The organism is Enterococcus sp. DIV2449a, assembly GCF_051711225.1.
GTDB lineage: Bacteria > Bacillota > Bacilli > Lactobacillales > Enterococcaceae > Enterococcus_D > Enterococcus_D casseliflavus.
In genome coordinates this window covers 2460001-2515732 of record NZ_JBIOME010000001.1, presented here as the reverse complement: position 1 = coordinate 2515732, position 55732 = coordinate 2460001, and the positions used below count along the sequence as shown (strand labels likewise).

General features: G+C 39.4%; 68 protein-coding genes, 2 tRNA genes and 2 rRNA genes (2 of these 72 running past the window's edge). 58 read left to right on the top strand and 14 right to left on the bottom strand.

What is annotated here, in order from left to right; genetic code table 11:
• From IGI76_RS11950 to IGI76_RS11940, 3 genes are all read right to left on the bottom strand, one after another.
• Positions 1 to 418: the 5' portion of a TVP38/TMEM64 family protein gene (locus IGI76_RS11950; RefSeq protein ID WP_333718649.1), read on the bottom strand. 182 nt of this gene lie to the left of the window's left edge; 418 of the gene's 600 nt are visible here — the first part of the coding sequence; its start codon is at positions 416 to 418; its stop codon lies beyond the left edge, outside the window.
• Between the two features lie 188 nt (positions 419 to 606).
• Positions 607 to 1077: a threonine/serine exporter family protein gene (locus IGI76_RS11945; RefSeq protein ID WP_016608602.1), complete on the bottom strand. Its 471-nt coding sequence runs from the start codon at positions 1075 to 1077 to the stop codon at positions 607 to 609.
• On the bottom strand, positions 1074 to 1832 hold the full coding sequence (locus tag IGI76_RS11940) for a threonine/serine exporter family protein (RefSeq protein WP_010749694.1): 759 nt from the start codon (positions 1830 to 1832) through the stop codon (positions 1074 to 1076). Before IGI76_RS11940 ends, IGI76_RS11945 begins: the two co-directional genes overlap by 4 nt.
• 278 nt (positions 1833 to 2110) lie before the next feature.
• Here IGI76_RS11940 and IGI76_RS11935 point away from each other — a divergent pair, with 278 nt between their 5' ends.
• Together IGI76_RS11935 and IGI76_RS11930 are read left to right on the top strand one after the other, a co-directional pair.
• Positions 2111 to 2677 (top strand): TetR/AcrR family transcriptional regulator, encoded by a 567-nt coding sequence (locus tag IGI76_RS11935; protein WP_010749693.1) that lies wholly within the window; start codon positions 2111 to 2113, stop codon positions 2675 to 2677.
• Positions 2678 to 2761: 84 nt separating this feature from the next.
• A tRNA-Ser gene (locus IGI76_RS11930) sits at positions 2762 to 2849 on the top strand.
• 142 nt (positions 2850 to 2991) lie between these two features.
• Here IGI76_RS11930 and IGI76_RS11925 read toward each other — a convergent pair.
• From IGI76_RS11925 to IGI76_RS11910, 4 genes are all read right to left on the bottom strand, one after another.
• Entirely contained in the window at positions 2992 to 4125 is a 1134-nt protein-coding gene (locus IGI76_RS11925) for a tyrosine-type recombinase/integrase (protein ID WP_438781581.1), read from the bottom strand.
• Between the two features lie 107 nt (positions 4126 to 4232).
• The gene (locus IGI76_RS11920; protein ID WP_144316750.1) at positions 4233 to 4943 is read right to left on the bottom strand and encodes an Ltp family lipoprotein; all 711 of its coding nucleotides are present in this window, start codon (positions 4941 to 4943) and stop codon (positions 4233 to 4235) included.
• Between the two features lie 93 nt (positions 4944 to 5036).
• On the bottom strand, positions 5037 to 5513 hold the full coding sequence (locus IGI76_RS11915; protein ID WP_438781580.1) for an ImmA/IrrE family metallo-endopeptidase: 477 nt from the start codon (positions 5511 to 5513) through the stop codon (positions 5037 to 5039).
• Between the two features lie 8 nt (positions 5514 to 5521).
• On the bottom strand, positions 5522 to 5989 hold the full coding sequence (locus IGI76_RS11910; RefSeq protein WP_438781579.1) for a helix-turn-helix domain-containing protein: 468 nt from the start codon (positions 5987 to 5989) through the stop codon (positions 5522 to 5524).
• 152 nt (positions 5990 to 6141) lie between these two features.
• Between IGI76_RS11910 and IGI76_RS11905 the strand changes: the two genes are divergently transcribed.
• The 41 genes from IGI76_RS11905 (at position 6142) to IGI76_RS11705 (ending at position 32608) form a co-directional block, all read left to right on the top strand.
• Entirely contained in the window at positions 6142 to 6405 is a 264-nt protein-coding gene (locus tag IGI76_RS11905; RefSeq protein WP_431402157.1) for a DUF739 family protein, read from the top strand.
• The gene (locus IGI76_RS11900) at positions 6405 to 6731 is read left to right on the top strand and encodes a DUF771 domain-containing protein (protein ID WP_041120560.1); all 327 of its coding nucleotides are present in this window, start codon (positions 6405 to 6407) and stop codon (positions 6729 to 6731) included. Before IGI76_RS11905 ends, IGI76_RS11900 begins: the two co-directional genes overlap by 1 nt.
• Before the next feature lie 13 nt (positions 6732 to 6744).
• On the top strand, positions 6745 to 6882 hold the full coding sequence (locus tag IGI76_RS11895; protein ID WP_179190645.1) for a hypothetical protein: 138 nt from the start codon (positions 6745 to 6747) through the stop codon (positions 6880 to 6882).
• A 4-nt stretch (positions 6883 to 6886) separates the two neighbouring features.
• A complete protein-coding gene (locus IGI76_RS11890; protein WP_087627986.1) occupies positions 6887 to 7141 on the top strand; it encodes a hypothetical protein in 255 nt (84 codons plus the stop codon).
• A complete protein-coding gene (locus tag IGI76_RS11885) occupies positions 7134 to 7427 on the top strand; it encodes a hypothetical protein (RefSeq protein WP_041120554.1) in 294 nt (97 codons plus the stop codon). The genes IGI76_RS11890 and IGI76_RS11885 overlap by 8 nt, the downstream gene beginning before the upstream one ends.
• A gap of 18 nt (positions 7428 to 7445) precedes the next feature.
• Positions 7446 to 7667: a hypothetical protein gene (locus IGI76_RS11880; RefSeq protein WP_087627984.1), complete on the top strand. Its 222-nt coding sequence runs from the start codon at positions 7446 to 7448 to the stop codon at positions 7665 to 7667.
• 168 nt (positions 7668 to 7835) lie between these two features.
• A complete protein-coding gene (locus IGI76_RS11875; protein ID WP_041120550.1) occupies positions 7836 to 8660 on the top strand; it encodes a rolling circle replication-associated protein in 825 nt (274 codons plus the stop codon).
• Between the two features lie 14 nt (positions 8661 to 8674).
• On the top strand, positions 8675 to 9082 hold the full coding sequence (locus tag IGI76_RS11870) for a hypothetical protein (protein ID WP_438781578.1): 408 nt from the start codon (positions 8675 to 8677) through the stop codon (positions 9080 to 9082).
• On the top strand, positions 9057 to 9557 hold the full coding sequence (locus tag IGI76_RS11865) for a Holliday junction resolvase RecU (protein WP_086269559.1): 501 nt from the start codon (positions 9057 to 9059) through the stop codon (positions 9555 to 9557). Before IGI76_RS11870 ends, IGI76_RS11865 begins: the two co-directional genes overlap by 26 nt.
• A gap of 4 nt (positions 9558 to 9561) precedes the next feature.
• Positions 9562 to 9864, top strand: coding sequence for a hypothetical protein (locus IGI76_RS11860; protein WP_179190931.1), 303 nt, complete (start codon positions 9562 to 9564; stop codon positions 9862 to 9864).
• Positions 9824 to 10204, top strand: a complete 381-nt coding sequence (locus IGI76_RS11855) for a hypothetical protein (RefSeq protein WP_228077428.1) — start codon at positions 9824 to 9826, stop codon at positions 10202 to 10204. Before IGI76_RS11860 ends, IGI76_RS11855 begins: the two co-directional genes overlap by 41 nt.
• 23 nt (positions 10205 to 10227) lie before the next feature.
• Complete coding sequence (locus IGI76_RS11850; RefSeq protein WP_438781577.1) at positions 10228 to 10530, top strand: MazG-like family protein; 303 nt, start codon at positions 10228 to 10230, stop codon at positions 10528 to 10530.
• 46 nt (positions 10531 to 10576) lie between these two features.
• Positions 10577 to 10855: a hypothetical protein gene (locus IGI76_RS11845; RefSeq protein ID WP_194185987.1), complete on the top strand. Its 279-nt coding sequence runs from the start codon at positions 10577 to 10579 to the stop codon at positions 10853 to 10855.
• 53 nt (positions 10856 to 10908) lie between these two features.
• Positions 10909 to 11115: a hypothetical protein gene (locus tag IGI76_RS11840; RefSeq protein ID WP_201690006.1), complete on the top strand. Its 207-nt coding sequence runs from the start codon at positions 10909 to 10911 to the stop codon at positions 11113 to 11115.
• Complete coding sequence (locus IGI76_RS11835) at positions 11093 to 11392, top strand: ImmA/IrrE family metallo-endopeptidase (protein ID WP_153841932.1); 300 nt, start codon at positions 11093 to 11095, stop codon at positions 11390 to 11392. Before IGI76_RS11840 ends, IGI76_RS11835 begins: the two co-directional genes overlap by 23 nt.
• A 16-nt stretch (positions 11393 to 11408) precedes the next feature.
• Entirely contained in the window at positions 11409 to 11600 is a 192-nt protein-coding gene (locus tag IGI76_RS11830) for a hypothetical protein (protein WP_101699602.1), read from the top strand.
• Positions 11601 to 11765: 165 nt separating this feature from the next.
• A complete protein-coding gene (locus IGI76_RS11825; RefSeq protein WP_118215272.1) occupies positions 11766 to 12254 on the top strand; it encodes a hypothetical protein in 489 nt (162 codons plus the stop codon).
• Between the two features lie 209 nt (positions 12255 to 12463).
• Positions 12464 to 12811, top strand: a complete 348-nt coding sequence (locus IGI76_RS11820; RefSeq protein WP_438781575.1) for a hypothetical protein — start codon at positions 12464 to 12466, stop codon at positions 12809 to 12811.
• A gap of 33 nt (positions 12812 to 12844) precedes the next feature.
• On the top strand, positions 12845 to 13177 hold the full coding sequence (locus IGI76_RS11815) for an HNH endonuclease (RefSeq protein ID WP_144316765.1): 333 nt from the start codon (positions 12845 to 12847) through the stop codon (positions 13175 to 13177).
• A gap of 151 nt (positions 13178 to 13328) precedes the next feature.
• The gene (locus tag IGI76_RS11810) at positions 13329 to 14570 is read left to right on the top strand and encodes a hypothetical protein (protein WP_270267271.1); all 1242 of its coding nucleotides are present in this window, start codon (positions 13329 to 13331) and stop codon (positions 14568 to 14570) included.
• Positions 14563 to 15324, top strand: coding sequence for a hypothetical protein (locus IGI76_RS11805; RefSeq protein ID WP_438781574.1), 762 nt, complete (start codon positions 14563 to 14565; stop codon positions 15322 to 15324). The genes IGI76_RS11810 and IGI76_RS11805 overlap by 8 nt, the downstream gene beginning before the upstream one ends.
• Before the next feature lie 59 nt (positions 15325 to 15383).
• Positions 15384 to 16793: a DEAD/DEAH box helicase family protein gene (locus IGI76_RS11800; protein ID WP_438781573.1), complete on the top strand. Its 1410-nt coding sequence runs from the start codon at positions 15384 to 15386 to the stop codon at positions 16791 to 16793.
• An 80-nt stretch (positions 16794 to 16873) separates the two neighbouring features.
• Entirely contained in the window at positions 16874 to 17335 is a 462-nt protein-coding gene (locus IGI76_RS11795; RefSeq protein ID WP_438781572.1) for a capsid assembly scaffolding protein Gp46 family protein, read from the top strand.
• A gap of 4 nt (positions 17336 to 17339) precedes the next feature.
• Positions 17340 to 18233: a phage major capsid protein gene (locus IGI76_RS11790; protein ID WP_194185628.1), complete on the top strand. Its 894-nt coding sequence runs from the start codon at positions 17340 to 17342 to the stop codon at positions 18231 to 18233.
• A complete protein-coding gene (locus IGI76_RS11785) occupies positions 18233 to 18559 on the top strand; it encodes a hypothetical protein (RefSeq protein WP_438781571.1) in 327 nt (108 codons plus the stop codon). The genes IGI76_RS11790 and IGI76_RS11785 overlap by 1 nt, the downstream gene beginning before the upstream one ends.
• A 4-nt stretch (positions 18560 to 18563) precedes the next feature.
• Positions 18564 to 19007 (top strand): phage Gp19/Gp15/Gp42 family protein, encoded by a 444-nt coding sequence (locus tag IGI76_RS11780; RefSeq protein ID WP_041120514.1) that lies wholly within the window; start codon positions 18564 to 18566, stop codon positions 19005 to 19007.
• Positions 18949 to 19287 (top strand): hypothetical protein, encoded by a 339-nt coding sequence (locus IGI76_RS11775; protein WP_086295615.1) that lies wholly within the window; start codon positions 18949 to 18951, stop codon positions 19285 to 19287. The genes IGI76_RS11780 and IGI76_RS11775 overlap by 59 nt, the downstream gene beginning before the upstream one ends.
• Positions 19280 to 19516: a hypothetical protein gene (locus IGI76_RS11770; protein ID WP_041120510.1), complete on the top strand. Its 237-nt coding sequence runs from the start codon at positions 19280 to 19282 to the stop codon at positions 19514 to 19516. The genes IGI76_RS11775 and IGI76_RS11770 overlap by 8 nt, the downstream gene beginning before the upstream one ends.
• On the top strand, positions 19517 to 19852 hold the full coding sequence (locus IGI76_RS11765; RefSeq protein ID WP_438781569.1) for a hypothetical protein: 336 nt from the start codon (positions 19517 to 19519) through the stop codon (positions 19850 to 19852).
• Between the two features lie 11 nt (positions 19853 to 19863).
• Positions 19864 to 20445, top strand: coding sequence for a phage tail protein (locus tag IGI76_RS11760; RefSeq protein WP_142964712.1), 582 nt, complete (start codon positions 19864 to 19866; stop codon positions 20443 to 20445).
• Positions 20442 to 20705, top strand: a complete 264-nt coding sequence (locus tag IGI76_RS11755; protein WP_086295611.1) for a hypothetical protein — start codon at positions 20442 to 20444, stop codon at positions 20703 to 20705. The genes IGI76_RS11760 and IGI76_RS11755 overlap by 4 nt, the downstream gene beginning before the upstream one ends.
• A gap of 11 nt (positions 20706 to 20716) precedes the next feature.
• Positions 20717 to 21100, top strand: coding sequence for a DUF5361 domain-containing protein (locus IGI76_RS11750; protein WP_194186153.1), 384 nt, complete (start codon positions 20717 to 20719; stop codon positions 21098 to 21100).
• Positions 21100 to 23469, top strand: a complete 2370-nt coding sequence (locus IGI76_RS11745) for a phage tail protein (protein WP_438781568.1) — start codon at positions 21100 to 21102, stop codon at positions 23467 to 23469. The genes IGI76_RS11750 and IGI76_RS11745 overlap by 1 nt, the downstream gene beginning before the upstream one ends.
• 3 nt (positions 23470 to 23472) lie before the next feature.
• A complete protein-coding gene (locus IGI76_RS11740) occupies positions 23473 to 24978 on the top strand; it encodes a distal tail protein Dit (protein ID WP_438781566.1) in 1506 nt (501 codons plus the stop codon).
• A 1-nt stretch (position 24979) separates the two neighbouring features.
• Positions 24980 to 29089, top strand: coding sequence for a phage tail protein (locus IGI76_RS11735; RefSeq protein ID WP_438781565.1), 4110 nt, complete (start codon positions 24980 to 24982; stop codon positions 29087 to 29089).
• Between the two features lie 15 nt (positions 29090 to 29104).
• Positions 29105 to 29308 (top strand): hypothetical protein, encoded by a 204-nt coding sequence (locus IGI76_RS11730; RefSeq protein WP_270267293.1) that lies wholly within the window; start codon positions 29105 to 29107, stop codon positions 29306 to 29308.
• 35 nt (positions 29309 to 29343) lie between these two features.
• A complete protein-coding gene (locus IGI76_RS11725) occupies positions 29344 to 29703 on the top strand; it encodes a hypothetical protein (RefSeq protein WP_270267294.1) in 360 nt (119 codons plus the stop codon).
• A 1-nt stretch (position 29704) separates the two neighbouring features.
• A complete protein-coding gene (locus IGI76_RS11720; RefSeq protein WP_074536833.1) occupies positions 29705 to 30037 on the top strand; it encodes a hypothetical protein in 333 nt (110 codons plus the stop codon).
• A gap of 1 nt (position 30038) precedes the next feature.
• Positions 30039 to 30359, top strand: coding sequence for a phage holin family protein (locus IGI76_RS11715; RefSeq protein ID WP_438781563.1), 321 nt, complete (start codon positions 30039 to 30041; stop codon positions 30357 to 30359).
• A 3-nt stretch (positions 30360 to 30362) separates the two neighbouring features.
• Positions 30363 to 31145, top strand: a complete 783-nt coding sequence (locus IGI76_RS11710; RefSeq protein ID WP_438781562.1) for a peptidoglycan amidohydrolase family protein — start codon at positions 30363 to 30365, stop codon at positions 31143 to 31145.
• A 125-nt stretch (positions 31146 to 31270) separates the two neighbouring features.
• Positions 31271 to 32608: a DUF2142 domain-containing protein gene (locus IGI76_RS11705; protein ID WP_438781561.1), complete on the top strand. Its 1338-nt coding sequence runs from the start codon at positions 31271 to 31273 to the stop codon at positions 32606 to 32608.
• Positions 32609 to 32638: 30 nt separating this feature from the next.
• Here the strand turns inward: IGI76_RS11705 and IGI76_RS11700 are convergent, their stop codons facing one another.
• The 4 genes from IGI76_RS11700 to IGI76_RS11685 all read right to left on the bottom strand — a co-directional run bounded on the left by IGI76_RS11700 (position 32639) and on the right by IGI76_RS11685 (position 34447).
• The gene (locus IGI76_RS11700; protein ID WP_438781560.1) at positions 32639 to 32914 is read right to left on the bottom strand and encodes a hypothetical protein; all 276 of its coding nucleotides are present in this window, start codon (positions 32912 to 32914) and stop codon (positions 32639 to 32641) included.
• On the bottom strand, positions 32835 to 33101 hold the full coding sequence (locus IGI76_RS11695; protein WP_438781559.1) for a hypothetical protein: 267 nt from the start codon (positions 33099 to 33101) through the stop codon (positions 32835 to 32837). The genes IGI76_RS11700 and IGI76_RS11695 overlap by 80 nt, the downstream gene beginning before the upstream one ends.
• A 1-nt stretch (position 33102) precedes the next feature.
• Complete coding sequence (locus IGI76_RS11690; RefSeq protein WP_438781558.1) at positions 33103 to 33393, bottom strand: DUF5960 family protein; 291 nt, start codon at positions 33391 to 33393, stop codon at positions 33103 to 33105.
• Between the two features lie 394 nt (positions 33394 to 33787).
• Complete coding sequence (locus IGI76_RS11685) at positions 33788 to 34447, bottom strand: Ltp family lipoprotein (RefSeq protein ID WP_231435413.1); 660 nt, start codon at positions 34445 to 34447, stop codon at positions 33788 to 33790.
• Positions 34448 to 34675: 228 nt separating this feature from the next.
• Here IGI76_RS11685 and IGI76_RS11680 point away from each other — a divergent pair, with 228 nt between their 5' ends.
• On the top strand, positions 34676 to 34864 hold the full coding sequence (locus IGI76_RS11680) for a hypothetical protein (RefSeq protein WP_016608598.1): 189 nt from the start codon (positions 34676 to 34678) through the stop codon (positions 34862 to 34864).
• Between the two features lie 59 nt (positions 34865 to 34923).
• Here the strand turns inward: IGI76_RS11680 and IGI76_RS11675 are convergent, their stop codons facing one another.
• On the bottom strand, positions 34924 to 35073 hold the full coding sequence (locus IGI76_RS11675) for a hypothetical protein (RefSeq protein WP_005229155.1): 150 nt from the start codon (positions 35071 to 35073) through the stop codon (positions 34924 to 34926).
• Between the two features lie 466 nt (positions 35074 to 35539).
• Between IGI76_RS11675 and asnB the strand changes: the two genes are divergently transcribed.
• Positions 35540 to 37435 (top strand): asparagine synthase (glutamine-hydrolyzing), encoded by a 1896-nt coding sequence (gene asnB / locus IGI76_RS11670; RefSeq protein WP_201689897.1) that lies wholly within the window; start codon positions 35540 to 35542, stop codon positions 37433 to 37435.
• A 54-nt stretch (positions 37436 to 37489) separates the two neighbouring features.
• Here the strand turns inward: asnB and IGI76_RS11665 are convergent, their stop codons facing one another.
• On the bottom strand, positions 37490 to 38293 hold the full coding sequence (locus IGI76_RS11665) for a Cof-type HAD-IIB family hydrolase (RefSeq protein ID WP_005229159.1): 804 nt from the start codon (positions 38291 to 38293) through the stop codon (positions 37490 to 37492).
• A gap of 250 nt (positions 38294 to 38543) precedes the next feature.
• Here IGI76_RS11665 and IGI76_RS11660 point away from each other — a divergent pair, with 250 nt between their 5' ends.
• Together IGI76_RS11660 and IGI76_RS11655 are read left to right on the top strand one after the other, a co-directional pair.
• Positions 38544 to 39983, top strand: coding sequence for an NCS2 family permease (locus IGI76_RS11660; protein WP_005237180.1), 1440 nt, complete (start codon positions 38544 to 38546; stop codon positions 39981 to 39983).
• Between the two features lie 101 nt (positions 39984 to 40084).
• Entirely contained in the window at positions 40085 to 41290 is a 1206-nt protein-coding gene (locus IGI76_RS11655; RefSeq protein ID WP_438781557.1) for a multidrug efflux MFS transporter, read from the top strand.
• Between the two features lie 48 nt (positions 41291 to 41338).
• Here IGI76_RS11655 and IGI76_RS11650 read toward each other — a convergent pair whose 3' ends face one another.
• Complete coding sequence (locus tag IGI76_RS11650) at positions 41339 to 41521, bottom strand: YjzD family protein (protein WP_008377814.1); 183 nt, start codon at positions 41519 to 41521, stop codon at positions 41339 to 41341.
• Positions 41522 to 41668: 147 nt separating this feature from the next.
• Between IGI76_RS11650 and dnaE the strand changes: the two genes are divergently transcribed.
• The 11 genes from dnaE to IGI76_RS11595 form a co-directional block, all read left to right on the top strand.
• Positions 41669 to 44980, top strand: coding sequence for a DNA polymerase III subunit alpha (dnaE, locus tag IGI76_RS11645; protein ID WP_231435415.1), 3312 nt, complete (start codon positions 41669 to 41671; stop codon positions 44978 to 44980).
• 161 nt (positions 44981 to 45141) lie between these two features.
• On the top strand, positions 45142 to 46104 hold the full coding sequence (pfkA, locus tag IGI76_RS11640; protein WP_005229169.1) for a 6-phosphofructokinase: 963 nt from the start codon (positions 45142 to 45144) through the stop codon (positions 46102 to 46104).
• An 83-nt stretch (positions 46105 to 46187) separates the two neighbouring features.
• A complete protein-coding gene (gene pyk / locus IGI76_RS11635) occupies positions 46188 to 47972 on the top strand; it encodes a pyruvate kinase (RefSeq protein WP_005229179.1) in 1785 nt (594 codons plus the stop codon).
• A 195-nt stretch (positions 47973 to 48167) separates the two neighbouring features.
• On the top strand, positions 48168 to 48728 hold the full coding sequence (locus IGI76_RS11630) for a YceD family protein (RefSeq protein WP_010749661.1): 561 nt from the start codon (positions 48168 to 48170) through the stop codon (positions 48726 to 48728).
• 56 nt (positions 48729 to 48784) lie between these two features.
• Complete coding sequence (gene rpmF / locus IGI76_RS11625) at positions 48785 to 48964, top strand: 50S ribosomal protein L32 (protein WP_005229191.1); 180 nt, start codon at positions 48785 to 48787, stop codon at positions 48962 to 48964.
• Positions 48965 to 49149: 185 nt separating this feature from the next.
• Positions 49150 to 50571: an NADP-dependent phosphogluconate dehydrogenase gene (gene gndA, locus IGI76_RS11620; protein WP_005229192.1), complete on the top strand. Its 1422-nt coding sequence runs from the start codon at positions 49150 to 49152 to the stop codon at positions 50569 to 50571.
• A 139-nt stretch (positions 50572 to 50710) separates the two neighbouring features.
• A complete protein-coding gene (locus IGI76_RS11615) occupies positions 50711 to 51397 on the top strand; it encodes a response regulator transcription factor (RefSeq protein WP_005229193.1) in 687 nt (228 codons plus the stop codon).
• Positions 51398 to 51411: 14 nt separating this feature from the next.
• Positions 51412 to 52917, top strand: a complete 1506-nt coding sequence (locus IGI76_RS11610) for a HAMP domain-containing sensor histidine kinase (protein WP_034696083.1) — start codon at positions 51412 to 51414, stop codon at positions 52915 to 52917.
• 615 nt (positions 52918 to 53532) lie between these two features.
• A 16S ribosomal RNA gene (locus IGI76_RS11605) occupies positions 53533 to 55092 on the top strand.
• A gap of 76 nt (positions 55093 to 55168) precedes the next feature.
• Positions 55169 to 55241: transfer RNA gene (locus tag IGI76_RS11600), tRNA-Ala, on the top strand.
• Positions 55242 to 55420: 179 nt separating this feature from the next.
• Positions 55421 to 55732, top strand: a 23S ribosomal RNA gene (locus IGI76_RS11595) (it continues 2603 nt past the right edge of the window).
• Together the 16S and 23S rRNA genes with 1 tRNA gene alongside form the textbook arrangement of a ribosomal RNA operon.

Sequence of the window (55732 nt, the reverse complement as noted above, 5' to 3'; positions counted from 1 at the left end):
CGAAAAGTTTTTCAAATCGGCTTTGGTTATCTAACCAGCCAATATATTTATCGTAAGTTTTGTCACTGATCATACTTAAAATGAATGGTTTACCGTATCGTCGGCCTAGCAGGAAAATAATGACAGAACCAATACTGATTCCTACATAGTTATAAACGAATCCTAGATAAGGACCGAAAATCAACACACCTGCAGCGCTGGAGACACCACCGGGAATGATCGGGATCACTACTTGCAAGATCTGCAAAAGGATAAAGACGATTGGTCCTAAGATAACGGAATTTCCAACTAGACCTCGCAGTACATTAATGTCTTTGAAAACACCTAGATTGATAAAATAGATCGTTAATGCGATAGATAAACCTAAGCCAATAATAGAAATCGTATTAATGATACGACGAGAAGTTGCTATGCTCACAGGACTTCATCTCCTTTATGTTTCATAATCCCACTATACGGGGTGAGACCAGAAAAATCCAGTAAAACAAATGACAAACGTCAAACAGTTTTGTAAGGTATGCCTTTATTATAAAAGAAGTCCGAAAAGAAAACATTGTACTAAAGTCTGAAATAAGAAAAATTTATAGTTTCTGCGCACCAATAGTTTCAGGAGATTTTTTTATCTGAGGGATGTTTTTTCGTTCGCTTCATTTGCCAACGATTAACGATCTTTTCAACCACACTCGTCATCATGAAGCCTCCAGCGATCGCCCCAGCGGTGATGACAACGATCATCAGATTTTCAAAGCCGACAAAGTTGTCGCCCAAAGCGAATTCTCGAACGGCTTTGTAGGCAGGACCACCCGGTACGAGAGGAACGAGGCTAGGAATGTTAAAAATGATCATGGGCATTTTTTTTCTGCGGGAAAAAAAGATGCTGACGCAACCGACGGCAAATGCGGCTAAGAAGTTGGCGCTGCCTAGACCGTAGCCAATCGTTTTCAATGACCAATAGATCATCCAGCCAACCGTTCCAGCGATGCCTGTTGCAACTAAGGCTCTTTTAGGAATATTGGTCAAGATACCAAAGGTCACGGTGCTTAAAAAGCTAAAGGAAAGGTGAATAAAAATCGTCATGAGATCCCTCCAAATAAGGTGAAGACCGTGGCGATGCCAACACCGATCGCGGCAGCTGTGAAAATAGCTTCAGTTCCCCGAGCAGTCCCACTGATGAGATGGCCTGCCAAAATATCCCGAAAGGAATTGGTGATCGCTACACCAGGAACTAAGGGCATGACGGCACCGATAATCAAATTATCGACGTTTTGTGCGACATGAAGAGAGACCGCTAGAAGAGACAAAGTACCGATCAGTAAAGAGGCGCAAAACATATCCAAAAAGCGGATATCGATGACTTTTTTGACCCAATAGGCGCATAAAAATCCCAGACAGCCAATGACAAACGTTGCTAGAAAATCAAACCAAGCACCGCCGAAAATAATCATTAAAGTACTGCTGACCACGCCCGCACTAAACACCTGCAGCCAATAAGGAAAACTTGGTGTCGTTGGATTGACCTTTTTTAATGCCTCGTGCAGTTCCACTAACGAGATTTTTTTTTCAGCATAGGCACGGGACAATCCGTTGACGGCAACAATTTTTTCGAGATTGATGACTCGATCATGAACATTTTCTACTTGTGCATAGTGGCTACTGCGTAAGCCCATAAAAAGTCCAGTTGCTGTTACATAACTAATGCTGCCTTGCTCCCCGGCATTTGCTGCAATTCGATTCATTGTATCTTCCACTCGATAGACTTCCGAGCCGTTTTCCATCATGATTTTTCCTGCCAACAAACAGGTCTCCAATAATAGCTCTTTTGATTCAGCCATTTCCAAACTCCTTTTTCAATCGAATTTGCGCACTACATTCTTAGTGTACAATTTCAGCGAGTTTTCAACAAGGAAGAAAAGTAGATTTGAAAAATAACTAGCAGCCAATGCGTAGGATTTTTTGTGATAAATGAAAGGAGAAGCACTTCTTTTAATTAGTAAACATTCGTTTTTAATGAACAAAGTGAATAGAAATAAGATAACGGATGGAGTGTTTTATTTTAAAAAAATGAATATCTCGGTTACAATTAAATAAATATAAAAAGGGGGATTTATTGATGCGAAGGAAGGTCTATACAAGAGAACACATTTTGAAGGCCGCTTATGAACTGATCAATAGAGAAGGTTTTGGCAATTTTACGGCCCGGAATATCGCTAAGCACATGGGAATTTCTACTCAACCGATTTATCTTGAGTTCGAAAATATGCAGGACTTAAAAAATACCTTGGTGGAGGCTGTTTTCAAAGATTTATCGGAAAATGTTTTTCCAGTTGTTCGAACAGGAGACAAACTTGTTGATTTAGGCCTGAATTATATACGCTTCGCTCAAGAGCAGCACAATCTCTACATCGCCCTTTTTATCGACGACTATGGCGGGGGGAAATTGATGCATGATTTTTCATCGACCTATTTCAAATCCTTGATCAAATCAGAAGAAAAATATGCGGATCTTTCAGAAGATGCGGTAAATGCACTACATAATGGCGCATGGATCGTTGTGACTGGTTTGGCTTCCTTAATGTCGGCGGGTATCATCACACCCACCGATGACCAGATCATCAAAATCATCAACGAGACCATTGAAGGCGTAATCGAAAAGAAAGATAGCTACATCTTCGATTAAAGAACAAAAAATCTGCATCCCATTACTTATTGGGTGCAGATTTTTCTTGACATTTTTAATAAAACTAGCGAAAATAACTGTTATGGAGAGTTGGCAGAGTGGTAATGCAGCGGACTCGAAATCCGCCGACCCGGTTCATCCCGGCGCGCAGGTTCAAATCCTGTACTCTCCTTATGAAGAAACCAGAAGAACCCTTGACTATATAAGGAATGCTTATATATCAAGGGTTCTTGCATTTTTTTAAATATAAGAAAGTGGGAGAAAACTAGAGAAAATAGAATGATTTTGCACCAATTTTGCACGAGATTATGAATTCATGCAAATAGCTCACCCATTGTCGTGCTAACGATTTGAGACTCTTTTTGTTCCATCTCATCAAGAATATGCTGATAAATACCTAACGTAGTTTCAATTTTTTTATGTCCTAAACGTCTGGATACGTATTTTAGATTAACACCTTGATAGATAAGAATTGATGCATGTGTATGTCGAAGTCCATGAAAGTTTATAGGTTGTTCTATTCCAATTTTCTTTTGATGTTTCTTCAACGTTTTGTTTACTGCAGAGTTTGATATTAACTCCATATCGTCATTTAAAAAAACTAGATTTTTCTCATTCTTTAGTATTCTGCCAAAGTAATATTCACGTTGATGTTTCTTTAATTGTTTCAAAAGGTCAAGAGTGAAGTCGTCAACAGTAATAAGACGCATTGATTGGTAATTCTTAGTATTTGAAAAGTCTTGTTTGTATACATAGTCCCATGTCTTCTCAACCCTAACAGTTTTATCTTCAAAATCTATACAGTTCCAAGTCAATCCAAGTATTTCCGCATAGCGCATTCCTGTAGCAATACCTAAAAGAATCATATATCTAGATACATAGGTTGGCTTGATGCCATCAAGCAAAGAATTTGTGAGCTTTTTTGTTTCATTGTAGCTTAGGAATTTGTCTCTATCTGATTTATCTGAAATACCGCCACGAGATGAAACCTTATAAGTAGGGTCTTTAAAAATAATTCCTTCTTGCAGTGCATCTTGGATAGCTGCTTTCATATAAATGTGAATTTTTGAAACAGTGGAGGAACGTCTCGTTTTAGCGAATTCATTCAGCTTCTGTTGATAAATTTTCCTATTTAAATCTTTAAGTTTTATTCCTTTGAAATTTGCTTCCGCAAATTTTATAGATTTTTCTATATCAGCATCATTTGCTTTTGAAAATTTTCCTTTTCTATAAACTTCATACCATTCTCGAAAATAAACAGGAAACTCTTGATCAGCATCAGAAATTTTAAACCCTTCAGTTAGTTTCTTTTCAATAGCAGCTGCAGCTAAATGAGCTTCTTTTTTTGTAGCGAATTTCCCTTTAGTTTTTGTTTTGTATTTACCATCAGTATCCTTATAAGAAACACGATACTGCCAACCATTATCTTTCTTTTGAATACTAGCCATATTGATTCAACTCCTTAGTTTTGCTACAATAGGCATGACTAAATAAGCCTTACGTTTATTTGGGTCCAGCACGTCCTCGACCGCCAAGAAGAGGGACGTGTTTTTTATTAATTTAAATTATTAACAGCGTAATCAGCCTCTTCTTGTGTGAACTGACCTCCGTATTCAGAAACTAATTGATCTCTAATTCCTTCAGGGGACATTGACATGCTTTCTTGATAACTCTTTGCTTGTTCCAATGCATTAGCATTCCAATCAGCTTTAATGTTATCAATAGCGTATTGCGCTTCTTCAGCTGTAAATTGACCGCCATTTTCAGAAATTAGTTGGTCATAAATTCCTTGTTTAGACAGATGCATCGAATCTGAATAAGATTCAGCTTGTGCCAGTGCGTTAGCATTCCAGTCAGCTTGGATATTATCAATTGCATACTGCGCAGCATCAGGTTGAAATTGACCACCATACTCGGATACTAGCTGATCATAGATTCCTTGTTTGGACATGTGCATTGTATCTGAATATGATTTCGCTTGATTCAGTGCAGATTTAAATTCGCTAGAAACATTATCTTCTGGCTTAGACTCTTTTTCAACAACTGTAGATGAACTTTCTTCTTTAATTGATGAACTCGTCGATTTATCTGCAACAGAAGAGCTATTTGAAGATTTTTCGGCAGCAGAATCATTATTACCACCAGATAAACCGTTACCCACTATTGCTATAAAGATAATAGCTAGTACCCAAAACCAAACCCTTTTGTAAAATGGTTTCTTAACCTTGTACATTTTACCATCTTCGCCTCTAACTCTTTTTGCCATTTTTCTTTCCTCATTTCTTTGATATAATATATTTGTACAGTCTCAGAAATGAGCAGATCTTTTGGGAGCGGGAACTTCCAAAAGATTTTTTGTTTATCCAAAAATTTTAATAGGTTCCACGAATATAAACTCATTGTCGAATGTAAATTTATAGTTGCGATGATAATGGTATTTACCGTATTTATTGAAGTAGTGAATGAGGGTATCTTCAAAAAAATCGGGAGTTACGTTCAAGTGTTCGCTGCATTCATAAATGTTGTTGCATCCATTCAAAGCACAGTCTAAGAGATCATCAAGTGTGATCAGAATTTCAATACCATATCTTCTAGCTTTCCATTCTTCTTTCCAAGCCTCGGGATCTTTATAATTAAGAATATTTCCAATAGTTCTTTTATGGTGACCAAATTCTTCAGCCAAAACAACCTTCTTTTTTCTACTTGATTTATTTTTATCTAAGTAGATCCTATTGTTTCTATAAAGGCCTGTATATCCAGTGTCCTGTTCTAAAGGTAATTCTATAACTGGAATTTCAGTCGTAACCTTGTTTAAAAGATTTTCAAAATCATCCATCTGCAACCCTACTTATCATCAAATTTTTTATCAGCTTCATCAAGGTATCGATTAAGTTCGATAAATTCTTTTTGAGTGATCCTTTTATTTGGATCGTCGGAGTGAGCAGCGATAGTGAAGTTTTCTTTACTCTGTTCGTGCATCTTATATTTAGCAAAGTCGAGAACATCGTCTTTTTTGCTATTATCTAGATTTTGGAATATATCTATTAATTCAATTTGTTTAGAATCGACTTCATTAAAATAAGTAGATTCGTGGTTTTCTCTGGTCATTGGTGTGTCCATACCCATGAGCCATGCCTCGTTAACCCCTAATACATTCGCCATAAGAAAGATGTTATCTTGTTTTGCTTCGTATTTTCCATTTATATAGTCGCTGATAGAGTTACGTCCAATTCCAGTACGTCTAGCTAATTCAGCTTGAGATATATTCTTATTTTTTAAAGCTATTTTTAGCCGATCAGAAAAGTTGTTCATTATTCTGTACACCCCTTTACAATGATTATACTGTTAAGAATTCTGAATAGCAAGCAAAAGATACAGAAAACTGAACAAAATGTGTTGACATTCTTTTTTTTATAAACTATGATGATTTTGTACAGAAAACCGAACAGTCTGGAGGGAAAAAAATGAAAAAAATAGACATTGTCTACGATTATGAATTGCTGAAAGATAAAATATCGGAAAAAGGGCTTACTCAAGAAACATTAGCACCTAAACTCAATATGAGTAGAACATCGTTGAATCTAAAATTGAATAGCAAATCAAACTTCACGCAAACCGAGATTAAGGTTATGGCTGAATTACTAAATATTCCTTCAAAAGAACTTGGGAATTATTTTTTTAAAGGTTTTGTACGGAAAAATGTACAAAATGTGAAGGAGGTGCTGTAATGTCTCAAACCATTGAAATCAATACACCGATTCAAATCTTAATACCTTCACATTTAAAAGTTGTGGAGATTGAAGAATATGAATCATTAAAGAAAAAAGATTTGATGGGTCAAACGTGGACAATGGATGACCTTAAGGAACGATTGCAAACTACTGACGAAGATTGGATAAAGGAAAAAATCCTTTATCCAAACAGAGAAATACTAGATGTCAGGAACGGCGGTTTTGTTCGTTACTCAAAAGGCAAAGGGAATCCTTGGAAATTCAATGCTTTAGAAATGGCGAAGTATTTACAAGAAAATTGGGCAAATATCATGTCAGATTGAAAGGAGGGATTTTGTGAATAAGAAATGGTTAGCTACGCTCCATGACAATCCATTGTATAAAGCACGTCAATTACAAGGGATTGCTTATGCCAGCTTATTGTTAAACGGTATATTGTTAGCTATTTGTTTCCTATTAATGATTGGAGGGTAACTAGATGTTTAAAGAAAGAGAAATTATTTTCACTACAAATCGAATGTATGTTAAGCCATACACTCAAAAAATTAAGTCGATTATCTGGAATAAGTTTGAATCGACATGTGAAGTAGAGGATCGTTCATTTGATAGCGATGAGACACCTACGATTGCTTTATATTTTGTTGTTTCAGATGATCAGTTTCAAAAATTACAAATGGCCATCCCTAAGTTGCTACCGGATTTAGTAAGTAAAGGAGGAATTCAATATGAATAATGACAAGTTAGCACTGACATTAGCCGATAAGTTGATGGCAAAAGTTAACAGTTTGCTAGATGCAGAAGTTCGAACAATCACTGCCGATTTACAGGATACTCAAAAGGACATTGAAGCAAAACGCACGATTTCAATAAAGGTTGGAATCAAAGTCACTAGTGATCATCGAGGAATTACCATCGATGCAGAATCAAATCATGGATTACCGAAACGAGAATTGGAACCAGTTGTTTATCCAATTGATGTCAATAATTCTGGACAGATAAATTTGTTCGAAGATGAGTGAAAGCTGTAGGTGATGTAGATGTTATCAAAGGCGATCGATTACTTGGAAAAAATGCCTGCAATTGTAATGCAGGTTCGTATGAGGAAACGTGGAGAGAATTATGTATACAGTATTGAAGCGAAAACTGAGCGAGGTAGAGTAGAAACATTTCAGTTGCGTGGAAGGACGTTGTATCACCATGTTTTTCATCTTGGAAAACAAACCGAAGAAAAGGTTCTTTTCCAGTTTTCAGAACAATAAAAAAAGCCGCCAAAACTGGCGACTTCTGAGAATGGTATTTCTTATCTCCGACAAGATAAGTATACCATCCTCAGACTATTTTTGCAAAAAACGCTGCTATTTCGGCGTTTTATCGTCCTTGTATTAGATACTAACTTAACGGACGTAGAAAATTCTGGGGTGTTTGTCATGAAGAAATCATTTGTTAGAGAACGCAGAGTGGAAGCAGGACCTTATAAAGAAATCCGACTTTACAGTAGGACGATCGAGCAGGAACGAAAATGCAGAGAACCCAGAGGTAGGAGGAAAAAAGTAACTGGCTTATCTCAAGCAAGATGGAATCAAGCCCAAAGTAAACGAAAGGCCGCATTGTTCCTGTATGCAAACTTTGGAGAGAAAGATTACTATGCCACGTTCACTTATTCCGATCAGTTTCTACCTGAAAAGCCTGCTGATGCCAAGCGTGATCAAGAAAACACTTTGAAAAAACTAAAAAGACTCTATGAGAAAGAAGGGGTCGAACTCAAGTACATGTGGTTTACCTCGTATCAATACGATGAGGAAGTAGGCTATATCACTCGAATCCATCACCATATCGTTTTAAACAATGGTCCATCAAGGGATGCAATCGAGAGTGTTTGGTCTAAAGGACGAGGAAAGAAGAAACAGCCTCTTGGTCGAAGACAAGTGCAAAACATTCAATACGATTCAGATGGGATGCAAGGCTTGGTCAATTATTTAACAGGTCAAGAGAAATGGGAAAATCGCCAGTGGAAGAAAGGTCAAAAGCGATGGTCCAAGAGTCGAAACCTTAAAGAACCACACGAAACAACCAACGATGATTATTGGTCATTTAGAAAACTAAATAAATTAGGTATGTCCAACGATGATGGAGCAGAGGAAATTCTTAAGAGGTTTCCTCAATACCGAATTTTAGGAGATATATTGAAAATTTACGATGAGGATCGTGGGTGGTATTTCAAAATCGAACTGTTCAGAAATGATGATGGATAGAGAAAGAGGTAGAAATGGAAAGTAAACAAACGTATCTGGTCGCCTGCTTTGATAAATCAGATTGTATCGACATGATGCAGGAAGTCTTTTTGATGTTAAACATTGATGATCAAAACAAAGGGAAATTTTCTCCATGTATTAAAACATTGGAAATCAAATCAGAAGAAAAGGAAATCCGATTTCTTCAAAATCAGCAAATTTGCGATGCTGCATCAAACAAATTAAATGATCATTCAGCATATGCAGGAATAGTTAAGAGTGATCGCTATTCACAATTCGTATGCTTTGAAGATAAAGCACACTATGAGCGCATTTACCGAAGAACACTAGATACATTTGGTCAAAACGACAAAGAAGGATTTATTACTAAACTAATGCAGAAAGTAGGTAGAAACGATGTCTTCAAGAAATTACCAAAATAGAGTCAATAATGATTTAGGCGATATCTTTGAAAAAATGATTGATCAAGGTTGTTGGTACTACAGAACAAAAGAAATTGCTTTAATTGAAAAAACACCTGAACCGTTTCGTGTGAAGCAGATACTTGGCGACGGCAGCATGATCGTTTATCCAATCGGGAAAGCTCAACCAGATTACAAAGGAACTCTATGGGATGGACGTGCCATTGTTTTTGAAGCAAAGATGACCACAACGGATCGATTAAAAAAATCAGTGATTACACAAAATCAGGCGGCCTTGTTGGAGCTCCATCAAAAATTAGGAGCGATGGCAGGTGTTTGTTGCATGATTAAAAAGACCGTTGGATTTATCCCATGGAGTGATTGGCAAAACATGAAAGCAAAATATGGCCGTCAGTACATCCTTGAAGAAGAGTTGGAAGAATATCAGGTTGCTACGCCGGGCTACATCGATTTTCTGAATAAAACGAAATGGTGATCCTATGGATGAAAGAATAACGAGTTTCAAAGTAGCACGTGTCGAATTCACCATGTTTTGCGAGATACGAGGATGGACGGTTGAGTATTTTTCTAACAATCCCAAGAATTACCGTCAATACTATGCAAGATGTTACGTTCCAGAGAAGGCAGATACCTATCATTTTATTATTACACTTGCAGGGAAGTACTATCGCCTTCTCGGAAATAAAAAGTGGGAACCTTATGAATATGTGTATAAGCCAGCAGATGCAGGAGGTGATCAACATGAAACAGAACCAACAGGCGATGAAGCAGAAAGAACATGAAAAAAAGAAGCGTCACAGAGAACGTGCTTTAAAACTACAACGATTACTTTATCTATCTAACCTTGATGATCGAGAGATTGATCCATTAATTGAGGACGAGCGAGAAGCATTACGTGTTGAACTCTGGAGAGGGGAGCAATCCCATTTGCGAATTGTGGAGGTTCTTTACAAAGGCGAAGTGATTTTCACAGGTACTCGGAAAGACGTATGTCGGAAGTGTAAAAAAGCAAATCGAACGATGAGCGATTTATTACGTTATGGTCATGAAGATAAACAAGGAAGGACTTACCGCTATAAGGATTGGAGTGGAACCATTGACGATGGGGTTGATTACGATTAATCAAAATAATTGGAGGGAAATTCATGAATGAGTTAGTTGAATTAGTAGAACAATGGTCAAAAGAAAAAGGATTGGATAAAGCAGATTCTAGCAAACAAATGTTGAAAGTTGTCGAAGAAACTGGTGAAGTTGCAGCTGCATTAGCAAGAAACAATCGAGATGCATTAAGAGATGGTATTGGCGATGTAGTAGTAACCTTGATCATCTTGGCAATGCAAAATGATATGGACTTGTACGAATGCCTGAATTTTACTTATGACGAAATCAAAGGACGTACTGGAAAGATGGTCAATGGTGTTTTCGTTAAGTCCAGTGACCTGAAATAATTCCAGAATCGGAAGAAATACACAACTAAGAAAAGAGGAATAAGAAATGTTTAAATACGAGAATAAAGAGTTCCGAGCTAATTCTCTATCTCATGCGTATACGAAATTTTTAGATGAATCTTGGGGATCGCACTACGTTGATTACCTAAAACAAAATAATCTTGAACATGAAAAAATTTATGCGACAGAAGATATTGAGGAAGTTGAAAACCTTGTTGATGGATACTACCGATTGAAGCAAAAGTTAGAAAATGGTGCTGTTTTCCAAATCGAGGTTTGGGAAAACGGAGATGGGTCATATGATGGGCTTGCTCAGGTGGTTTAGTTGATAATCCACCAAAATAGTTAACTAAAAACATATAAAGGAGCGATTTAAGAATGAAAAAATATAATGTGCTGGTCGAAACAGAAAGTGAACAGCTTTTTCTATTTCCAATGAAGGCAGAGAGTGCTAAGCATGCTAATGCATTATTGATGAGAGAAAGTGTACGTCATGATTTTTTAAATGGAGTTGAGATTGCGACTATTGCTGTTTTTGAAGAAGGGAATTCGGTGAATAAACTTGAAAATACCATCAGAGATTAAGGTTGCCGGTATCAACTATCAAGTAAGTATTGCTGACCATTTGCCTAGTGAAGACGCAGGTTACAAATGGGGAGAGTGCAATTACCAAGATGCTGAGATTCGCATTTGGAATGAATTATCAGACCAAAAAAAGGATCAGACATTTGTTCATGAATTGACTCACGCTATATTCCATGAAGCAGGAATTGATGATCAGGATGAGGATCAAATTAACCGAGTAGGGATGGTACTGTATCAAGTCTTGCAAGACAATGCATTCCACTATCCGACGAAATAGGAGAAAGAATATGTTTATGAAAAATAAATTTGTAATCTTTGCATTCTTGGGATTAATCGCAGTATCATCTTGGATTTCTGCATATGTGATTTTGTCCCAAGCAAAACAAATCGTGAAGCTACAAGAACAACTGCAGCATGAGCAGATGAAGTACAAGGTTATTATCAATGATCCGCTGGTGCGAGATGCGATGGAAAGTGGGGGATGATTATGACAGTTGCAGTTTTAGTGTTCACAGGATTCGTAGTGATAATGGTCGTTGCAGTCATTGTTGGAAAGAAGATGGACGATAGAGAAGGAAAATAAAAAAGCCACTACCTTTTGGGTAAGTGACCAGTGACATGATTATTTTACCATAAAAGGAGTGGCGTTTGTGAGATTTCAGTGGCTTAAAAATTATCAAGATTTGGAAGAGCAGATTCTCTTCATGAAATGGAATCTTAACAAAAGTAAGTTGGAATTGGAACGATGGGTCAGTGGTGATTTAGCAAACGTCCGTCTTGAAAAAAACTCAAGGTCAGCTTCTTTAGAAGAGAATATTCAAATAATTGAAGAAGAGATTGAATTACTAGAAGATCAACTAAATGAAATGGTTCTACTGATAAAGTCATTTAAGGGATTAGACAATCAAATAATGTATTTGAAATATGTTGAAGGGATGACTTTAGAAAAAATTGCCGAAGATCTTAACTACAGTACATCGTATATTCAAAAGAAACATACTGAATTAAGAAAAGCAATTGATTTTGTCGATGAGTATATTTTAAACAAAAATAAGTTGAAGATGAAGATATCATTGCAAGATCATCGAGAAAAGTTGCACAAAAGTTGCACTACTAATTCTAGTTTTAAACTTGATTAATATGGAATATATTAATAGCGTAGAAGAAACGAGAGATGGTCTATGGCTACTCACATAATCATAAACCGAATGGAGGAAAGCTCCTTATCGCAAAACTTCTTTGAATAAATAGAAAGACAGCACATTATTTTGAAACGAGGTGAATCACTTCAAATCAAAATTCGCTAGTGCTGTCTTTTATATTTAATTAAATTAAAGGAGGAAATCACATGAAAGAGTTTAGCAAAGTGAATGTGCTAGGAACGCAGTACACAATTTACAAAAATACAACAGAACTTGATAAACCTTTCATAAGTGGAGCCGATGGGCTAACTGACTTTACTACTAAAGAAATATTTATTGCTACCCTTGATGATGGTGATCCTAATAACATGCAGGCTATGGAGCATTATGAAAAGAGAACTATACGACATGAGCTTATTCATGCAATCTTGTTTGAATCTGGTTTGGATCACAACAGTAAATGGGGAAGAGATGAAGAGATAGTAGATTGGATTGCAATTCAATTCCCCAAGTTGTTAGCTGTATTTCAATCTATAAACATTGAAACATTTTAGTACTCCATCACCTAAAGAAAGGACCCCGATACAATGGCGTTAAGAGCAGACAGACAAGGACCCCACAGGGTAGCCTTTGAGAAGAACAAAAGGGTACTGCTTAAAACTCACAACACTTGCGGCATTTGCGGTAAGCCTATTGATAAAACACTAAAGGCACCACATCCTTTGAGTCCAGTAGTGGATCACATTGTACCAATCAATAAAGGTGGTCATCCATCAAGCATCGAAAACTTACAGCTGGCACACTGGACCTGCAACAGACAGAAGTCTGACAAACTTTACTCTGTCAAAGATGAAGCGCCTAAAGTTGTAGGTAACAGAAACCTTCCACAAAGCACTGATTGGGCTTCTTATGGCGGTTAAAAAATTTAGATACAATCATACCAAAAAGAAATTAAAAACTGATACAAGCGAAAAGAGAAGGGGGGGATAGGTACCCCTCCGCCTTGGCGGCCGAGCTTCACGCCGTCACTGTACATTTTTTCTCACGCGACTTTTTGAAAGGAGTGAAATAATGGAAATTTATGGCATTGAGTACCTAAGAAATAAGCTAGCTACTCATAAAATTCGTGTTGATTTAAGGTATAGACAATACGATATGAAGAAGAATGAATCAAGCTTCGGAATCACAATTCCATCTGAAATAAGAAAAAGATATCGATCAGTTTTAGGATGGTGTGCCAAAGGGGTGGATTCTTTGGCTGATCGTTTAGTTTTTCGTGAATTTGAACATGATGACTTTGAGGTAAACGAAATTTTTGAAGCAAATAATCCGGATGTATTTTTTGATAGCTTGGTTTTGTCATCTTTGATTGCTTCTTGTTCTTTCGTTTATATTTCAAGGGGTGAAGGAGAAATACCTAGATTACAAATAATTGAAGCAAGCAATGCAACGGGGATTATTGATCCAATTACAGGACTTCTAACGGAAGGGTATGCAGTTCTCGAAAGAGATAAAGATGGAAATCCATCTATTGAAGCATATTTTCTGCCTGGTATAACTCATTACTATTATGCTGATGAAAATATACCGGATGAACCTATCGAACATAGTTTTGATTATCCATTATTAGTGCCGGTAATTCATCGGCCAGATGCAGTTCGGCCATTTGGTCGTTCTCGTATTACACGATCAGGTATGTATTACCAGTCATACGCAAAACGTACACTAGAACGTGCAGATATCACCGCAGAATTTTACTCATTTCCGCAAAAATATGTTTTAGGAACAGATCAAGATTCAGAACCATTGGATACTTGGAAGGCAACCATTTCAGCGATGCTCGAATTTACAGTTGGAGAAGGTGGTAATGCTCCAACAGTGGGACAGTTCACGACTTCTAGTATGACTCCATTTACAGAACAATTAAAAACTGCAGCTGCTGGATTCGCTGGTGAAACAGGACTTACATTGGATGACTTGGGATTTGTTTCCGATAATCCCTCATCGGTTGAAGCGATTCGGGCAAGTCATGAAAATTTAAGGCTAGCTGGACGTAAAGCACAACGATCGTTAGGATCTGGAATATTGAACGTAGCATTTATTGCTGCTTGTTTACGTGATGACTACCCGTATTTTAGATATCAGTTTGCAAAAACAATTCCTAAGTGGGAACCATTATTTGAAGCTGATGCCAATTCATTAACATTAATTGGAGATGGTGCGATTAAATTGAATCAAGCGATTCCAGGATATATCAATAGTGAAACAATCAGAGATTTAACTGGAATAAAAGGTGGCGATAGTAATGGATAACGACATTGTTCCCGCATTACTTGAAAAAATTAAAAATGAATTTAGTGAGCAGACAATCAATAGTCAGAAGTTGAAGTCTGCTTTTTCTTTGCTCAAAAATCGTAAGGCCACATACAAAAATGTAAATGAGTTTGCTATTGAAATTGGAGAAATATTAGCAAATGTATTAGGCAGCAATATCAACATTGACATTCTTCCTGACGGGAAAATGTATTTTAATATTGCTGATCGGTTGCTTAATGAAACGCTGAAAAATAATTACGATTTGATTTCAAATTTTTCTGTTGATGTTCAAGAGCAGTTAAACAAAGAAGCTGCAATTAAAATTAAAGGACAGAAACCTGACTTCAACCAAGACAGGGTCAATGGCCTTATAAACAAGATATCAGCAGCAGAAGATTTCGATACTGTTAAGTGGGTATTAGGAGAACCGATCGTAAATTTTAGTCAAAGTGTTGTTGATGATGTTATTAAAGCAAATGTAGATTTTCATGCGAAATCTGGGTTAAGGCCAAGAGTCAACAGAACCTTAGTCGGACATGCTTGTGATTGGTGTAAAAGTTTAGCTGGCTCATTTGATTATTATGATTTACCAGATGATATTTATCGAAGGCATGAAAGGTGTAAATGTATAGTTGAATATAAACCGGGTGATGGTCGAAAACAAAATGTATGGTCAAAAGCTTGGACTGATCCACAAAAGGAACAGAAAATTCAAGCTAGAAAAAATATAAATTTGAGAAAGGATGCGTGATCCAATATCTCCCAGCGACAGGGTTATCATGCATGATCGAGATTGAAAGGGGATAGTTTATGACTACTAAAGTGAAATTTGGTAATCAACATCCTACTCAATCGGTAATTCTTCCATATGATAGATCTGTATCTCAAAGAGCGATTGAAAGATATCAAAGAACTGGTCGCAATTGTTATGATTGGCAAATTAGTATGCTTGAACCTATCTTGGCTATTGATGAAGATAATTTATGGGTTCATCAAAAGTTTGGTTTCTCAATTCCACGAAGAAACGGTAAAACCGAGGTTATTTACATTATTGAGTTAGATGCTTTAGAAGAAGGATTAAGTATTTTGCATACGGCTCACAGAATCAGTACGTCTCACGCTTCATATGAACAAGTAAAAAAATTACTTGAAGACACGGGATATATTGAGGGCGAGGACTTCAATTCAATCAAAGCTAAAGGTCAAGAACGATTGGAGCTATACTCAACTGGCGGCGTGATTCAATTCCGAACAAGAACATCTAGTGGTGGGCTTGGGGAAGGATTTGACTTGCTTGTGATCGATGAAGCTCAAGAATACACTACTGAGCAAGAATCAGCTTTGAAGTATACCGTGACAGACAGTCAAAACCCTATGACGATTATGTGTGGTACGCCACCAACTCCTGTATCTAGTGGTACCGTTTTTACAGGTTATCGAGATACTACGCTATTCGGTAAATCGAAGTATTCTGGATGGGCCGAATGGTCAGTTGATGATATGAAAGATATCCATGATGTCGAGGCTTGGTATAATTCCAATCCTTCATTGGGATATCATTTGACGGAACGAAAGATTGAAGCGGAACTTGGTGATGACAAACTTGATCACAACGTACAGCGTTTAGGATACTGGCCTAAGTACAATCAAAAATCTGCTATTTCTGCTAAGGATTGGACAAGGTTGAAAGTAGTAGCTCTGCCTGTATTGAAAGGACCGTTGTATGTTGGTATCAAGTATGGGAATGATGGACAGAATGTTGCAATGAGTATTGCAGTTAAAACTTTATCCGGAAAAATATTCGTTGAAGCAATTGATTGTGTGTCTGTAAGAAATGGCAATCAATGGATCATTAATTTCTTGAAAAAAGCTAACGTAAATGCAGTGGTCATTGACGGTGCTGGAGGTCAAAATATCCTAACTAAAGAAATGGAAGAGTTTAAAATTAAAGCGCCAATCCTTCCAAAAGTATCAGAAATCATTACTGCCAATTCATTATGGGAACAAGGGATATTTCAACAAACAATTTGCCACAAAGATCAGCCATCTCTAAGTTCAGTAGTTACGAACAGTGAGAAGCGCAATATCGGTAGCAACGGTGGATTTGGTTATAAATCGCAATTTGAAGATAGAGATATCTGTTTAATGGACAGTGCACTATTAGCACATTGGGCTTGTAGTATTAAAAAGCCCAAGAAAAAACAACAAAAAAGGTATTAGACGACTATTTAGCGGTAGTCGTTTTTTAATACAAAAAATTACCGAACTGCCGGGCAAGCAGGAGAAAGGAAGTTTGTATTATGACATTCAAAGCAATTGAAACACAAGAGGAACTGGACCGTATTATCCAGGAGAGATTAAGTCGTGAAAAAGGGAAGTTCGCTGATTACGATGAGATCAAAACGCGTAATGCTGCATTAGAAGCAGAACTAGATGATTTGAAATCAACAATCGAAGAATCAAGCAATGCCGCTAAGACTCATGAGCAAACAATAGCTGATCTAAATAAACAAATCGCTGAGAAAGAAACCGTGAATTTGCGTACTAGAATTGCGTTGCAAAACGGATTGCCAATTGATTTAGCAGATCGCTTGGTTGGAGATGATGAAGAAAGTATCAAAGCTGATGCAGAACGGTTAGCGAGTTTTATAAGTAAGAAACAAACGCCGCCACCTTTGAAAAATACTGAAAATAATTTAGGTGAAGGAAAAGATGGCGCTTATAAAAATCTAATTGAAAATCTTAATTTAGAAGGAGAGTAATATTATGTCAACATTATCAAAAGGAAGTTTATTTGATCCAGAATTAGTTACAGACCTTATTAACAAAGTGAAAGGAAAAAGTTCTTTAGTAGCTTTATCTCAACAAAAGCCGATTCCATTTAACGGTCAAAAAGAATTCACTTTCACTATGGATTCCGAAATCGATATCGTTGCTGAAAACGGTAAAAAAACACATGGAGGGGTTTCTATTGCGCCGTTGACTATCGTGCCAATCAAGGTCGAATATGGCGCTCGTATTTCTGATGAATTCTTGTATGCTTCAGATGAAGAAAAAATTGATATTGTAAAAGCATTCAATGAAGGTTACGCTCGCAAACTTGCTCGTGGTTTAGATTTAATGGCATTCCATGGAATCAATCCACGTACTGGTACAGCGTCAGCAATTATCGGAACGAATCACTTTGACGGGAAAGTAACGCAAACAGTTGACTTTAATGAAGCAGATCCAGATGTAAACATTGAAACGGCTGCTTCAATGGTACAAGGTGCGGAAGGTGTAATTTCGGGTATGGCGATGGATCCGCAGTTTTCAGCTGCCTTAGCATCTTACAAAGTAAATGGTGTCAAACAATTTCCAGAGTTAGCATGGGGAGCGAATCCGGGAGCTGTTCGTGGAATCCCAACTGATATCAATCGCACAGTATCTAACGGCGGGAATGACTTGGTTATAATTGGTGACTTTGCTTCCATGTTCAAATGGGGATATGCGAAAGAAATCCCATTGGAAGTTATCAAGTATGGTGATCCTGATAATAGCGGACAAGATTTGAAAGGTTACAACCAAGTTTATTTACGTTCAGAAACATACCTGGGTTGGGGAATTATGGATGGCAATAGCTTTGCTCGTGTGATTAAACCAGCAGGAGGCGGACAATAATGCAATATAAAAACACAAAAACAGGGGTTACTTTTAGTAGCCCTTGCGTTGTTTCTGGCGGTGATTGGGTCTTGTTGAAAGATGAGCCAAAAACTGATGAAGAACCAAAAGCAGTGAATGAAGTAGAAATTGAAAATACTGACGATGAAGCTGAAACACTAGTTGCTGTTCCAGAACAACAAGCTGATGAAAAAGATGAACAAGTGGTTGGATTAGAAGGCATTACTAAAAAGCAAATCATGCAGGAATTAGATGCATTTGGCATCAAGTATAACCCTAGCTCTAAAAAGCAAGAATTGTACGATTTGATGATGCAAGGGAAGTGATTTCATGGCAGCCTTTGCAACTATTGATGATTTGTCAAACCTATGGCGTGCCCTTAAGCCAGAAGAAATCACGCGAGCTACTGAATTGCTTAATATTGTTTCTGATTCTTTGCGAATGGAAGCCGATAAGGTGGGAAAAGATTTAGATAACATGATAAGCATGAAGCCTGATTACTTTTTGAATGTTGTCAAATCGGTAACTGTTGATGTTGTAGCTAGAACACTAATGACATCAACTGATCAGGAGCCAATGACCCAGTATGCAGAAGGAGCATTGGGTTATTCCGTTTCTGGATCGTACCTTGTGCCAGGTGGCGGATTATTTATCAAAAACAGCGAATTGAGCCGTCTTGGTTTAAGACGGCAACGGATGGGAGTGATTGAACCTTATGGCACTTTTGAAAGGAATAACAATTCAATTGGTGGGTTTGACCAAAACGGGAACTGATCCATTCGGGAATCCAATCTACGAAGAAGCAGATATTGATGTTGAAAATGTCTTAGTCACTCCTACTTCCACTGATGATATTGTCAACCAACTTACTTTAACTGGAAAAAAAGCTGTATATACGTTAGCAATCCCGAAAGGAGATACTAATGATTGGGAAGACAAAGAAGTAAAATTCTTTGGTAAACGATGGCGCACCTTTGGCTTTCCAACAGAGGGTATCGAAGACTTAATCCCACTTGATTGGAATAAGAAAGTGATGGTGGAACGTTATGGCTAAGATGAAATTCAAGTTGAACCGGAGTGGAGTAGCAGCTCTAATGAAGTCCAATCAGATGCAAGGTGTATTAGAAGAGAAAGCAACTGGTGTGAGAAATAGAGCTGGCGAAGGTTACAAACAAGATATTTATGTAGGTAAAACGAGAGCAAATGCAATGGTATATGCGGATACATACCAAGCAAAAAAAGACAATATGAAAAATAATACCCTTTTAAAGGCGGTGCGATAAATGATTGAAATTGTGATTAAGAATTTTCTTGATAGTCATTTATCTGTAACGTCTTTTTTAGAAAAACAAGGGAAAATGCCAGAAAGCTATGTTCTTTTCGAAAAGACTGGTAGCGGTGCAAACAATCATATTTCGTCTTCAACATATGCTTTTCAAAGCTATGCACCTACATTGTATGAAGCCGCATTGTTAAATGCTGAGTTGAAAGAAATTTTAAAAGATCTGATCAAACTGGATGAGATCAGCAGGATTAAGCTGAATAGTGATTATAACTACACGGACACAACAACAAAAGAGTACAGATATCAAGCAGTATTTGATATCACTCATTACTAGGAGGTAATAACATGTCAGATGCAAAAAATGTATCAACTGCTAAACCAAAAGTGGGAGGGGCCATTTATTCGGCTCCATTGGGAACTACATTGCCCGAAAATGCAACAACTGAATTAAATGCTGCATTCAAAAGCTTGGGGTATATTTCAGAGGATGGTATGACAAACTCAAACACACCTTCTTCTGAAAATATTAAAGCATGGGGTGGGGATACTGTTGCAAGTCCTCAAACAGAGAAAGAAGATACCTTTTCTTACACTTTGATTGAAGCATTAAATACTGATGTTTTGAAGGAAGTATATGGATCTACAAATGTAACAGGCACAATTGATACTGGAATTAAAATTAAAGCGAATGCAAAAGAACTTGAAGAACACGTCTTAGTTGCAGACATGATTCTAAAAGGCGGGATTCTTAAAAGAATTGTTATCCCAAACGGAAAAGTAACGGAAATCGGAGAAATTAGTTACACTGATGCTGATGCAGTAGGTTATGAAACAACTATTACTGCTATTCCGTCTGATGATGAAGGAAATACTCACTTCGAATACATTCAGAAACCAGCAGCTAGCACAGGAGGTTCAGGACAATGATTAAAGGGGAAACAAATTCAGGATTCAAGTATTCTATCGAAGAAAAACGATTAGATAATTATGAACTCTTAGAAGTTATTGGTGAAATAGATGAAAATCCTGTGGTTGCGCCGAAAGCTTTAAATCTTCTTTTAGGAAAAGAACAGGCAGCAGCTTTGAAAGAACACGTTCGAGATGAAGATGGAATTGTTCCTGCTGCTAAAATGGTTGAAGAACTTGGAAATATTTTTCAAAATCAAGATCAAACAAAAAACTCCTAATCCTCGCCGGAATGATTAATATCGATGAGAGTTCATTGATATGCGATCTAGCCGAAACCTATAAAATATATGACTACAAACAGCTGCCAGTTTCTAAGGTAGCTGTTTTTTCATGTGGACTTAGAGATGAATCTAGAATAAAGCAAAAGCTTAGTGGGCAAAATATTCCGTTGAATACTCTTTTATTAGCAGGAATAAACGATAACTTAAGGCTTTTAGTTTGGGCAAAAACAAAAGATGGACAAAAAGGAAAAAACCAGCCTGAATCGATTCTTTCTAAATTAGTCGGAAATAACATGAACGAAAGAGAGGAAGTTGTATTTGATTCTGGTGAGGATTTTACTCGTATGAGAAAACAACTGATTGGAGATTCAACGAATGGGGGTGAAGAATAATGGCAACAGAATTAGGACAAGCTTTTGTACAAATCATGCCCTCTGCCAAGGGGATTAGTGGATCCATAACAAAACAATTGTCTGGTGAAGCTGATGCAGCAGGAACAAGTGCTGGAAATTTAATTGGCGGTAAGCTAGTTACGGCGATTGGTGGAATTATTGCAGCGGCTAAAATTGGTGAACTTATAACTAAAGGCATTTCTGCTTCTTTGTCAGAGGGTGCCGCATTGCAACAGTCATTAGGAGGGATTGAGACTCTTTTCAAGGGCAGTGCTGATAAGGTAAAGCAGTACGCCAATGAAGCATATAAAACGGCTGGATTATCGGCGAACGATTATATGGAGAATGTTACTAGTTTCAGTGCAAGTTTGTTGCAATCTATGGGCGGAGATACTGAAAAGGCTGCCGATAAAGCGAACATGGCAATGGTTGATATGTCCGACAATGCTAATAAAATGGGCACAAATATGGGTGATATTCAAAATGCCTATCAGGGATTTGCGAAACAAAACTATACTATGCTTGACAACTTAAAACTTGGTTACGGCGGAACTAAAACAGAAATGGAAAGACTTTTAGCAGATGCTACAAAATTAACCGGTGTTAAATATGATATTAACAATTTGAGTGATGTGTACACTGCGATTCATGCTGTTCAAGAAGAATTAGGGATTACTGGAACTACAGCTAAAGAAGCTGCAGAAACATTCAGCGGGTCTTTTACTTCAATGAAATCAGCGTTTTCTAATGTGCTTGGAAATCTTTCATTGGGACGTGATATAGTTCCTTCTCTTCAAGCATTAGCACAAACCACTTCAACGTTTTTATTCGACAACTTCATTCCAATGGTCGGTAATATATTGAAAGGTCTGCCGGTAGTGTTTTCTACACTATTTCAAGAAGCTGGTCCAAGGTTTCTCGAAGGTGGAGAAGCATTGTTGTCACAGTTAGGAATTGGGATCGATGGAGGTTTATCAACGTTGTTAGGAAATGTTCGAAGCGCAATCGATCCAATAATTCAAGCATTTAAAACAGCCTTTGGTCAACTTCCACAGCTATTTCAAACAGTGGTATCTACACTTACGCCAATAATTAACACAATTGCTACTGCCTTTACTAAGCTTGATTTTAGTGGGCTTCAAGCAGTAATCTCTGCAATCATTCCTGCTATAACGAATGCTTTCAGTACGATGATGACAATTGTTAGTCCTGCTATTGATATGGTCGTCAATTCTTTTGTAAAAATGTGGAATGCAGCTCAGCCTATCGTCACTGTGTTGGCTAGTGCGCTGATGCCTGTTTTACAAGTTGTAGGTGCATTTTTAGGAGGAGTTTTCAAAGGAATTCTAATGGGTGTTTCTGCGACATTCGACATGATCACAAGTGCAATCGGGTTTTTAACGCCAGTTATTACGTGGCTAGTTGAAGCGTTCAAAGCCTGTGTACCTGCATTAACAACTGTTGCTGAGTGGATTGGAACTGTTATTGGGTACTTTACAAATTTAGGCAGTGCAGGAGGATCGTTAAGTGGCATACTAAGCAGCGCTTGGAGCAATATTAAAACTGCGGTATCAACAGCTGGAAGTTTAATATCAGGTGCAATTAGTGGCATTCGTGTCGTATTTAGTAGCTTAGGAAGCGCTGGTAGTGCTTTAAGTGGTGTTATGTCTAGTATATGGGGCGCAATTCGATCAGTCATTTCAGCTGCAGGAAGTATTATCAAAACTGTGATATCAACTGTTGGTAGCGGATTTAGTGCAATGGGAAGTATTTTTTCAAGTGTTGGATCTCAAGTAACAGGTATTATCAATAATGTAAAAAATGTTATTAGTGGTCTTGCTAATATTGATATCAGTGGTGCTGGTGCAGCTATAATGAATGGATTTTTAGGAGGATTGCAATCAGCTTGGGAAGGTGTAAAAAATTTTGTTGGAGGAATCGCAGATTGGATCAAAGAACACAAAGGACCGATTTCTTATGACCGAAAATTATTAGTACCAGCTGGTAAAGCAATAATGGGAGGATTTAACGAGACTTTAAAAGATAAGTTTAAAGATGTACAGGCAACAGTAAAAGGTATGGCTGCAGGTATTTCTAGTAGTTTTATTGCTGATGAAATAGATGCATTTTCTAATAAAACACTTCAAATGGATGTATCTAAAACTATATCTGATGGAAACTATACCGCTAAAAGAGTTATTGCTGATGGCGCACTCGCTCAAAAGAAAAATGAACCTATGTATATCACTATAGAGGGTACAGTGTTATTAGATGGTCAAAAGACTGGAACTATCTTAGCACCAATGGTAAAAATTGAAAATGATCGTATAGAAATTATGGAAAACAAAGTTTATAGAAATAGGGGGTAAGTTATGAAAATACCGGTGTTCTTTGGTGAGGTTGACTTATCTTCTTTTATAGACGAGATTACCTCATTAGACAGAGGGATTGGACCTTCAACCACAATTGAATCAAAATCTTTTGGTGAGGCTGGTAACGCTTTTGTTTCCAGTACAAATGAGGAAGCCTTAATTAAGATGTCCTTTTTTATAAAAAGTAATGTGATAGAGAAGAGAAGAGGATTAGCGGGTGTTTTGAATACTAAAGTACCTCGGAAATTAGTATTTGGTGATGAACCGAATCTCTTTTATTATGCTATACCTCAAGGTGATAAAAGTTTTGATGATAAAAAAACTTATGGAACAGGAACTATAACTTTCCAAATTACTGATGGAGTTGCTCATAATAATTCACTGGATAGTGTAGTCGCGAAAGTTGATTCCAATGGAATTCTTGCGATGGATATTGATTATAAAGGAACAGAGAAAACCCCGCTAACACTTACGATCCATAATAATGCCGAAACTGGATTTTTAGGTGCTATTGGCATGCATGGTGATGAAAATACCTTTCTAACACAACTTGGTTATGTTGATGAAGCAGATGGCGAGATTCGAGAAAAAGCACAAATTATTATCGGAAAGGATGGCGGCGTATTTAGCAATTGGACGGATGCGACGATATTCTATGAGAACCAAGAGAAGGCAATTGTTGCCAAGATGCCTGTAACGACTGCGTATGGTGGATGGATGGGTGGTATCCCAGCGGATGCCAAGAAATCAGGTACAAAAAAATGGTTTGGAACAGCCAAGGAACTGATTCTTCCGAATCCGATTGAAAGTGCGTACTTGTGGGGAAGGGCATGGTTTGAAACAGGAAAAATGGGGCAAACTGGTCAATGGACATTAGCCTATGTTGACGAGAATAATCTCTTTGTGGCAGGCATGGCAATTTCCAAAGGAGACAAGAACGGAAATAGTGCTACTGTGTATTTTCTGATTAATGAAGGAGCTGGCACAAAGATTTATAAAAGTATCCCCCTAACACCTTCTTATTGGCTGCCTCCAAACCCGTATGGATCACAAGCAAGAAATGACAATCGAAATATGTTTGATCTGAGAAAAGAAGGCGAGAAAATCACGTTTTTCTGGAATGGCGGCTATCATTCTGTCAATGTTCCCTTCTTAAAAGGAAAAAAAGTGAAACGAGTCCAGTTCTATACTGGTCAATATGCAGATCGTACACCGCAACAAGCTGTTCCTAATATGGGACTTAGGGATGTGTTGGTTGCAGATTTGAAATCACAGTATTGGGAAAATTTACCTAATCGATTCTCAGCTGGATCGGAGGTGATTATCACCAAAGAAAATGGCATGAACATGATCTATCGGGACGGAATCCAAACACTTGAAGATTTTATCACGGGAAGTAATTTTCCATATCTTGTACCTGGCAAAAATCATATTGAATTCCCTTATTCTCCATTTACTACCGTTCCGCCTACAATAACTGGGACGTATGAAAAGAGGTTTGTTTAGAATGGAACGACCATTAATCGCAATCTTAGATAATAAAGACCAATTACTCTGTGTGACTGATGAATATGAAGGTGGGAATTTACATACCTATTTGTTAGGTACTGCTGCATTCTTTCGATGTTCCATCTTACAAAAATCTGCTATGTCACCTTATTTTAAAGTTGGAAACAAGATCTCCTTTATTTATAAAAACACTGCCTATCATTTTGATATTACGGATATGGTTAAAAATGAGAAGTATGTTACCGTACAAGCTGACAGCCTGACTTTGGAATTGCGAAATGAAGATGCTTCTGAATATAAAGCCGAAAAAGCGATGACCTTTGAGGAATACCTCAAGGTCTTTTTGTTTGCTGGTGACAATCCATTGGTTATGGGGATCAATGAAGTATCGGACAAAAAACTGCAGTTAGAATGGGAAGGCAGCGAAGATGATCTTCTTGCTCGCTTGTTTAGTTTAGCAACGAGGTTTGATGCAGAGATTGAGTTTGTTACGCAATTGAATCAACATTGGGGCCTATCTCAAATTGTTTTGAATGTGTACAAAGCGAATGATGATAAAAACCAAGGTGTAGGAAATAATCGACAGGATGTTCTTCTTGAGTGGGGGAACAATGTTGAAACAATCGAAGTGAAAGATAACATTGATAACCTAAAAACTGCCATTAAGCCGATCGGAACAGATGGTTTAACAATAGCGGGTATTGAAATCGATGAACGAGATAAGGATGGCAATCAACTTTTTTACAGTCCTAAAGCTTCCGCGATAATTTATGCTGTTCAAGCAAGAAACATTTTTATGGCAAAAATGAATGGCGAAGGGTATATCAAAAAGAATTGGTCCTATGAAACTAAAAACCAAAACACCTTAGCAGGCCAAGCATTAGCACAGTTGAAAAAACTATCACAGGTGGAAGTTACAGTAACAATAAAGTCGTATGAATATCTTGGAATCGGCGATACAGTCAGGGCTTTGAATACAGAGTATCAGCCGGCGTTGAATTTATCTGTTCGAGTAAGTGAACAAGATATTTATTTTGATGAGCCGAATAGAAACCAAACAAAATTTACTAATGCTCAGATTCTACAATCAGAAGTGGATACTACTCTACTTACTCGTGTTCAAGCATTGATAGAAGCAAATAAAGTCTTTACGTATGAAATCATCACTAGTGATGGAGTTACTTTCAAAAATGGATTCGGCAGTACCACATTAACTGCTCGTGTTAGAGATGGTATCAAGGATATAACAGATACCTTTAGTCTGAAATGGTATAAAGATGGCACTTTGTTTTCAAATACCAAGACAGTGACGATCAATGCTGCAGATATCGAAGAAAAGGCAGTCTTTCGTTTTGAAGTAGCAGACGATTCGGGGAATGTGCGTGGTGGTGCTGAGGTGACAGTCACTAATATCGATGATGGTAAAAAAGGGGAACCCGGTGAAACATACTATCCACATCGTGGATATTTGATGGCAGACGGTACATTTACCAAGGTTTATCCGAATGAGAATTTAATTGAACTTAACAAGGTAACTTTAGGCAAATATGTTGCGTGGACTGGAAATGGGCTGACTTCAAACGTTTCAAGAGCCGTCTCTGATTATTTTCCTGTTGAGGAAGGTCAAATTTTAACAGTAAGCAGTGCAGCCTCGTCTTATGCTCTTGCAATTAACTTATTTACCGATGATGTGTCGGGTATCTCTGATTTACGTTATAAAGGCGGTGTCTGGGAAGTTCCCGATGGTACTGGAGTATCCTATTCGAATACTACTACTAAACCAATTCCAGTAGGTTATAAGTTTGCTAGAATCTCCTATATCTCAGGGTCTGGAACAGCTACGAAGGAAAGTATTGCTGATGTGAAAGCTAAGGTAGAAATTAGTGATGCTTCAACAATATGGACGCCTTCTCCATCCGAAGACTACGAAAACGCCTATCCAAAATACGAAGGATTCTATTCAGATACGAACCAAGTTGGGTCTGATAATCCTGATGATTACAAACCATGGACACCATTCATGGGACCACAAGGAAAAGACGGCTATACACCGATAAAAAATGTTGATTATTTTGACGGACAACCCGGTCAAAATGGGAAGAGTGCTTATCTATGGATAAGATACTCTCAGAATGCCGATGGATCAGGAATGACTACAGATCCAGCAAATGCTAAATATACTGGTTATGCTACAACGGAAACGAACGTTGCACCTACCAGTCCAAGCGTTTATAAGTGGCAACAAACGAAAGGCGATCCTGGTATTGGTATTCCCGGAGAACCAGGACCAGACGGAAAGACGTCATATCTGCATATCAAATATTCGAATGATGGCGGATTGACTTTTACGGGAAATGGCGGAGAAGACGGTGGGGATTATATTGGGCAGTATGTTGATTTTACGGAAGCAGATAGTAAAAAGCCAAGTGATTATACGTGGTCATTGACGAAAGGTTCCAAAGGGGACAAAGGTGATCCTGCACCACTCATTTCTTTGTCAGGAACAACACAAGCGATCACAGTTGATAAAGATGGAAAGATCACTCCAGCTTCTAGTTTTTCTGTGACCGGAACTGCAGTGAATACCGCTATATCAAATTGGACGTATAGTCTAAACGGTGGTAATTTTGGTTCAGCTGTTCCTACAGGAGTTACTCGAGCAGGCAACACTGTTACGATCGATCCTACAAAAGCTGTATTTGATACATTCACCATCAAGGCGGCTGATGCGACTGTGAGCGATGTATTCACTATTTCTAGAATCAAAGACGGTGGAGAAGGACCTCCTGGATCAGATGCTTATACTGTGTTTCTTACGAACGAATCCTACACCTTTGCTGGATCAACAACTGCAGCATTGGCTGGATCAACAACAACAGAAGTGATCGTATATAAAGGCATCAATAAAATTACACCTACTAGCATTACTGTAGGAACTAAGCCGACAGGACTGTCCTCTAGTGTGAGTGGATCAGTAATCACATTAACAGCTACAACTGCATTAGCATCAAAAAGCGGTAACGTGCCGATCACAATCACAGCAGATGGCAAAACATTTACGAAGCAGTTTTCTTACGCTCTATCTTTACAAGGGGCAACAGGGAACCCCGGTAAAGGGGTTGCCGCCGAAGAAATCAGCTATTCCATTTCTCAAGATGGAGTAAATCCACCGACATCTGGATGGTCAGGGACAAGACCCACACCTAAAGCGGGCTGGTATATGTGGACACGAACTAGATTCAAATACACGGACAATACCTACAGTGCTTATTTCTATCTTGTCGCTCAACAAGGAAAAGATGCGATCATCATTTCTGCCACACCACCAACTAATCCAGCAAAAGAAGATTTGTGGCAGGATCCGAATGATGCAACAAGCGCAGTTTATAAATGGGACGGCACAAAATGGATACATTGGGCGATCTCAATTGATAATTTAATCGCAAGTAATGTTCAGATTGAGAATGGTGTGTTTAAACGCGTGGAAGGTACTGTAATTGTTGGTTCTAAGTTTGTTAACAGCTTTAGTTACACTGACGGTGGCGTTACCTATACAGGGAGTACGACTGTTGAAGATGGTAACGTGATTATTGCAAGAACTGGCTCAGATGGTTCTACTTGGAAAACAAGCTTGGATCGTTCTTTAGGTTTCCAAGATACCTACAAAGCTTCAGCAACTGCTCCTGCCAGAACAACGCAATTAGGTCAAGGAAAGTTATACATGGTTGAAAGTGGTGTTGGGGGATATTTACCGGCTGGTGCTTTGAATCCGGTAGCTTGGGCTAATATATCTCTGACTAGCGGTTATGTGACTAAGGAGAATGCTACTCCACAGTACAGAGCAATCATGCGATTAGATGGTAGTATGGCATTAGAAATTAGAGGACGTTGTGGACCATCAGCAGGATTCTTTACACCAGGTACAGGGACTAAGATAGGTACATTACCAGCGCAATATGCACCCACCAGGTTAGCTATGTTTCCAGTAGCTTTCTCAGGAGGTTTTGTCGGTCGTATTCAAATTGAACTGAACGGGGACATGATGGTGCAGGTTAACCAAGAAAGCAGAAACACCGTAATGTTGGATGGTATTGTATTACCTTTATAATAAGGAGGAGACATATTGAATATTGCAAGTATTACATTCAATTACGATGCACAGAAGAATGTAGTTGGATATATCGTTTACGTAGATGGGAAAATTGGAGACGTAGAAGCCTTCAATGGACAAGTGACTTTAGGAAAAGATGAATTGAACTTGGCTTTTATTATGAATCTAGTTCAGAAAAAAATTGGAGAAATATTTACAAAAGAGCATCTAGAATAGGGTGCTCTTTTATTTTATTGGAAAGTAGGTGGCCCATGAAGAATTTAGTCATACTAAAATGGGATAGCTTAGTACTAAGTGTTGTTTCAGTTTTATACGGAACAATGCTTCTTTTTTATCCGCAAATTCTTCAAGGTTATCAAGTATACGACTTAATTGACGAGATATTTGATAATCAATTTATTGGCGCAGTTTTCATAATCTTAGGATGCTTAAAGCTTATTGGAATTTGGGTAAACAACAAAAAAATCAAACATGGATCACTCATTTTATTGGCAACTGTTTGGTCAGTCTTTTCAGTTTCTTTTTTACTAACACCGCCACCGAACACTGTGTGGACTTTTTCTCTTGGAATGGCTGCTCTTGCGTTTGGAATAGCCCTAAAGGAGGGCTAGCATGGATGCACAGCAAATTACGCTAATCCTGGTAGCGTTGGTTACTTCAACTGGAACCTATCTTGCTACTAAATCGACGAATAAAGTCAGTTTGCAGAATGAGAATGTCAAGAATGCAAAAGCTTTATATGATCAATACGTTGCGATAAACAAAGAGTTGCAAGATAAAGTTGATAAGTTGGAAAAGAAAGTGGAGCAGTTGCAAGAAAAGTATGAGAAGGAAATTGCTTTTTACAAAGAGGAAATTGACCGTTTGGAAGATGTTATTGATGTTTTGGAAGGTGAAAATGAAACATTAAAGAATGAAAACAAAATTTTGAAAGGTGGGATTTGAAATGGATTTAAATTTTTTGCAGGAGTATTTAGTACCAGTAATTGTCGTAGCATGTTTAGTAGTGGGGTATTTGATCAAGTCAACGCCGGTATTTGCGGCAGTGGCCAATAGCTACATTCCTTTGATTGTTATTGTCTTGGGAGCAATCTTAGGAGCAATTATCAATGGATTGACAGTAGAGGCGATTGTTTACGGTGCGGTAAGCGGGATTGCATCCACAGGAATGCACCAATTGTTTGTACAGCTCTTAAATTTAAGTAGTGGTGATCAGAAACCCGATTACGGCGATGGTCAGGAGTTTACAGAAAAGAAGGAGGAATAATCCATGTTTTCAGTTGAAAATATGATCAAATGGTTCAAAGATCGTGAAAGTAAAGTAACTTATTCTATGGAGCGCCGGTTAGGCCCTAAAAGTTATGACTGTTCGTCTGCTGTGTTCTTGGCCATGATTGCTGGTGGTTTTTTACCGGCAGGATCAATGGGGAATACGGAAACACTGTTTAGAATGGTTGGTACTAAACTCAAAGAAATTAGCCGACCAGAAGTAAAACGCGGGGACATCTTTATTGCGGGGACCCCTGGTGCTTCACATGGATCAGCGGGACACACTGGAATTTTTTTAAGCAATAAGAGTTTCATTCACTGTTCGTATTATTGGAATGGAATTCATACAGATAGCCACGATTCCTACATGAGTACGCGGTTACCACATCATTTTTATCGAATCGTCACTACTGGCACTGTGAAACCAACCGATAATAAACCGCAAATGATTCAATTAGCGATCGATGGGCAATTCGGTAACGCTACGGCTCGCCGCTTGCAAGAGTACTTCGATACTGCTGGGAAAGATGGTGTTATCAGCCACCAGTACAAGCAGAAATTTAATCAAAACATTTGGGCTGCCGAATTCGATAATTCATTGATCGGATCGAATGTAGTTGTGGCGTTGCAAAGATTCCTAGGAGTAACCCAAGATGGTCTAATGGGACAAACAACTATCAAGGCGCTGCAGAAATGGCTAGGAACAACTCAAGATGGTGTAATCAGTCCGGTATCTGACGCAGTGAAAGAATTACAACGAAGACTCAATAAAAATCAAATGTAATGCTAAAGGCGCCATACTTCAAGTAGAGTATGGCGCCTTTTTTATTTCTTGTGATAATTACGTTGAAGTAGAGTAGATTAATTGATATCATAAATTGTCAATAAATTTTTAAAAGGAGTTTGTAAATGAGACATTCTATAAATAGAGAAAAAACATTTCCAGAAATATTTTTTTTATTCATGATAATTATATTTGGAGTAATATCAACATTCATTACATACCCTTTGACTAATGGTGATGAAGGATACCATTTGAGCAGAAGTTATACTATTTTTTCTAAAAACAATCCCGAATCAATGAAAACGGAAACTGTGCGTAATTTAGAATTGACTGCTATATCTTCTAATAAAAAAGAAAATGATTTTGATGTTGGCTCTTTCTTCAAAACAAAGTTATCGGATGTAGAAGACGATAAATTAAGCTTCCATCTCCAAAGAGAAGATAACTCAATATTAAAAATAGGTATCGGGCATATACCGTCAGCTATCGGTGTTCTGATAGGTAGGTTCATCTATCCAAGCTATGGAGTGATGCTTGTATTTTCGAGGCTTACAAACCTAATTTTTTTTGCTATTTGTTTGTTTTTTATAATCAAAAGTAGCAAGATTGGTAAATGGTCTTTAGTAATGTTGTTTTCAGTTCCATTTATCCAGAAAATAGCTAGCCCTAGTTATGACGTTTACTCCTATGTTGTCATTTCAGCATTTATGGTAAATCTATTGAACTTAGCTAAATTTTCTACTTTTAAAGCTATACCTAAAAAACAGATTAGTTATACTATTATTACTATGGTTTTAATTTTGTTCGCAAAAAATAACTATATCTTTGCTTTGCCATCTATTTTATTTCTACCAGTAATTTTTAACGAAATAATTGCATTCTTCAAGAGACAAAACAAAGTGACACAAATTGTCTCATGGATTTTAATCTTAGTGTTCTCAACCATACTACTTTATTTCTTGAATAAAATATTCCACTTGGATAATTTTGCAAAGCAATTCATAAATTCATATCTAAATGTTGAAACTATGGGCCGCAGAGGCAGAACACTATTTAGTGTAGTATCAACTATATTACCGGATATATTCAATTTACTTTGGATGTTATGCTTGTTTTTTGTTATGTTAACAGAAAGAAAATTTGGTTGGAGTCGAACGTTCATAACAGGATTAATTACGATATTTTTTATAAATTGGATTGGTATCTATGCGGGCTTCTATTTAATTTTAAACAAGCCAGTGCAGGTGTTTGATGAGTTAAGTGGTAGATATTTACATCCTTTTATTATCTGTTTTTTACCTTTTACACAGCGCATAAGTTATAAATATGACTTGGTATCCTCGGAAAAAGCCGTTAGAAATGTTGCTATTACTTCATCTCTAATAATTATGATAGCTTATTTGATTGTTTGCTATTATAGAGGATTTTTAATTCACACAACACCAACTTGGACTACTAGATAATAAAATAATATTAGAAGACTAAAAATCTCTCTACTCAAATTTGGGTAGAGAGGCTTTTTTTATTGATTCAAACTCAATCATAATCTTCGTTTTGCCAATGACAGTATACTTCTTAACAACAAACTGTTTCCGATCATTATACTCGCCAGCGATCACAATACTCATTCCTTCATCCACATCGGCAAGGAAGTTTAAACTATGAGTTGCAATCAAACAGTTAACTCCATCAAGCGAGAACCGAACCAAAGGGGTCTTGCTCATCTTCAAAACACGTATCTTCGATACATAGCCTTTCATCGTTTTCATAACAATCGCCTCCGTAAGCTTGTAAATAATAGCGACAATCCGTTTTGCCTAAAGTGACAGCAACATAAAACTCGACACATTTTGCACCGTACAAAGCTTCATGTGACTCAGAAATACTATCCGGAAAATCATTTATAAACTCAGAAAGAGATAGGTAGCCTTGCTCATACATGGTTATTAAATTCATCTTAGTTACCGCCGGGCCTATACTTAATGCTAGAATCATATTTTCGAAGAATCTTATCTTGAGTCCTAACGTGATCAAATAGATAGTTTTCTCCGTCTTTCTTAAATACATAGGCTAATTCTTCTGGGTAACCACTATAGCTTGATGGCACGGTAAAGTAGGGTTTCCCGAAATTCTCCATCGTCCGAACAAACTGATCGTAAAGTAAGTGGGCTGGACCCATTCTTTTGATAAACTCATAGTAGTAGCGTTCAAAAGCATATGTCCGTTGGTGCGCAAGTGGTATTTGCATATCAATCACTCCTTGCAAGAATTATACGAACAAATGTTCTTTGTGTAAAGAGTGACTAATAATAATTTGAAAAAACAGTTCTCACTAAGAAAATTTATTTTGCATCAATTTTGCATTAACTCTGAAAAATAGCTTATAAATCAATGTTTATAATGGGGGTTTTAGGCTTGTACTCTCCTTATATCAACGCTTTGGAGCGTTTAGCCTATCTTTTGAGATAGGCTTTTTTGTTTGTTGTGGGCAGAAAAATGGGCAGAGAAGCTAACTGACTGCCGAGCTTGCTCGATGACCATCTGAAAAACCCTCAGCCTAGACTCGAGCTGGAAATCAACAGAAATGTACACTAATTCGTCGAACCCTTTTTTGCTTGTGGTCCTGCAACAAACGAAAAGAATCAATCGGGCAAACGCGCTAAGGCGTATTCAATTTGTTCAGAAGTAAAGCCTTCAAAGGAAAGTTGGCTCGCCACACGCTCATCTGATAAGGATAAATTTTGCGAGTAGCGAATTGCTTTTTTCAATGCTTGCTCATTCCAATCGGCATCCACAGTGACTACGGCAAAGTCTGCTGCGCTCTCAGAAAAATCTTCATAGAGTAGTTGGCGTTTCAAGCTCGACTGAGAAAACGCATTGCTGGATAAGTATCTTTCTGCACGATTCAGTGCATTTCTTTCTTCACGAGAAAGTTGAGGTGTATGTTGCTCGTTGTTTGCGGGTTCTTCTTGTTGCGCGCTGCTTGCTTCGTTGTTGCCAGCTGTTTGTTCTCCTTGTGGTTGTTCCATGGAAGCAGCGGCATCGCCAAAGGACTCATTTTTCCCTGATTCGTTACGTAAAGAAAGGCTTAATTGCGCAGTGATGCTATCGAAAGACGTCACATCTTGGTAGAAGGACAAGCCACCATACGAAAACAAGACAATAAAGGCGGAAGCGACAATGAGAAAAACATTTCGATCTCGTTTGTTTTTTTGAGTTATCAACCCAATATAAAATAAGATAATGCCAAAAATGAAACCGATCAAACCGATAAAAAACAAACCAGCGAAAAATGTAGCCATAAGCATCCCTCCTAATAAAACAGTTGCCTAAAGTTAATAGTACTATGTCTGGAATCAGAAAACAGATTTGTCTTTTCATGAATAGAGGAAAAGAATGATTTGACAAATGTAACGTGTATGCCATTAATGGATCATTCATATGTATTAAAGAAGTGACGCTCAAGAATTACTGGTGAAATCGCTGGTAAACGAAATGAAAGTACAGTTGTATCAGTAGGAGGGAAGAAGATGGATTTTCAAGAAAAAGATTACTTCATGCGTTACACAAAAATTGCGGCACAGGGATTGAGCAAGTTTATTACGCAAGGATCTGTTGATGAAATCTTACAGCTGGATGAACAGCAAAGTGGACAGAAGCAAGAAGCGGATACTGCAAAAGACAAAAGCGAGCCAAAAAACAAGAAAGCACCTAGCTAATTTTTTCCTTAGCGAGGTGCTTTCAGTACGAATCGGTATCCTTCATTTGGATAAACTCCTTATGCAGTTTTTTTCAATTCTTGTACAGCTTGCTCGATCGTAATTCCAGTCGCAAAATGATTCGCATCTTTTTTATCGAAAACGATAAATAAATTCAATTTGGTATCCAGAGTTACACGATATTGTAGATCTGTGTTATAGAATGTCATAGTCATTCTCCTTTCTTAAAACTTGTCATTGAAAGGCAACGGTTAGTTGATAACGAAATTCCATAGTTAGAATAACACTTTTTTTCACATTCGTCCAATAAAACTATCAAACGAACGAATCTGACTGATCCTTTTCAAGAAATCAATGCCTGAGAATGGCAGCAAAAGAAGTTTCCTGGAGTCAGTAAATTCGGGAAAAGTATCTTTGTATATTTTCAGAAAAATAGAATTCATAAAAAATTTCTTAAGAATTTTGAGGATAGCTATTTTCTTAGATAACAAATTTGTAAGATTGAGAGTATGAGATGGTTGGAAACCTTGATATCATAAGGTTTGTCTCCAAATTATGTTTTGTGCAAAAATATATTGATTGTATTTTTTTGAAAAAGAGATCGTATCTCTTGAATTCTATGGTATGATTTACTTTAGAAAAATGAAAATGGATTATGAAAACGGATGTGAAAATATGTGCGGAATTGTCGGCTTTGTCAATTCAAAAGACCAAAAAGAAATCATTATTGAACGCATGATGGACCGGATCGTTCATCGCGGACCAAACAGTTCAGGAAAATTTACCGACGACCAAGTAGCGTTAGGGTTTCGTCGTTTATCGATCATCGACTTAGAAGGTGGCTCACAACCGATTTTTAACGAGGATCGAACAAAAGTCATTATTTTTAATGGGGAAATCTATAACTTTCAAGTGTTGCGGGAAGAATTGATCCAAGCGGGTCATGTTTTTTCTACCCATGCGGATACCGAAGTAGTCTTACATGGCTATGAGGAGTGGGGCATTGATGTTTTGCAGCGCCTGCGAGGAATGTTTGCTTTTGCCATCTGGGACACAGAAAAACAAGAGCTTTTCGGCGCGCGGGATCACTTTGGGATCAAACCATATTACTATGCGCAAATGAATGGCAGTTTTATGTTTGGTTCTGAAATCAAGAGCTTTTTGCCTCATCCAGATTTCAAGAAAGAGTTGAACCAAGAGGCGTTGAAACCTTATTTGACCTTCCAATACTCGCCTTTGAACGGAGAAACCTTCTTTAAAGGTGTTCATCGTTTGCAAGAAGGGCATTATTATTTGTTTAATGAACAGGGATTGACGATCAAGCAGTATTGGGATGCAGATTTTTCAGTGAAAGAAAATCATTCAAGAGAAGAATGGGTCGACAAAATCGATCAAGCAGTCCAAGAATCAATTGCCGCTCATCAAATCAGTGATGTTGAAGTCGGCTCATTTTTATCCAGTGGTGTCGATTCAAGTTTCGTAGCTTCTGTCTTGCGACCAGATCGCTCGTTTTCAATCGGGTTCGATGACAAAACCTACAACGAAGCGATCGAGGCCCGCAAATTGACGGAAAAACTTGGTTTGAACAACACAGCAGCGGTCATCGATGGTGAAATGTCCTTTGAGGCATTCCCGTTGATTCAGTATCACTTGGACGAACCAGATTCTAACCCAAGCTGTGTCCCTTTGTATTTTTTAGCCAATCTGGCAGCACAGCAAGTGCGAGTCGTTCAATCTGGGGAAGGGGCAGATGAATTATTTGCCGGTTATGCTGCTTATGGCTTCCACACAAACTCTAAAGCGGTGCGCGTTTTTGCCCAAGGGTTGAAAAAATTGCCACAAAACATCCGCTTTCGTTTGGGACGTCAAATCGGCAAAATGAAAAACTTCCATGGTCGAATCCATCTTTATGAAGCAACGGCACCTGCCCAAGACTTCTTTATCGGGCAAGCACTGGTCTTTGAAGAAGAGGAAGCACTGCAGCTTTTAAAACCAACGTATCAAAAAGGACCCTCTGTTGCTGAAATCGTTGCGCCTCATTACGAGAAAGTCAATGGTCTCAAAGACGAGGTCAATAAGATGCAATATTTAGATCTTCATCAGTGGATGCCGAAGGATATCTTGTTAAAAGCAGACAAAATGTCCATGGCGAGTTCCTTGGAATTACGTGTTCCTTTATTGGATATCGAGATGCAGAAGTTGTCGCAAACGATCCCGACGAAATATTTGATCAATCAAAACAACACCAAAGATGTGTTTCGACAAGCGTCAAACCGTCATTTGCCAAAAGAGTGGGCAAACCGTGAAAAACTCGGCTTTCCTGTACCTATCAAGGCATGGCTGAAAGAAGGAACAGGGTATGAAGCAGTCAAGAGCCTTTTTGAGTCAGACTTTGCGGCAACCTTCTTCGATCAAACAGCAATTTTACAAATGCTTGAAGACCATCGCCAAGGAAAACCGAATCTTCAGCGAAAAATCTGGACGATCTTTACGTTCTTGACCTGGTATAAAGTATTCTTTATTGATGAATCGATTCCAGAAGCCAAAGAAATCGTTTATGAAACACTTTGATTTGAATATAGCAGCAAAAAAAAGCTGATGCGGACATCCCGCATCGGCTTTTTTTTATAGACCTAAATATTTTTCCAAGTAATCGACCATGCCATCTTCCGCATTGGTTTTGTCGGTAACATCATTGGCGATCGATTTTAATTGTTGCGTGCCATTCGCCATGGCAACGCCCCAGCCCGCATAATCCAGCATCTCCAAATCGTTGTGTTCATCACCAAAAGCGATGATATCTTGTCGATCCAAAGACAAAGAATCCGCGATCACCGAAAGACCAAGTGCTTTATGGACCCCTTTTGGTACGATCTCTAAGATAGCTTGAGGTCCACCCCAGGTTCGAACATCGACTGCATCGTCAAATTGATCCTTGATACGTAAAGAAACAGATTCTGCTAATTCATTTTCGGTTTTCACCAGTAATGAAGTGGGGTCCGTTTTTAAATTTGCTAATAGATTTTTTTCGGAAGCATTGCCCGAAAAGAAAAAGTGCTGATCAAATCCGCTTAGGTCATCGATGAAAAAGGTTTCGCGATTTTCTGCTGCCACAAACGTCAGCCCCAGCTGCTCTTTTTGCGCCATGAGCTCAAACGCAATTTCTCGAGAGATCGAGTGCTCCATTTCATTTGCCCAGACTTGTCGAGGTTTATGGACTAACCCACCGTTAAAATTGACCATTGGTGTTGTGAGCGCCAATTCTTTATAGAATTGATCGCTCATACGAAAAGGTCTTCCTGTAGCGATGGTAACAAAGTGTCCCGCTTTGGTGGCGCGAACCAGTACCTCACGTGTGCGAGGGGAAAGTTGGGATTCAGTATTTAAGGTTGTGCCATCTAAATCAATGGCGATGATTTTTGGTTTCAAAAGACTCGCTCCATTCTCTTATGGTAGTGGCTTAAGTGTAACATATTTCTGTCATTTCACAATACAAGTAAGTTTTCATAATATTTACAAAGCAAAACACGAACATTAAACGTTTTTGGTTCGTTTTATTCGGAAAAAGGTTTGAAAAGCGAAAATTATTCCCTTATAATTTGTAATTGTTCGATGAAAAGCGCAATTATTCATTTTTTCTTTTCATAGAAACGATTAAAGTTCAGGAGTGAAACATAACATGGAAAAGTTTTTCAAATTAAAGGAGAATAAAACGACGGTTTCCACAGAAGTGATGGCTGGGGTCACCACCTTCTTCGCGATGAGTTATATTTTGTTTGTGAATCCGACGATTTTATCTGCTGCAGGCATGCCGTTTCAAGCTGTTTTCTTAGCAACGATCATCGCTTCAGTGATTGGTACCCTGATCATGGGCTTATTTGCAAATGTGCCTTACGCGCAAGCACCTGGAATGGGCCTTAATGCATTCTTCACCTTTACCGTCGTTTTTGGTTTGGGGTATACGTGGCAGCAAGCATTAGCGATGGTTTTCATCTGCGGCTTGATCAACATTTTTATCACGGTCACTCGTATCAGAAAAATGATCATCCATGCGATTCCAGAAAGCATGCAGCATGCAATCGGCGGCGGGATCGGGATCTTTGTGGCTTATGTAGGGATCAAAAATGCCAACTTGCTAAACTTCAGTGCAGACACTGCGGCAGTGACGGGTTCAGTTGTCGACGGTGAGACGATCGTGAGTGCCAATTTTAATGGGGGGATCGTCCCAGCTTTGGCGAATTTCAATAATGCACCTGTTTTGTTAGCAGTGATTGGTTTAGTAGTGACTACTTTATTAGTGGTGAAAAATGTTCGTGGGGCAATTATTTTTGGTATTTTAGGAACGACGATCATCGGTATTTTGATGGGTGTGGTGGATTTAAGTGCCATTGATTGGCACGGGAATTCATTAGGAAGTTCCATCAGCGAACTAGGCATCACATTTGGCGCTGCGTTTGGCTCTGAAGGAATGGGCTCACTATTCAGTGATTCTGCCAAAATCCCTCAAGTAATCATGACGATTTTAGCGTTTAGCTTATCAGATGTCTTTGATACGATCGGTACCTTTATCGGGACTGGACGTCGTACAGGGATCTTTTCGAAAAAAGATGAAGAAGCGGTTGAAAACAGTAACGGATTGAACACGAAGATGGATAAAGCCCTTTTTGCAGATGCCGTAGCCACTTCTGTAGGTGCCATCGTAGGGACCTCAAATACAACGACTTATGTGGAATCAGCAGCTGGTATCGGTGCTGGTGGACGCACGGGCTTGACTTCTGTTGTAGTGGCAGCACTCTTTGCAATCAGCAGTATCTTTTCTCCACTGATCTCAATCGTTCCCGCACAAGCGACAGCACCAGCGTTGATCTTAGTTGGGGTAATGATGATGGCTTCGTTTGCAGACATCAAGTGGACCGATCTAGAAGAAGCAGTTCCCGCTTTCTTCGCGTCTATTTTTATGGGCTTGTCTTACAGTATTTCCAATGGGATCGCTGTTGGTTTCATTTTCTACGCATTAGTGAAAGTAGTGAAAGGAAAAGCCAACGAAGTGTCTCCGATCATCTGGGTCGTCAATGCGTTGTTTATCCTAAACTTTGTCATTTTGGCTTTGATCAGTTAAGTTTAATGAAGAAAATCTTTCTGTATGTTACCTGCAGAAAGATTTTTTTATTTGATTATTACTCACGATACGGTATAGTATTTGTGAAAGAAGGTTTGTAAATGAAGATTGATTGGAAACGAAATCTACTGATTTCATGGGTAGGTTGTTTTTTTACGGGTGCCAGTTTTAGTCTTGTCATGCCATTCATTCCCTTATATATAGAAGAGTTAGGCGCTCCAGAGAGTCAAATTGAGTTGTTTTCTGGATTAGCAATCTCAGTAACGGCGTTTGCGGCGGCTATCATTGCTCCAGTATGGGGAAATCTAGCAGATCAAAAAGGTCGTCGCTTAATGATGATTCGCGCGGCTGCGGGGATGACAGTGACGATGGGGTCTTTGGCTTTTGTACCGAATGTCTATTGGTTGTTGATCATGCGTTTCTTTACCGGAATTTTATCGGGGTATATTCCCAATGCGACTGCATTGATTTCTTCGCAGGCGCCTCGAGAAAAAAGCGGTTGGGCGCTTGGGACATTGGCTACAGGAGCCATCGCAGGGAATTTGATCGGTCCATCGATGGGTGGGGCGTTGGCGCAATGGTTCGGCATGAAAAATGTTTTTATCATTACTGGTGTTGTGCTGCTAATTACGCTCTTGCTTACGATTTTTCTCGTTCAAGAAGATTTTGAGCCGGTTGAAAAGGGCGATTTGCTGTCCATCAAAGAAATTTTTGGTCAAATCAAAAATATGCAGTTGCTTGTCGGTTTGTTTATTACGTCACTGATTTTACAGCTAGGTGTAACGAGTATCAGCCCGATCCTTACATTGTATATTCGTGATCTAAGCGGGAACAGTGGCAATATTTTGTTTGTCAGCGGATTGATCGTCTCTGTTGCTGGTGTTTCGGCAATCATCTCTTCGCCATTTTTAGGCAAAATCGGTGATCGTTACGGCAATCACAAGGTATTGTTAGGCGGTTTATTGCTGTCATTTTTCTGTTTCATTCCGATGGGCTTTGTCTCCACACCGTTTCAGTTGGGCGTGCTGCGCTTCTTGCTTGGTTTTTCGACAGGTGCGTTGATGCCGTCGATCAACACACTGATCAGCAAGATCACCCCGATGGAAGGGGTCAGCCGTATCTACAGCTACAACCAAATGTTCTCTAACTTTGGACAAGTGTTAGGTCCGATGGTCGGCTCAACGGTGGCAGCTGGCTTTGGTTATCCCGCCGTCTTTTGGGTAACTAGCGGGTTTGTACTGATCAATATTTTTATCTCAGGATTTAATTTCCGTAAAAGCTTGCGTAAAACGGACATCAGTGAATAGTTGAAAAGAAAAAAAAACCAGTTACAATAAAGGTAACTGGTTTTTTTTTTAATGGCTTGTCTTTTCAGGCGCTGGTGCGATAATACCAACAAGAATGATCACCACACCTGTGACCAAAGAGATGATTGAAGTTAATTGAAAATCATAAGTTGCTCCAGCAAGTGAGCTGCCTAGATAGCCAACGACTTGACCTAATACAAAAGTCCAAAATAAAGTGACTAAGTAACGCATGACGACACCTCTTTTCTGCGTATCTTCCATTTCGACTTTAGTTTATCACAAAAATATTTATTGTAAAGATTTTCACTTTTTCATTTTGTTTTTCAAATCTAATTACTAGCAGAAAGAAAGAGAATTTTCATTTTTGGAGGGATTTCAATGTATTCACAGCTCACCACCTTAAGCGCCTATTCGTTGCTGCAAAGTACGATCAAAATTCCTCACTATATAGAGCAAGCCAAAAAGATGGGCTATCAGACGTTGGGTCTGACCGATCATAATGTTCTCTATGGCGCGGTCGAGTTTTATCAGCAATGCCTAGCACAGGGCATCAAGCCGATTTTTGGCGCTTTGTTCGACTGTACCTTCGGAGAGGGATCAATGTCCTTTCCGTTGTACGTATTTGCAAAAAACCTCAAGGGCTATCAAACCTTGATGCGTTTATCAAGTGAAAAAATGATCACCGAGCAGTTGAATTTAGCTGCTTGTGATTCTTTGCAGGACCTCTTTGGTTTGCTGCCTGAAGGCGAGGGATTTCTGCCTTCTCAGCACGATGATCTAGAAGCCAATCAAGAAGCACTGCGAGCAATCAGCCATAAATTTGATTCTGAGAGCTTGTTTTTAGGTATTACTAGCAAAGGGTTAGATCCAGAAACGATCGCTTGGTTTAACGAGCAAAACATTGCACCATGTGCCTATCAACCAATCGCGGCTTTAGCACAAGAAGAAGCCTTTGCAGTCAAAGTGATGACGCATATCAAAGAGGGCTCGCAAATTGAAGACTTTCGTCAGGCTAAAGAGCAAGGGGCTGCGCAGCTTTTTCTACAACCAGCAGACCAACTGACCGCGGCATTTGAAGAATGGTCGCAGGCATTGATGAATAATCAGCGGATTGCAGCTGAATGCGCCGTCGAGCTGCCGCTGCATCAGCGGCTGTTGCCTCATTACCCGCTACCAGCCGAAGAAAGCGCTGCGGACTATTTGCGGAAAATTTGTTTTGAGCGTCTGCCTCAGCGTGTTGCCCACGTTACATCGGCGTACGAACAGCGTTTGGATTATGAGTTGTCCGTCATCCATAAGATGGGCTTTGATGACTATTTCTTGATTATTTGGGACGTCATGGACTTTGCCCACCAACAAGAGATCGTTACCGGCGCTGGACGGGGATCGGCTGCTGGCGCACTGGTGGCATATGTTTTATCGATCACCGACGTAGATCCAATCAAATACGATCTTTTGTTTGAACGATTCTTGAATCCAGAACGTTACACGATGCCTGATATTGATTTAGACATTCCTGACAATCGCAGAGACGAGATTTTACAGTATGTGCGCCAAAAATACGGGCAAGAATATATGGCACAGATTGCGACGTTTGGCACCATGGCGGCCAAAATGGTTCTGCGAGATGTTTCTCGTGTCTTTGGTCTTTCGCAAAGTGAAGCCAATCGCTGGTCAAAAGCCATCCCCAATGCCTTGAAAATGACCTTAGATCTTGCTTATGAACAATCCAATCAGCTGCGAGAATTGGTGTCGTTTAATGAGCGAAACCAAGTAATGTTTCAAGTCGCCAAAATTTTAGAAGGCTTGCCACGTCACGTATCGACTCATGCCGCTGGTGTGGTGATCAGTGACAAGAATTTGCTTGATCTGGTTCCCTTACAAGAAGGCAGCGATGGGATCTGGCTGACCCAATTCACCATGAATGACGTAGAAGCCATCGGCCTATTGAAGATGGACTTTTTAGGCTTGAGAAACTTATCGATCATTGATAATACCTTGAAAGGCATTAAACGAATCAGCCAACAAATCGTTACCCAAAAGGAGATTCCTCTTGATGATCCAGCAACATTGCGCTTGTTTCAAAAAGGCGAGACCGCAGGGATCTTCCAATTTGAATCAGCGGGGATACGCAATGTGCTGCGTAAGTTAGGACCAGAAAGCATCGAGGATATTGCCGCAGTCAATGCCTTGTATCGTCCAGGACCGATGCAAAATATCGATACCTTTATTAAGCGGAAAAAAGGACAAGAGCGTGTCTCTTATCCAGATGACAGCTTGATTCCGATTTTGCAAAACACTTACGGAATCATTGTCTACCAAGAGCAGATCATGCAGGTAGCTTCCAAAATGGCTGGTTTCAGCTTAGGACAAGCAGATATTTTGCGTCGAGCAATCAGTAAAAAGAAAAAAGACGTCTTGGATGAGGAACGTCGTCATTTTGTGCAAGGCGCCTTAGCCAATCAGTACGATGAAAAGACCGCCAATTTGGTCTATGACTATATCGAGCGGTTCGCCAATTACGGGTTTAATCGATCCCATGCGTTTGCCTATTCCTTTATCGGCTTTCAAATGGCCTATCTGAAGGTACACTATCCCGCACCATTTTTTGCTTCGATCCTACACTCGGTACGCAACACCGCCAGCAAAATGAAAGAATATTTAAATGAAGCCGCACGTTATGGCGTAGAAGTACTGCCGCCTTCGATCAATGCCAGTGGGTTTAGTTTTCAACTGCAAAATGAAAAACAAATTCGTTTTGGTTTCAGCAGTATCAAAGGAATCCGACGCGACATGATCCAAGACATTTTGGCAGAAAGAAAAGAGCATGGTAATTTCACGTCTATGGATCAATTTTTGCTTCGCTTGAATCAGCGGAACAGCAAATGGTTAAAATTGGATTATTTATTGCCGCTTTTGAGCATCGGCGTATTCGATGTGATCGCACCCAATCGAAAACAAGCACTGATCCAGCTAGAAGGAAAGATCCAAAACATTACTTATAGTGGCGGCAGTTTGGATCTCTTAGAAACTATGGCATTAAAAGAAGAAGCCGTTGCCGATTACAAACTAGAAGAAAAACTGGCTTTGGAAGAAGAATACTTAGGTGTTTATTTGTCTGGCCATCCCGTGGAACAGTTTCAAAAATTGCACCAATTAAAACAAATCACTGATATTGCCGATCTGGTTCCGAATGAACGGGTGCGTATCCTTTTATATGTGCGCAAGATTCGAGAGATTCGAACGAAAAAGGGCGAACAAATGGCGTTTGTCGAAGGAACAGATGCCAGCAAAGAAGTGTCAGTAACGATTTTTCCCATCATTTATCGACAAGTACGTTCCTTGATTGAAGAAAATGCTGTTCTCTACATCGAAGGAAAGGTCGAGGTAAGTCGTTACAATGGTGAAATCCAACTCATTGCTGATAAAATAGACTTAGCAGAAAACGTTCAAAATAAAATTGCGTCACAAACTTGTTACTTAAAGATTTCTGCTGAAGCTGAAACGTCGCACCTGCAAGCATTGTCGAAGGAAATGAAGCAGCATCACGGAAATATTCCAGTGGTGATGTTCTATGAAAGCAGTGGCAAAAAAGTGTTATTAGCAGAAGAAAACTGGGTGACGGATGAGCCGAACTTTGTCAAACAACTGATCGCATTATTAGGAAATGGAAATGTAATTTTCAAGTAATTTTCCGAAAACGGTAATTCAACTTACACTTTTTTCAACTTTTTCCCACTATTTCAAGACATTTTCATGGAATAATGGTAGAATATGTCTCGTGGTTATTACTTGAAAACTAGCAAACAGGGGCTTCCCTAAACAAAATCTTTTGATGAGGTGAAAGAATAATGAAACGCATTGGAATTCTAACCAGTGGCGGCGATGCACCAGGAATGAACGCAGCGATTCGCGCAGTTGTCAGAAAGGGTATTTTTGACGGACTTGAAGTATACGGAATCAACTATGGCTACGCCGGACTAGTCGCAGGTGACATTCGTCGCTTAGATGTTGCTGATGTTGGTGACAAAATTCAACGTGGTGGAACATTCTTATATTCAGCACGTTATCCAGAATTTGCGACACAAGAAGGACAATTAAAAGGAATCGAACAATTAAAGAAATTTGGCATCGAAGGGCTAGTCGTGATTGGTGGAGATGGATCTTACCATGGTGCGATGGCACTTACTCGTCACGGTTTCCCAGCGATCGGGATTCCAGGAACGATCGATAATGACATTCCAGGAACAGATTTCACGATTGGTTTTGATACAGCGATCAATACTGTCTTGGAATCGATTGACCGGATCCGTGATACAGCGACATCACATGTCCGCACATTCGTGATCGAAGTAATGGGTCGTGGTGCTGGCGATATCGCTTTATGGTCAGGTGTGGCCGGTGGTGCGGATGAAATCATCATCCCAGAACATGATTTTGACATGCAAGTTGTTGCTGATCGTATCCGTGAAGGACGTGACCGCGGGAAAAAACATTGCTTGATCGTTTTAGCCGAAGGTGTGATGGGCGGAAATGATTTTGCTGACAAACTTTCTGAATACGGCGATTTCCATACCCGTGTATCCATTCTAGGACATGTTGTCCGTGGTGGTTCACCAAGCGCTCGTGACCGTGTGTTAGCAAGTAAATTTGGTTCATATGCCGTTGAATTATTGCAACAAGGCAAAGGCGGTCTATGTATCGGTATCGAAAACAATGAAATGATTGCTTCTGATATCATCGATACCCTTGAAAACAATCGTCACAAACCAGATCTTAGCTTGTATAACTTGAACAAAGAAATCTCATTCTAAAGAGATTTTTAAAGCAACGCAACAGTAATTTTGTAAAAAAAGCTTATTAGCTATTTTAAATAAATGAATAGGAGCGTTTAGTAATGAAAAAAACAAAGATCGTAAGTACATTAGGACCAGCAAGTAACAGTGTGGAAATTATTTCTCAACTGATTGAAGCCGGTGCGAATGTCTTCCGCTTTAACTTCTCTCATGGAGATCATGAAGAACAATTAGCGCGTATGACAATGGTTCGTGAAGCCGTAAAGAAAACTGGTAAAGATGTCGGTATCCTTTTAGATACAAAAGGTGCTGAAATCCGTACAACTGTACAAAATACGACAGAAGCAGACTTTGGTCGTGCTGGATACATCCAATTCAACGTTGGCGATGAAACACGTATTTCAATGGATCCAGAACACAAAGGAACAAAAGAAAAAATTGCTGTAACTTATCCTGGTTTATTTGAAGATGTTCATGTGGGCGGACACATCTTGTTTGATGATGGCTTGATCGACATGGAAATCAAAGAAAAAGACGAAGCAACCCGTGAATTAGTGGTTGTCGTTAAAAATGCTGGAATGTTAGGATCACGTAAAGGGGTCAATGCTCCTGGCGTATCAATCAGCTTACCTGGTATTACTGAAAAAGATGCAGAAGATATCCGTTTTGGTCTTGATAACGATATCGACTTCATTGCCGCTTCATTTGTACGTAAAGCGCAAGACGTTTTAGAAATTCGTGAAATTTTAGAAGAAAAAGACATGACTCATGTGCAGATCTTCTCTAAAATCGAATCACAAGAAGGTATCGATAATATCGATGAAATCATCAAAGTTTCTGATGGTATCATGGTTGCCCGTGGTGACATGGGTGTTGAGATCCCTGCTGAAGAAGTACCAATGGTTCAAAAGAGCATCATCAAAAAATGTAACGCTGCTGGTAAATCAGTTATCACAGCAACACAAATGTTAGAATCAATGCAACAAAACCCACGTCCAACTCGTGCAGAAGCTTCTGACGTTGCTAATGCTGTCTTTGACGGTACTGATGCAACAATGCTTTCTGGTGAGTCAGCAAACGGTGACTACCCTGTTGAAGCAGTAGCAACAATGGCACGTATCGACGTGGAAGCAGAAAAAGCTTTATCAGAAAACAGCACTTTCCAAATCAACCAATTTGATAAAACAGATGTAACGGAAACAATCGGTTTATCTGTTGCGCGTGCAGCGAAAAACTTAGGGGTTAAAACAATCGTTGCTGCCACTGAATCTGGCTACACTGCGAAAATGATTTCTAAATATCGTCCAGATGCTGACATTTTAGCTGTTACATTTGACGAACGCACAAAACGCGGCTTGATGCTTAACTGGGGTGTGTACCCAACCGTTGCTGAAAAACCATCAACAACTGATGAAATGTTTGAATTAGCAGCAAAACAAGCAGTTGATTTAGGCTTTGCTAAAGAAGGCGATCTAATCTTGATCACAGCCGGTGTTCCTGTTGGTGAACGCGGAACAACCAACGTAATGAAGATCCAATTGATCGGATCAAAATTGCTTGAAGCGCAAGGAATTGGTGAAAAATCAGTTGTTGCCAATGCCGTGATCGCTCACAGTGCCGAAGAAGCAATTGCGAAAGCAAAAGATGGCATGATTTTAGTTGTACCAACAACAGATAAAGAATATATGCCAGCAATCGAAAAAGCAGCAGCTTTAGTTGTTGAAGATGGCGGCTTGACTTCTCATGCAGCAGTTGTCGGAATCGCGAAAGATCTACCAGTGATCGTTGGTGCCAAAGACGCAACAACAACCATCAAAGATGGCGAATTGGTTACTCTTGATTCTCGTCGCGGTATCGTTTATCGTGGAGAAACAACAGCGATCTAATGATTTTTAACGATTGATCAAGCAACAGGCAAGTGCACGTTGTGCGCTTCCTGTTGTTTTTTTGAGAGTGTCGAAATCCCTTGAGAAAAGGCATTAAAATGACACGATCAAAAATGAAAAAGGTGTCAAGAAAATTTCATTGACAAAGCCTCAGAAGCCCTGTATAATTGCTTTTGTTGCTTAGGGGTGATAAAAATGAAATGGTCTTTATTGGAATTAAAAAAATACCAAGAGACACCGCTGATGTTTGAAGAAACACTTGACCTAAAAAGTCAACTGATAAAACGCGATGGACAGATCATTGATTTGTCTCCTGTAAAAGTAAAAGGGCTGATGAGTGTTGATAAGCAAGGATACTTGCTGCACTATCAAGTGGAAACGACGATGACATTGCCATCTACTCGTTCTTTGACACCTGTAGCGATTCCTTTTGATTTTTCAGTGGATGAACAATTCATGACACCAGAGCAATTTCAGCGTCGCGATGAAACGATCGTCGAAGAAGAAGTTTTGATCATTGAAGGTCAAACCATCAGCTTAGATGAATCGGTCGCTGATAACCTATTACTTGCGATTCCTTTGCAAGTCCTGACAGAAGAAGAAAAACAAGGTTCAGCAATGCCATCTGGCAACGATTGGGCTGTTTTGTCAGAAGAAGACTTTGCAAATCAAAAAGAAGCGCAAGCTCAACAAGTTGATCCTCGTCTTGCAAAATTATCCGAATTATTCAATGAATCAGATGACGATAACGCGTAGGATTGGAATAAATTGCAGCCTCAAGGTTGCGTTCATTAACAAGGAGGTGTAGCAAAATGGCAGTACCAGCTAGAAAAACTTCGAAAGCGAAGAAAGCAAAACGTCGTACACATTACAAATTGACAATCAACGGTTTGAACGAATGTGCAAACTGTGGTGAAATGAAAAAAAGCCACCATGTCTGCTCTAACTGTGGTCATTACGATGGCAAAGACGTAGCAACAAAAGAAGCATAATTCCTTTTTTTCAGAAAGAGGATTCTAAAACCTTAGGCTAACCATGGAGCCTGAGGTTTTTTTGTTTTTTTTGGAAAAGACGGAACTTTTCAGAAATATTTTTTGTCCATCGAAAGAGAATAGTTCAAAAGCAGGTACATTTGCGCTATAATGAAAAAGATAATTGAATCTTAGGAGGATGAAAGATGACAAAACAACAAATCGGCGTTGTCGGTATGGCTGTTATGGGCAAAAACTTAGCGTTGAACATCGAAAGCCGCGGTTATTCAGTTGCCTTATTTAACCGTACTGGTTCAAAGACAGAAGAAGTAGTAAAAGAACATCCAGATAAAAATTTTAAAGCAACTTATACGATAGAAGAATTTGTCCAATCAATTGAAAAACCACGTCGTATTTTATTAATGGTAAAAGCAGGATTTGCGACGGATGCTACGATCCAAGAACTATTGCCTCATCTAGACAAAGGCGATATTTTGATCGATGGCGGAAATACCTTCTTTAAAGATACCGTTCGTCGTAACGAAGAGTTGGCAAACTCAGGAATCAACTTTATCGGTACGGGTGTTTCTGGTGGGGAAGAAGGCGCCTTGAAAGGTCCTTCGATCATGCCTGGTGGACAAAAAGAAGCATATGAATTGGTTGCACCGATCTTAGAACAAATTTCAGCAAAAGCTGAAGATGGTACACCTTGTGTAACTTATATTGGACCAAATGGTGCAGGCCATTACGTAAAAATGGTTCATAATGGGATCGAGTATGGCGACATGCAGCTGATTGCGGAGTCTTATGACTTGATGCAAAACATTTTAGGTCTATCTGTTGATGAAATGGCTGATATCTTTGCCGAATGGAACAAAGGTGAATTGGATAGCTACCTAATTGAGATCACAGCGGATATCTTGACACGTAAAGATGATCAAGGAACAGGCAAACCGATCGTTGATGTCATCTTAGATGCTGCAGGCAATAAAGGAACTGGGAAATGGACGAGCCAAAGTGCCTTAGACCTAGGTGTTCCATTGCCATTGATCACTGAATCTGTTTTTGCTCGCTATATCTCAGCTTACAAAGAAGAACGGGTCAATGCCAGCAAAGTATTACCGAAACCAGAAGCGGTTGCTTTTGAAGGAAACAAAGAAGAATTTATCAATAAGATCCGAGAAGCCTTATACTTCAGTAAAATCATGAGCTATGCACAAGGTTTCGCGCAATTACGTACAGCATCAAAAGAGTACGATTGGGATCTTCCTTTTGGTGAGATTGCCAAAATTTGGCGTGCAGGCTGTATCATCCGTGCGCAATTTTTACAAAAAATCACGGATGCTTATGACAAGAATGCTGACATCGAAAACTTATTATTAGATGATTACTTCAAAGACATCACGAAACGCTATCAATCTTCTGTACGTGAAGTAGTTGCGCTAGCTGTCCAAGCGGGTGTCCCTGTGCCGACGTTCTCCTCTGCGATCGCGTACTTTGATTCGTATCGTTCTGATCGTTTGCCAGCGAACTTGATCCAAGCACAACGGGATTACTTCGGCGCGCATACGTATGAACGGACAGATAAAGAGGGAATTTTCCATTATTCATGGTATGACGAAGCGTAAGCTTTAAGAGAATCCAAAAGAGAAAGGCCGAAAGTGAGAACTTTCGGTCAATCTCTTTTTTATTTTTTAGATACATGATAAAATAAGACAGATAATGTCTATTTTAAAGGCAGAATAATCAATAAAGGGGCTATCAATAATGAGTAATATTCTAATCATTGAAGATGAAAAGAACTTAGCTCGATTTGTGGAATTAGAATTGAAGCATGAAGGGTATAATACCGAAGTTCATTACAACGGACGGACGGGACTGGATGCTGCGCTGAATAATGAATGGGATGCAATCTTATTGGATCTAATGCTTCCAGAGCTAAATGGGTTAGAAGTTTGCCGACGTGTGCGTCAATCGAAGAACACCCCGATCATCATGATGACCGCGAGAGATTCTGTGATTGATCGAGTATCAGGTTTGGATCATGGTGCTGATGATTATATTGTGAAGCCTTTTGCAATTGAAGAATTGCTGGCACGCTTACGTGCGTTGCTTCGCCGTATCGATATCGAAGGGGACAAAAACGTCGCAAAACAAACCACGATCACTTACCGCGATCTAACGATTGAAAAAGAGAACCGTGTCGTTCGACGTGGAACAGATGTCATTGAACTAACAAAACGCGAATATGAGCTATTGTTGACTTTAATGGAAAACGTCAATGTCGTTTTAGCCAGAGATGTTTTATTAAACAAAGTCTGGGGCTATGAGACAGAAGTTGAAACCAACGTTGTCGATGTTTACATCCGCTACTTACGAAATAAAATTGATGTACCAGGGGAGGAAAGCTATATCCAAACCGTTCGTGGTACAGGTTATGTGATGCGGTCGTGAACCTTAAAAAAAGAATGAAAAAATTAAAAGAACTGAAGGGGCCTTCTTTAACTGTAAAGTGGGCCTTCGCAAGTTCTTTCTTTATATTCGTCGTATTTACGATCTTTGCTGTGATCACCTATAAAACATCGGTGAATTTGATCGTCGCTAAAGAAGAAAACAATGTGGAGCGAACGATGTCAGAGGTCGCTTCTCGTTTAGCCAATTCGGATCAAGAACTAACATTGGTTCGAACATATCGTAATTTAACCAAAAATGATGCGGGGACGACGAGCATTTATGATCGCACTTCAACGATCGATGGCAACTTAATGAAAATCGATTCCTTTATTTCGGAATTAGGCCAAGCGCCGTTGAGCTTGTTTGTTTATAATTTGAATGAGGATCTTGTGTTTAAAACCCATGAAAATGATTTAGCACTGATCGACACGCAGCGCAAAGCCCCAACCATCGTAACGCTGGATGGTATCACAGGCTTTCTCTCGATCCAACCCATCTATTCAAAAGGCACCAGAGAGCGGATTGGCTATGCACAAACCTTTTATGAATTGACTTCTTTTTACGAAATACGCAGCAAACTGCTGCTGACTTTGATTATCTTAGAAGTCGTTTCTCTGATTCTTAGTAGTGTGCTTGGGTTCTTTTTATCAGCGTATTTCCTTCAGCCGTTAAAGGTCTTGCGAGATACGATGGAAACCGTTCGGAAAAACCCACAGTCAACGGTGCATATGCCAGAATTAAATACGAACGATGAACTGTCTGATTTAGCAGATATCTTTAACGAAATGCTGGATCGCATGCGCCTATACATTGAACAGCAAGAGCGATTCGTCGAAGACGTTTCTCATGAGTTGCGAACGCCTGTGGCGATCATTGAAGGACATATGAATCTGTTGCAGCGTTGGGGAAAAGACGATCCAGAGATTTTGGATGAGTCTCTGGCAGCCAGTATGCAAGAGATCAGTCGGATGAAGACGCTAGTACAGGAAATGTTGGATCTCTCAAGAGCGGAACAAGTGGATGTTCATTATGCAAATGAAACAACCAATGCAAAAGAAGTTGTCTATCAAGTCTTCAATAACTTTAAAATACTGTATCCGGATTTTGTTTTTACATTGGATGATGACTTATACCATGAGTTGAAGCTGAAAATCTATCGCAATCATTTTGAACAGATCATTATTATTGTCTTGGATAACGCAGTGAAATATTCCACTGATCGAAAAGAAGTTCATCTATCCATTTCGTTGGATCGGCAATCCTTTGAAATTGCCATTCAAGACTTTGGTGAGGGAATCTCCAAAGAAGACCTCGACAAGATCTTTAATCGTTTCTATCGGGTAGATAAAGCCCGTGCTAGAACCAAAGGCGGAAACGGGCTAGGGCTCTCTATTGCGAAACAGTTATTGGAAAGCTATAAAGGAAAAATTTCAGCAGAGAGTGTCATCGGTCAAGGAACGATCTTTCGAATCTATATACCGATCGTTCAATCAGAAGATCGGACGAAAAGAGAACGTTAGGCGAAAAGCTTAAGTTCTCTTTTTTTATCCATTAATGATAGATTTAGCCGCAAAATACTTCTTATAAACGAACGTTCGAATCGTTTGACAATGAATAATTCGCTTATAAAAATAGTTGCCAAAAAGCCTATTTTTTTAGTTGATTTTTCCTTTAAGAATTGCTATATTATTACTTGTCCTTGTTAAGGCATTTGTAACAAACACTGATTGATCTTTTTTGAAATTAGTTGTTGACGAAACATTTTACAAGTGTTATTATAACAAGGTCGAAAAAATATCATCTCTGAAAAACCTAATAAATCAAAAAAACTTTTCAAAAAAGTGTTTGACATATAACGGTTGAGATGGTAAGATAAAAAAGTCGCTGAGGTTAAGAAAGAAGTTAAATAACAACTTCTTGAAAAAAACTTTTAAAAAAAGAGTTGACAAACAAACGTCGCTCTGATATGATATAAAAGTTGCTAACACAGCACGGTAGACCTTTGAAAACTGAACAAAGCAAGCAAACGAACCAATGTGTAGGACGTTTCAATTTATTGAAACAAATACATGCAAGCAATAGCTAGCAAAGTTAATTTTTATGAGCTTAATGACCGTATGGTCATTCAAACAAATCATTATGAGAGTTTGATCCTGGCTCAGGACGAACGCTGGCGGCGTGCCTAATACATGCAAGTCGAACGCTTTTCCTTTCATCGGAGCTTGCTCCACCGAAAGGAAAAGAGTGGCGAACGGGTGAGTAACACGTGGGTAACCTGCCCATCAGAAGGGGATAACACTTGGAAACAGGTGCTAATACCGTATAACACTATTTTCCGCATGGAAGAAAGTTGAAAGGCGCTTTTGCGTCACTGATGGATGGACCCGCGGTGCATTAGCTAGTTGGTGAGGTAACGGCTCACCAAGGCAACGATGCATAGCCGACCTGAGAGGGTGATCGGCCACACTGGGACTGAGACACGGCCCAGACTCCTACGGGAGGCAGCAGTAGGGAATCTTCGGCAATGGACGAAAGTCTGACCGAGCAACGCCGCGTGAGTGAAGAAGGTTTTCGGATCGTAAAACTCTGTTGTTAGAGAAGAACAAGGATGAGAGTAAAATGTTCATCCCTTGACGGTATCTAACCAGAAAGCCACGGCTAACTACGTGCCAGCAGCCGCGGTAATACGTAGGTGGCAAGCGTTGTCCGGATTTATTGGGCGTAAAGCGAGCGCAGGCGGTTTCTTAAGTCTGATGTGAAAGCCCCCGGCTCAACCGGGGAGGGTCATTGGAAACTGGGAGACTTGAGTGCAGAAGAGGAGAGTGGAATTCCATGTGTAGCGGTGAAATGCGTAGATATATGGAGGAACACCAGTGGCGAAGGCGGCTCTCTGGTCTGTAACTGACGCTGAGGCTCGAAAGCGTGGGGAGCGAACAGGATTAGATACCCTGGTAGTCCACGCCGTAAACGATGAGTGCTAAGTGTTGGAGGGTTTCCGCCCTTCAGTGCTGCAGCAAACGCATTAAGCACTCCGCCTGGGGAGTACGACCGCAAGGTTGAAACTCAAAGGAATTGACGGGGGCCCGCACAAGCGGTGGAGCATGTGGTTTAATTCGAAGCAACGCGAAGAACCTTACCAGGTCTTGACATCCTTTGACCACTCTAGAGATAGAGCTTCCCCTTCGGGGGCAAAGTGACAGGTGGTGCATGGTTGTCGTCAGCTCGTGTCGTGAGATGTTGGGTTAAGTCCCGCAACGAGCGCAACCCTTATTGTTAGTTGCCATCATTTAGTTGGGCACTCTAGCGAGACTGCCGGTGACAAACCGGAGGAAGGTGGGGATGACGTCAAATCATCATGCCCCTTATGACCTGGGCTACACACGTGCTACAATGGGAAGTACAACGAGTTGCGAAGTCGCGAGGCTAAGCTAATCTCTTAAAGCTTCTCTCAGTTCGGATTGTAGGCTGCAACTCGCCTACATGAAGCCGGAATCGCTAGTAATCGCGGATCAGCACGCCGCGGTGAATACGTTCCCGGGCCTTGTACACACCGCCCGTCACACCACGAGAGTTTGTAACACCCGAAGTCGGTGAGGTAACCTTTTTGGAGCCAGCCGCCTAAGGTGGGATAGATGATTGGGGTGAAGTCGTAACAAGGTAGCCGTATCGGAAGGTGCGGCTGGATCACCTCCTTTCTAAGGAATATTTCGGAAGACTACACATCGTTTGCCTTTGTTCAGTTTTGAGAGGTCTACTCTCAAGTAAATACCCGGGGCCTTAGCTCAGCTGGGAGAGCGCCTGCTTTGCACGCAGGAGGTCAGCGGTTCGATCCCGCTAGGCTCCATTAACGACAATGGTCGTTAAGCTTTGTTCATTGAAAACTGGATATCGAAGAAATAATCAAAACAAGTAACACACACCGAGTTGAAATGTTAAAAGAGTTTTTTAATAAGTTCAACGCTTATTTTCTTGAGCAACCTTCTATCGCTAGAAGAAGTACTCAAAACCGACCGTAAGGTCAAAGGTTAAGTGAATAAGGGCGCACGGTGGATGCCTTGGCACTAGGAGCCGATGAAGGACGGGACTAACACCGATATGCTTTGGGGAGCTGTAAGTAAGCTATGATCCAGAGATTTCCGAATGGGGGAACCCAGCATCTTTTATAGGATGTTACGTCTGCGTGAATACATAGCGCAGTCGAGGTAGACGCAGAGAACTGAAACATCTAAGTACCTGCAGGAAGAGAAAGAAAATTCGATTCCCTGAGTAGCGGCGAGCGAAACGGGAAAAGCCCAAACCAACAAGCTTGCTTGTTGGGGTTGTAGGACTCCGATA

Excerpts from the sequence above, each read along its gene's own strand:
- IGI76_RS11745 (WP_438781568.1), top strand. The coding sequence starts at position 21,100 with ATGGCAACAGAATTAGGACAAGCTTTTGTACAAATCATGCCCTCTGCC.
- IGI76_RS11740 (WP_438781566.1), top strand. The coding sequence starts at position 23,473 with ATGAAAATACCGGTGTTCTTTGGTGAGGTTGACTTATCTTCTTTTATA.
- IGI76_RS11940 (WP_010749694.1), bottom strand. The coding sequence starts at position 1,832 with ATGGCTGAATCAAAAGAGCTATTATTGGAGACCTGTTTGTTGGCAGGA.
- IGI76_RS11675 (WP_005229155.1), bottom strand. The coding sequence starts at position 35,073 with ATGACATTCTATAACACAGATCTACAATATCGTGTAACTCTGGATACC.
- IGI76_RS11615 (WP_005229193.1), top strand. The coding sequence starts at position 50,711 with ATGAGTAATATTCTAATCATTGAAGATGAAAAGAACTTAGCTCGATTT.
- IGI76_RS11750 (WP_194186153.1), top strand. The coding sequence starts at position 20,717 with ATGATTAATATCGATGAGAGTTCATTGATATGCGATCTAGCCGAAACC.
- IGI76_RS11805 (WP_438781574.1), top strand. The coding sequence starts at position 14,563 with ATGGATAACGACATTGTTCCCGCATTACTTGAAAAAATTAAAAATGAA.
- IGI76_RS11850 (WP_438781577.1), top strand. The coding sequence starts at position 10,228 with ATGAATGAGTTAGTTGAATTAGTAGAACAATGGTCAAAAGAAAAAGGA.
- IGI76_RS11880 (WP_087627984.1), top strand. The coding sequence starts at position 7,446 with ATGTTATCAAAGGCGATCGATTACTTGGAAAAAATGCCTGCAATTGTA.
- IGI76_RS11660 (WP_005237180.1), top strand. The coding sequence starts at position 38,544 with ATGGAAAAGTTTTTCAAATTAAAGGAGAATAAAACGACGGTTTCCACA.
- gndA (WP_005229192.1), top strand. The coding sequence starts at position 49,150 with ATGACAAAACAACAAATCGGCGTTGTCGGTATGGCTGTTATGGGCAAA.
- IGI76_RS11915 (WP_438781580.1), bottom strand. The coding sequence starts at position 5,513 with ATGGATGATTTTGAAAATCTTTTAAACAAGGTTACGACTGAAATTCCA.
- IGI76_RS11655 (WP_438781557.1), top strand. The coding sequence starts at position 40,085 with ATGAAGATTGATTGGAAACGAAATCTACTGATTTCATGGGTAGGTTGT.
- IGI76_RS11685 (WP_231435413.1), bottom strand. The coding sequence starts at position 34,447 with ATGGCTACATTTTTCGCTGGTTTGTTTTTTATCGGTTTGATCGGTTTC.
- IGI76_RS11875 (WP_041120550.1), top strand. The coding sequence starts at position 7,836 with ATGAAGAAATCATTTGTTAGAGAACGCAGAGTGGAAGCAGGACCTTAT.
- IGI76_RS11755 (WP_086295611.1), top strand. The coding sequence starts at position 20,442 with ATGATTAAAGGGGAAACAAATTCAGGATTCAAGTATTCTATCGAAGAA.
- IGI76_RS11735 (WP_438781565.1), top strand. The coding sequence starts at position 24,980 with ATGGAACGACCATTAATCGCAATCTTAGATAATAAAGACCAATTACTC.
- IGI76_RS11845 (WP_194185987.1), top strand. The coding sequence starts at position 10,577 with ATGTTTAAATACGAGAATAAAGAGTTCCGAGCTAATTCTCTATCTCAT.
- IGI76_RS11910 (WP_438781579.1), bottom strand. The coding sequence starts at position 5,989 with ATGAACAACTTTTCTGATCGGCTAAAAATAGCTTTAAAAAATAAGAAT.
- IGI76_RS11680 (WP_016608598.1), top strand. The coding sequence starts at position 34,676 with ATGGATTTTCAAGAAAAAGATTACTTCATGCGTTACACAAAAATTGCG.
- pfkA (WP_005229169.1), top strand. The coding sequence starts at position 45,142 with ATGAAACGCATTGGAATTCTAACCAGTGGCGGCGATGCACCAGGAATG.
- IGI76_RS11760 (WP_142964712.1), top strand. The coding sequence starts at position 19,864 with ATGTCAGATGCAAAAAATGTATCAACTGCTAAACCAAAAGTGGGAGGG.
- asnB (WP_201689897.1), top strand. The coding sequence starts at position 35,540 with ATGTGCGGAATTGTCGGCTTTGTCAATTCAAAAGACCAAAAAGAAATC.
- IGI76_RS11945 (WP_016608602.1), bottom strand. The coding sequence starts at position 1,077 with ATGACGATTTTTATTCACCTTTCCTTTAGCTTTTTAAGCACCGTGACC.
- IGI76_RS11890 (WP_087627986.1), top strand. The coding sequence starts at position 6,887 with ATGTTTAAAGAAAGAGAAATTATTTTCACTACAAATCGAATGTATGTT.
- pyk (WP_005229179.1), top strand. The coding sequence starts at position 46,188 with ATGAAAAAAACAAAGATCGTAAGTACATTAGGACCAGCAAGTAACAGT.
- IGI76_RS11770 (WP_041120510.1), top strand. The coding sequence starts at position 19,280 with ATGGCTAAGATGAAATTCAAGTTGAACCGGAGTGGAGTAGCAGCTCTA.
- IGI76_RS11870 (WP_438781578.1), top strand. The coding sequence starts at position 8,675 with ATGGAAAGTAAACAAACGTATCTGGTCGCCTGCTTTGATAAATCAGAT.
- IGI76_RS11725 (WP_270267294.1), top strand. The coding sequence starts at position 29,344 with ATGAAGAATTTAGTCATACTAAAATGGGATAGCTTAGTACTAAGTGTT.
- IGI76_RS11920 (WP_144316750.1), bottom strand. The coding sequence starts at position 4,943 with ATGGCAAAAAGAGTTAGAGGCGAAGATGGTAAAATGTACAAGGTTAAG.
- IGI76_RS11650 (WP_008377814.1), bottom strand. The coding sequence starts at position 41,521 with ATGCGTTACTTAGTCACTTTATTTTGGACTTTTGTATTAGGTCAAGTC.
- rpmF (WP_005229191.1), top strand. The coding sequence starts at position 48,785 with ATGGCAGTACCAGCTAGAAAAACTTCGAAAGCGAAGAAAGCAAAACGT.
- IGI76_RS11860 (WP_179190931.1), top strand. The coding sequence starts at position 9,562 with ATGGATGAAAGAATAACGAGTTTCAAAGTAGCACGTGTCGAATTCACC.
- dnaE (WP_231435415.1), top strand. The coding sequence starts at position 41,669 with ATGTATTCACAGCTCACCACCTTAAGCGCCTATTCGTTGCTGCAAAGT.
- IGI76_RS11830 (WP_101699602.1), top strand. The coding sequence starts at position 11,409 with ATGAAAAATAAATTTGTAATCTTTGCATTCTTGGGATTAATCGCAGTA.
- IGI76_RS11780 (WP_041120514.1), top strand. The coding sequence starts at position 18,564 with ATGGCAGCCTTTGCAACTATTGATGATTTGTCAAACCTATGGCGTGCC.
- IGI76_RS11800 (WP_438781573.1), top strand. The coding sequence starts at position 15,384 with ATGACTACTAAAGTGAAATTTGGTAATCAACATCCTACTCAATCGGTA.
- IGI76_RS11610 (WP_034696083.1), top strand. The coding sequence starts at position 51,412 with ATGAAAAAATTAAAAGAACTGAAGGGGCCTTCTTTAACTGTAAAGTGG.
- IGI76_RS11630 (WP_010749661.1), top strand. The coding sequence starts at position 48,168 with ATGAAATGGTCTTTATTGGAATTAAAAAAATACCAAGAGACACCGCTG.
- IGI76_RS11695 (WP_438781559.1), bottom strand. The coding sequence starts at position 33,101 with ATGAATTTAATAACCATGTATGAGCAAGGCTACCTATCTCTTTCTGAG.
- IGI76_RS11785 (WP_438781571.1), top strand. The coding sequence starts at position 18,233 with ATGCAATATAAAAACACAAAAACAGGGGTTACTTTTAGTAGCCCTTGC.
- IGI76_RS11715 (WP_438781563.1), top strand. The coding sequence starts at position 30,039 with ATGGATTTAAATTTTTTGCAGGAGTATTTAGTACCAGTAATTGTCGTA.
- IGI76_RS11855 (WP_228077428.1), top strand. The coding sequence starts at position 9,824 with ATGAAACAGAACCAACAGGCGATGAAGCAGAAAGAACATGAAAAAAAG.
- IGI76_RS11865 (WP_086269559.1), top strand. The coding sequence starts at position 9,057 with ATGTCTTCAAGAAATTACCAAAATAGAGTCAATAATGATTTAGGCGAT.
- IGI76_RS11810 (WP_270267271.1), top strand. The coding sequence starts at position 13,329 with ATGGAAATTTATGGCATTGAGTACCTAAGAAATAAGCTAGCTACTCAT.
- IGI76_RS11775 (WP_086295615.1), top strand. The coding sequence starts at position 18,949 with ATGGCACTTTTGAAAGGAATAACAATTCAATTGGTGGGTTTGACCAAA.
- IGI76_RS11840 (WP_201690006.1), top strand. The coding sequence starts at position 10,909 with ATGAAAAAATATAATGTGCTGGTCGAAACAGAAAGTGAACAGCTTTTT.
- IGI76_RS11900 (WP_041120560.1), top strand. The coding sequence starts at position 6,405 with ATGTCTCAAACCATTGAAATCAATACACCGATTCAAATCTTAATACCT.
- IGI76_RS11815 (WP_144316765.1), top strand. The coding sequence starts at position 12,845 with ATGGCGTTAAGAGCAGACAGACAAGGACCCCACAGGGTAGCCTTTGAG.
- IGI76_RS11795 (WP_438781572.1), top strand. The coding sequence starts at position 16,874 with ATGACATTCAAAGCAATTGAAACACAAGAGGAACTGGACCGTATTATC.
- IGI76_RS11700 (WP_438781560.1), bottom strand. The coding sequence starts at position 32,914 with ATGAAAACGATGAAAGGCTATGTATCGAAGATACGTGTTTTGAAGATG.
- IGI76_RS11720 (WP_074536833.1), top strand. The coding sequence starts at position 29,705 with ATGGATGCACAGCAAATTACGCTAATCCTGGTAGCGTTGGTTACTTCA.
- IGI76_RS11925 (WP_438781581.1), bottom strand. The coding sequence starts at position 4,125 with ATGGCTAGTATTCAAAAGAAAGATAATGGTTGGCAGTATCGTGTTTCT.
- IGI76_RS11905 (WP_431402157.1), top strand. The coding sequence starts at position 6,142 with ATGAAAAAAATAGACATTGTCTACGATTATGAATTGCTGAAAGATAAA.
- IGI76_RS11710 (WP_438781562.1), top strand. The coding sequence starts at position 30,363 with ATGTTTTCAGTTGAAAATATGATCAAATGGTTCAAAGATCGTGAAAGT.
- IGI76_RS11690 (WP_438781558.1), bottom strand. The coding sequence starts at position 33,393 with ATGCAAATACCACTTGCGCACCAACGGACATATGCTTTTGAACGCTAC.
- IGI76_RS11820 (WP_438781575.1), top strand. The coding sequence starts at position 12,464 with ATGAAAGAGTTTAGCAAAGTGAATGTGCTAGGAACGCAGTACACAATT.
- IGI76_RS11885 (WP_041120554.1), top strand. The coding sequence starts at position 7,134 with ATGAATAATGACAAGTTAGCACTGACATTAGCCGATAAGTTGATGGCA.
- IGI76_RS11790 (WP_194185628.1), top strand. The coding sequence starts at position 17,340 with ATGTCAACATTATCAAAAGGAAGTTTATTTGATCCAGAATTAGTTACA.
- IGI76_RS11765 (WP_438781569.1), top strand. The coding sequence starts at position 19,517 with ATGATTGAAATTGTGATTAAGAATTTTCTTGATAGTCATTTATCTGTA.
- IGI76_RS11705 (WP_438781561.1), top strand. The coding sequence starts at position 31,271 with ATGAGACATTCTATAAATAGAGAAAAAACATTTCCAGAAATATTTTTT.
- IGI76_RS11935 (WP_010749693.1), top strand. The coding sequence starts at position 2,111 with ATGCGAAGGAAGGTCTATACAAGAGAACACATTTTGAAGGCCGCTTAT.